We start from the raw sequence: 45,258 nt of genomic DNA, 5'->3' as shown, positions 1-45,258 counted from the left end.
ACTCAAGCGCACTCAAGCGCACTCAAGCGCACTCAAGCGCACTCAAGCGCACTCAAGCGCACTCAAGCGCACTCAAGCGCACTCAAGCGCACTCAAGCGCACTCAAGCGAAGCAACTAACCGTCCATTTCCTCGCCATCTAACTACTTCGACGTACACCGCTGTCACCGATACATCTCCGTAAAGCTTACAGCCAGCAGCACCCTCCGCGGATCAGATCCAACAACGCAATCAGAGCCCGCCGCCAACCTCCCTGATTTGGCACGCTTCCTGCGGTACACCCCGATGCCCGCTTCAAACGCAGCTTTCAACCGCGCGTGAAGCGCACCCCATCGACCGTTCCGCCAGCGAGGTTTTCGCGATGCCGCACATGATCTGGAAGGGTGCGATCAGCTTCGGGCTGGTCCACGTGCCCGTGCAACTGTATCCCGCCACGCAGTCGGACAAGGTCGGCTTCAATCTGCTCGACAAACGCTCGATGGACCCCATCGGCTACAAGCAGATCAACAAGAACACCGGCAAGGACGTGACACGCGACAACATCGTGCGCGGCTTCGAGTACGAGAAGGGCAAATACGTCGTGATGACCGATGCCGAAATCCGCGCGGCCAATCCCGAGTCGACTCAAACGGTCGATATCCTCGCTTTCGTCGATGCCCCCGAAATCTCGTTCCTCTCGCTCGACACGCCGTACTATCTCGCGCCCGATCGGAAAGGCGAAAAGGTCTATGCGCTCCTGCGCGACGCCTTGAAAGACACAGGCAAGGTCGGCATCGCAAGCGTCGTGCTGCACAACAAGCAGCATCTGGCCGCATTGATTCCCGTCGGTCCCGCGCTTGCGCTCAACACCTTGCGCTGGGGCGACGAAGTACGCGATTTCAGCGACTTCAAGTTCCCCGATGAAGACACGAAGAAAGCGGGCGTATCGCCGAAAGAACTCGACATGGCCAAGCGCCTGATCGACGACTTGAGCGACTCGTGGGACCCGACGAAGTATCACGACACCTTCAAGGACGACATCATGGCGCTCGTCGACCGCAAGGTGAAGGAAGGCAAGGTCGCGGAAGTCATGAAGATCGACGAGGGTAGCGGCGGCGAAGGCAAGGCATCCGCCGATATCCTCGACCTTTCTGAACTGCTCAAGCGCAGCCTGAAGAAGGGCGGCGCGGCGCCGGCCAAGCGCGGCGACGCGGCATCGAAAGACGACGATTCGGGTGAAGAACCCGCCGCGAAGCCCGCGCGCAAGACTACGCGGCGCAAGCGTGCCTGAAGCGTGAGGCGTGCCGGCCGCACCCATGAGCTGCGCGACGGCACGTTACGCGGTCTGATGAAGCAGACAGAACGTGGCGACCAACCCCGCAACATCGGCGACGTTTGACGCAATCACACACAGCCCCACGACTACCAAGCCTCCCATAAACGGAGCCACGAAAACGATGGCCGGCAAACTCGAAACCTATCAGCGCATGCGGCGTTTCAACGAGACGCCGGAGCCGTCCGGGACGCAGAAGGCTGCCGCGAAGAAACGCGCAGCCAAAAAAGCCGCCGCGGTCGAGACGCTCTCATTCGTGATCCAGGAACACGATGCGCGCCGCTTGCACTACGACTTTCGCCTGGAGCTCGACGGCAGCCTCAAGTCGTGGGCCGTGCCGAAAGGCCCGAGTCTCGATCCCACGGTCAAGCGCCTTGCGGTTCATGTCGAAGATCATCCGATCGATTACGGTTCGTTCGAAGGCGATATCCCCGAAGGAAATTACGGCGCGGGCAGCGTGATCGTCTGGGATCGCGGTCGCTGGGCGCCGCAAGCCGGCAGCTTCGACGAAGCCCTGGCCGAATATGAAAAAGGCAAGCTCAAGTTCGTGCTCGATGGCGAAAAGCTGCAAGGCGGCTTCACGCTCGTGCGCAGCCACATGCGCGGTAGCGGCGACAAGGAACAGTGGCTACTCATCAAGGAACGCGACGACGAAGCGCGTCCCGAAAGCGAATACGACATCCTTCTGAAGCGGCCCGGCAGCGTCTTGTCGGAATCGCTCGGCGCGCGGGGGAAGAATGGCGCGGTCGTCGAGCGCACCGAACGCAAGACCAAGCCTGCCGCCAAGAAAGCGGCCACCAGAAAAACCGTCAGCAAGACAGCGAATGGGCGCGAGCATCCGGATATCGTCGCGAACCGGAACGCGGAGTCGTTGCGCACGCTCTCGCATGACCCGGCGATAGAAGGCGCGGTCAAGGCCAAGCTGCCCGCGACGTTCAAGCCGCAACTGGCCACACTCGTCGATACCGCGCCGCCCGGCGAAGACTGGGCCTATGAGATCAAGTTCGATGGCTATCGCGTGCTCGTGCGGATCGAGACGATCAAGGGCAAACGCGATATCCGCATTTTCACGCGCAACGGCAACGACTGGACGGCGAAGTTCAGCAAGCAGGTGAAGGCGCTCGAAGCACTCGACATAGAAGACGGCTGGCTCGATGGCGAAGCCGTCGTGCTCGACGATCGCGGCCTGCCGGACTTTCAGGGGCTGCAAAACGCGTTCGATGTGGGACGTCCGCAAGATATCGTCGTGTACTTCTTCGATCTGCCTTATTTGAACGGGTACGACTTGCGCGAGGTGCCGGTCGTGCAGCGCCGCGCCATTCTGAAAGCGATCGTCGAACCGCTCGCCGATCCCGTGCTGCGCTACTCGGAAGACTTCGCTTTTCACGCCGACGATCTCCTCAAAAGCGCCTGCGACATGGCGCTGGAAGGGATTATCGGCAAGCGGATCGACTCGACTTATGTCTCCGGGCGCAGCGCGTCGTGGATCAAGCTCAAGTGCCGGCGCCGGCAGGAGTTCGTGATCGGCGGCTATTCGGAACCGGCGGGCACGCGCGGTGAGTTCGGCGCGTTGCTGCTCGGCGTGTACGACGCCAAGGGCAAGCTGCAATACGCGGGTCGCGTCGGCAGCGGCTTCGATCACGCCACGCTCACCGCCGTGAAGAAGGAACTCGACAAGCGCGAAACCAAAAGCATGCCGTTTGCGAGCGAGCCGCAGGAGCGCAGCCGCACGCCGGTGCATTGGGTGAAGCCCGAACTCGTGGCGGAATGCAATTTCGCGGAATGGACCAAGGAGCGCATCGTGCGACAAGCATCGTTCGTCAGTCTGCGCGACGACAAGCCGGCCAGGCAGATCGTCAAGGAAGAAGCGGTATCGGCGCAAAAGGTGGAAGACGAGGGCGCGCCGAAGAAGACGGCTGCCAGGAAAATCGCCGCGAAGAAAGCGCCCACGAAAACCGCGGCCAAAAGCAAATCGGCCGCCGAGGTCGAAGGCGTCAAGATCAGCCATCCGGATCGCGTCATCGACAAGTCCACGGGGCTTCGGAAAATCGATGTCGTCGGGTATTACGCGTCGGTCGCTCAATGGATGCTGCCGCATCTGCACGACCGGCCCGTGTCCCTCGTGCGCGCCCCGGAAGATATCGGCGGCGAATTGTTCTTTCAAAAGCACAGCGCAAGGCTCGCGATTCCGCACATCACGCAGCATGCGGATATCGATCCGGGACATCCGCCGCTGCTCACCATCGAATCGGCGCAAGCGCTCGTCGGCACGGCGCAGATGGGGACGATCGAACTGCATACGTGGAACGCGCTGGCGTCGAACATCGAGAAACCGGATCGCATGGTGTTCGACCTCGACCCCGGCGAAGGCGTCGGCTGGAAGCGCATGGTCGAAGCCGCGAAGCTCACGAAGGAACTGCTGGCCGAACTCGGACTGACCTCGTTTTGCAAGACGAGCGGCGGCAAGGGCTTTCATGTGGTCGTGCCGCTCGCCAAACAGTCGGGCTGGGACGAAATGAAGGGCTTCTCGCAAGCCGTCGCGCAGCATATGGCGAGTACCTTGCCCAAGTTCTTTTCCGCGAAGATGGGCATGCAGAATCGCAAGGACAAGATATTCATCGACTATCTGCGCAACAACCGCGGATCGAGCACGGTGGCGGCGTTCTCGTTGCGCTCGCGGCCGGGACTGGGCGCTTCGATGCCTATCGCCTGGGACGAAATCGACGAGGTCACGAGCGGCGATCAATGGAACATCGGCAACGTGGCCGAGCGCATGAATTCATTGCGCGCCGACCCGTGGGCCGACTACGCGAAGGGCCGCCAGCGTCTTACGGCGGCAATGAAGAAACAGCTTGGCATCGACGCTAAAAGCAAGACCAAGTGAACGCATCAAGGAGAGGGACCATGAAGCCAGTCAAGACAGCACCCGAAAGCGCGCCCGAACGCGGCCGCGAAATGTCGAGCAAGGACGAACAGACGCAAGTGGACGACGATTCATCGAACGCGGCGCTGCCGCACGAGGCGGATCAAAGTGTCGACTCGCAGGATGAGCACGAGCCGCGCGAAGTCGGCAAGCAGGCGCATGACGATGTAAAACGCGGTCTCGTCGATACCGACCGGCGCGGCGGCGGCGCGTATCAGGAAGCCACGCAGCGCGACGATCACGCGAACGAGAATAGCGGCGGCGGCAGCGGCGGCCCAGGCGCGAATTGAACCAGATGGTGAAACCACGAGTCTTGCACTGACATTGCGTGAGACGGTTGCGTAAAATGATTTTTGTTTCGAAAGCAGAACACGTCGATCATGCGTTTTCTACCGGATCATTCAGTGCCGCGCGCGTTTCATCCGGTAAGCGCTTCCGATGCAAGCCTCGTTTGCTTGCTTGAACATCCATAGCGTCCTCAGCCAACCCGACGGAACATGTCCCAAGATCTATTGTCCCGGCTCAAGAACGAAACCGCCGTATGCCATACGCGGCTCGAGAACGCGCTCGACCTCATGCAGGACAGCCTGCAACGCGCCGAATACATTGCGCTGCTCGAACGCTTCTACGGCTATATCGCGCCGTGGGAAGACGTCGCGGGCGCGCAGATGCCCGAGTCGCTGCAAGTATTTTTCGATGAGCGCCGCAAGACGCCGCTCATCGCCGCCGATCTCGCCGTGCTCACGGGCGAGCGCGTGCCCGTGGGTTCGGTCCCGCGTGCTCACGCGCTTTACGATCTGCCGCAGATCAAGAGCGTCGCGAGCGCGATCGGCTCCATGTACGTGATGGAAGGTTCGACCCTGGGCGGGCGTTTCATCGCGCCGCATGTTGCCAAGCTGCTTGATCTCGAACCCGGTTTCGGCAACGCCTATTTCGAAGGTTACGGTTCGCACACCGGCAGCATGTGGAACGCCTTCCGCACGACCGCCGCGGCGACGGTGCCCGAGGCCCAATACGACGAAGCCGTGCATGCCGCCATCGCGACCTTCGAGAGCATGCATGCGTGGCTGTGCCCGGAATCCGCGGAGGTCCAAGACCTGCAGGCCGTGAGCGGAGTGGCCACATGAGCGAGGCGGCAAGCGGACCAGCCGGTTCTGCGTCCTTTCACGGCGACTCGCAAGGTCCGCCGGATGCCGTCGCGCGCCGCCTGACGCTCGACTCCGGCGTTGCGAGCAAGGACTGCGACGCCGAGCCCATCCATGCACCCGGTGGCATCCAGCCGCATGGCTATCTGCTCGTGCTGGACGACGCTCTGCGCATTCTGCAGGCAAGCGAGAATCTGGCTGCGCTCACGGGCCGCGACATCGAGACGCTGCCTGGCGAATCGCTCGAAACAGTGCTGGGCGATGTGGGCGCCAAGCGCATTGCGAAAGCCGCCGCGACGGCGGAGATCGACGACGCGCCGCTTTACGTCGGCCCGGTGGATGCCGCCAAAGCGGACCACGCTTCCGTGCGCCTGGATGTCACGGTGCATCGCCATGAAGGCGCGCTCATCGTCGAGATGGAAACGGCCGCAATCGGCGACGCCGCTTTCGCGTCCATGTATCCGCTCGTGCGCACGTTCGCGCGCGGTTTGCAGGATGCCGGCACCGTGCAGGAACTCGCGGAACTCGCCGTGCAAGAAGTCCGCGCGATCACCGGCTTCGGTCGCGTCATGCTTTACAGCTTCGACGAGGAAGGCCGCAGTCATGTTCTCGCGGAAAATCGCGACGAAAGCTACGCGTCCTTTCTGCATCAGTTCTTTCCGGCTTCCGACATTCCGCGTCAGGCGCGCGCGCTGTATATGCGGCACCGGATCCGCCTCGTCGCCGATGTGAACTATCGCCCCGCGCGCCTCGTGCCGGCGCTCAATCCGCTGACCGGCCGCCCGACTGACCTCACTTACGCCACGCTGCGCAGCTTCTCGCCCGTGCATCTGGAATACATGCGCAACATGAACACGCATGCGTCGATGTCGGTATCGATCGTCGTGCGCGGGCGCTTGTGGGGCCTCATTTCCTGTCACGATCACGATCCGCGCATCGTGTCGTTCAATACACGGCTGGCGGTCGAACATCTGGGGCACATGCTGTCGCTGCAGATCGAGGCAAAGGAAGAGCGCGCCGAGGGCGAATATCTCGCCGAGCTGCGCCGCACCATGGGCCGTCTCGTCAGCGCGATGGGCGAGCACACCAATTTCGTGGCCGGCTTGCAGGCGGCGCCGAAGGACGTGCTGGGCTTCGCGCGTTCGGCGGGCGCGGCTATCGTCTTCGATGAAAACGTCACGCTCATGGGCGCGACGCCCGATGAAGACACGGTGCGCGCGCTCACGCACTGGCTCGCGGAAAACACCACGGGCGTGTGGGCAAGCGACTCGCTCGCGCGCGAATGGCCGCCTGCCAAGGCGCACGAGGACAAGGCGTGCGGCGTGCTCGCCGTGCCGGTATCGCAGATTTTCCGCAACTATTTGCTGTGGTTTCGCCCCGAGGTGATGCAGACCATCAAGTGGGCGGGCGAGCCGGTCAAGATTCGCGACGCGGAAGGCGCCAGCGCCCCACGCACGAGCTTCAGTCCCTGGCTCGAAACGGTGCGCGGGCATTCCGCCATGTGGCGTCAGGGCGAGATCGAAATCGCCAACGAATTGCGCGGCGCGCTTCTGAATATCGTGCTGCGCCGTGCCGAGGAACGCGCGGAACTCGCGACCGAACTCGCACGCGCGAACAAGGAACTCGAAGCGTTTTCGTATTCGGTATCGCACGACTTGCGCGCGCCGCTGCGCCATATCGCGGGTTACGGCGACCTGCTGCGCGAACTGGAAGGCGAGCGCATGTCGGAAAAGAGCCGGCGTTTTTTGAACAACATGCTGGATTCGGCGCGCTTCGCGGGCACGCTCGTCGACGATCTTCTGACCTTCTCGCAGATGGGCCGCGCGGCGCTCAGACCCGCTCCGGTCGACCTGAACCAGCTCGTCGGCGTGATCGTGCGGGAGTTCGAAATGGATGCCTCCGAGCGCCGGATCGAGTGGGTTATCGGCGATCTGCCGCGCATCACGGGCGACGCCGCTTTCCTGCAACTGGCGCTGCGCAACCTCATTTCGAACGCGGTGAAATATACGAGAACGCGAGAATCGGCGAAAATCGAGATATTCGCCCAAAAAAGCGGCGACGAGTACATCGTCGGCGTACGGGACAATGGCGTTGGCTTCGACATGAAATATGGAGCCAAGCTGTTCGGCGTGTTCCAGCGGCTGCACCGCGCGGAGGAGTTCGAGGGCACCGGTATCGGCCTCGCCAACGTGCGGCGGATCATCGAACGGCACGAGGGACGCACGTGGGCGGAAGGGCGGCTCGGAGAAGGCGCGGTATTCTATTTCTCCCTGCCGGTCGTGTTTCGACATGTCACGGGCCGCGAAGGCGTCCGCCTGGGTTCCGGCGCGCCGTCGGGAACCTGAATATCAGCGTCAATACCAGACCATGCTTAAACCGATTTTGCTTGTCGAAGACAATCCGAACGACCTCGAACTCACGCTCGTGGCGCTGGACAAAAGCCAGCTTGCGAACGAAGTGATCATCGCGCGCGACGGTCAGGAAGCTATCGACTATCTCACTTGCGAAGGCGACTGGAGGGAGCGCACGCCGGGCAATCCCGCCGTCATTCTGCTCGACTTGAAACTGCCGAAGATCGACGGGCTCGAAGTGCTCGACACGATCCGCTCGACCCCGGTTCTGAAAAGCGTGCCGGTCGTCATGCTCACGTCCTCGCGCGAAGAACAGGACCTCGTGCGCAGCTATGAACTCGGCGTCAATGCTTATGTAGTCAAGCCCGTGGAGTTCGCGGAATTCGTCGAGGCGATCAGCGATCTCGGCGTGTTCTGGGCCGTGCTCAACGAGCCGCCGCCGGGTTCCACACGCTTTCGCCGACCGCCGTCCGCGCAATGACCGACGTGAACTTCGTGAACTTCGTGACTGCCAATATCGACCGCATCGTGCGCCGCCGCGCGTTTTCTCGCGAGGCCGCCTAGACCATGCAGCCCCTGCATCTGCTTCTCGTGGAAGACAACGCACTCGATGCGGAGCTGACCATCGCTCAGCTCGAGCGCGCCGATTACGCGGTGGATGCGTCCATCGTCTACGACTCGGCGAACTTCATCGCGGAGCTCGCCGCCAAGCGCTTCGACGTGATCCTCGCGGACTTCGTCATGCCCACGTTCTCCGGCATCGAGGCGCTGAGCATCGCAAGCGAGCGCGCGCCGGATACCCCGTTCATCTTCGTGTCCGGGCTGCTCGGCGAAGAACACGCCGTCGACATGCTCAAACGCGGCGCGACCGACTATGTGCTGAAGCAGCGTCTGCAACGGCTGCCCGCGGTGGTGCGCCGCGCCATGCGCGAGAGCGACGAGCGTGCGCAACGCATTGCGGTGGAGCGCGCGCTGCGCGAGACGGAGACGCACTTTCGCATGCTGATCGACGCGTTGAAGGACTACGCCGTCATCACGCTCGACCCGGAAGGGCGTATTCGCACGTGGAACGCGGCGTCGGAGCGCATTCTCGGCTTTCCGGCGCAAGACGTGCTCGGCCAGAGCGCGAGTATCTTCTATAACCAGGAAGACCGCGAAACCGGCGTATTCGAGGACGAACTCGACATCGCGCGGCGCGAGGGCAGCGCCAGCGACGACCGCTGGCTGTGGCGCAAGGACGGCCACTCGTTCTTCGCCTCGGGCGTGACCACGGCCATCCGCACGGAAAACGACGAACTGATCGGCTTCTCGAAGATCGTGCGCGACGCCACCGACGCTCACATGGCCGCCGATGCCTTGCGGCTCGCCAAGGATCAGGCGGAATCCGCAAATCGCGCGAAGGACCATTTCCTGGCGGTGCTGTCGCATGAATTGCGCACGCCGCTCACGCCGATTCTCGCCGCCGTGCGTCTGCTCGAAATGAAGCATTCGCTGTCGCACGAGGCACATCCCACGCTCGAACTGATTCGCCGCAATGTGGAACTGGAGGCGCGTCTGATCGACGATCTGCTCGATCTGACGAGCATCGCGCGCGGCAAGCTGAGTCTGAATTTCGCGAGCGTCGCGCTCGATACCTTGCTCACGAGCGCACTCGACATGTCGGAAGCCGACATGCGCGCGAAGAATCTCACGCTCGACACGCGCTTCGACGCGCACCAGTTCGTCGTTTTCGGCGATGCCGCGCGGCTTCAGCAGATCGTCTGGAACCTGATGAAGAACGCGGTGAAGTTCACCCCGGCGGGCGGGCGGCTCGAAGTACGGACGTGGAATCCGGATCGCGCGACCATCGCTGTATCGGTGACGGATAGCGGCATCGGCATCAGCGCCGAAGCATTGCCGCGCATTTTTTCCGCGTTCGAACAGGCCGACGATTCCATCACGCGTTCCTTCGGCGGGCTGGGCTTGGGCCTGGCTATCGCCAGCACGCTCGCGCAGAAGCATGGCGGCACGCTCTCGGCCTACAGCGAAGGCCGCGATGCGGGCGCGCGTTTCACGCTCACGTTGCCGCTCGCGAAAATGGAGCCGCAGCACGAGGCCGAGCCGCTCGTCGAGGCAAAGCGGCACGAACACGGCCGTTCGCTGCGCGTATTGCTCGTCGAGGACAACGAGCAGACTTCATCGGCGATGGCGGAAGTGCTGGAGATGCTCGGTCACGTCGTTACTGTCGCCAGCACGGTGGCAGTTGCGCTCGAACGCGCGAAAGAGGCGTCGTTCGATCTTCTCGTGAGCGACATCGGCTTGCCGGATGGCACGGGTCTCGACATCGCGCGCGCGTGGCGCGAGCTACAGCCCGACAAGCCCGCCGTGGCCATCACGGGCTACGGCATGGACGAAGACATTCGACGTTGCCGGGAAGCAGGTTTTCGGGATCATCTGACGAAGCCCGTCAACTTTTCGCGGCTCGAAGGGCTCATTCAGACGCTGGCCGAAACGCCGGACGCCTGAGCTGCAAAAAAATCCGGCCGAAGTCCGGATCGATGTCGATTGACGCCTGGCTTGCACGTTGTAGGGTAGGAGAGCGGCGCCGATTCCCGGCGCGTCTCGTCACTTCTACGGAGCCAGCCATGTCCACACCCGCCGTCAACCCCATTCCGCCTGGCATGCGTTCGCTGACCCCGCACCTCACGTGCGCGGGCGCGGCGGAGGCGATCGACTTCTACGTGCGCGCCTTCAACGCCGTCGAACTGGGCCGTCTGCCCGGACCGGACGGCAAGCTCATGCATGCCATGGTCAAGATCGGCGATTCGGTGCTGATGCTCGTCGACGAGAACCCGACCTTCGGCATGCTCGGCCCGAAGGCGATCAAAGGGTCGCCGGTGACCATCCACCTTTATGTCGACGATGTCGATGCCACGTTCACGCAGGCCATCGATGCCGGCGCCGAAGTCACCATGCCGGTTGCCGAGATGTTCTGGGGCGACCGTTACGGCCGGCTCGTCGACCCGTTCGGGCATCAGTGGTCGTTGGCATCGCACGTACGCGACGTGAGCCCCGAGGACATGCAAAAGGCGATGACCGTGCCGCGTGAATAACGCGCCTTTCAAGGAGAGACTCATGAACAAGATATCGCCATGCCTATGGTTCGACGGCAACGCGCAGGAGGCCGTCGACTTCTATCTGAGCGTGTTCAAGGACGCGCGCATCGTTGAAACCATGCTGCATAACGAGGCCAGTCCCGGCACGCCGGGCAGCGTGCTCGCCATTCTGTTCCAGTTGGAAGGCGAAGACATCATGGCGCTCAACGGCGGCCCAGAATTCAAGTTCACGCCCGCCCTGTCGTTGTTCGTCAAATGCGACAGTCAGGCCGAGATCGACCGCTACTGGGACAAGCTTCTCGAAGGCGGCCAGGCGATGGCCTGCGGCTGGCTCACGGACCGTTTCGGCGTGACGTGGCAGATCGCGCCGAGAAAGCTGCTCAAGATGCTGCAGGACCCCGACCCGGACAAGGCCAATCGCACGATGACCTCGATGAGAACGATGGTGAAGCTCGACCTCGACGAACTGGAGCGGGCATACCGCGGAGCGTGACGCGAAAAGGAAGCGCTTCAGGCAGAGCGCTTCTTCGCCTTCCTCTCCACGAGTTTCGCGGCCATGAAGCGGTGATCCGGCGAGAACAGCCGCCGATACGTCAGCACGACTGCGCCGACCACGCCGAGCGCCGAAGCCGCCGCGATCAGAAACATGATGACGATCTGATAGCGCACCGCCTGCAATGGCGATTGTCCCGCCAGCACCTGACCGGTCATCATCCCCGGCAGACTGACGAGGCCCACGACGGTCATCTGGTTGAGCGTCGAAATCATGCCCGCGCGCACGGCCTGCCGCGCGGGCCCTTGCGCGGCTTCCCAGCGCGTCGCGCCTAATGCGAGCGACATCTCCACGGCCGCGCGTCCGGCGGTCAGTTCCTCCGTCATGCGTTCGATGCCGAGCGACACGCCCGTGAGCGTATTGCCGAGAATCATGCCGAGAATGGGTATGGCGTATTGCGGCTCGTACCACGGATGAATGCGGATCACGACGAACAGCCCGAATGCGCCGATCAGCCACGAACTGGCCCAGATCGACACGATGCTGTCGGCGCGTTGTCCGGCGTAGGTGCGCCGTCCGCGATTCGAAGCGGACAATCCCGCGATGATGGTCATCAACGCCATGAGCGGCAGCACGACATACCACCGGCTGAAGGCAAACACCCAGCCGAGCACATAGCCTATCAGCAGCAATTGAACGACGGTGCGTATGGCCGCGATCGCGAGCTTGCGTTCGAGCCCGAGATTGAGCGCGATCGACAACGCGCCGTTCACCACGATCAGCGCCGCCGCAAGCGCGATATCGAGGAGACTGAGGTTTTGATAACCGTTCATGGCGCGCTCGCTTCGGTGAGGACGCCCGCGTTCATCGACAAATGACGCGTGGCCACGCGCGCGGCCTGTTCGGGGTCGTGCGATACCCAGATGCTCCCGCGCTTGTTGCCCGGTTTGTCATCCGCTTTGTCCGCCGATTCGAACCACGCGTTGACCAGCGCTTCGATCGAACGCGCCGAAGCCGGATCGAGCGATGCCGTGGGCTCGTCGAGCAGCAGCACGTCGGGCGCGAGTTGCAGTACACGCACGAGCGCGGCGATCTGCGCCTCACCGCCGGACAACTCGCTCGCGGCCTTGTCGAGAAAGTCCGCGCCGCGTCCCGCCGCTTCCGCGAGTTGCGTGGCCATCGCGCGATCGAAACGGGCATCGCGATAAGCCTTGAGTGTGTACGGATAACGCAGGTTGTCCTCGACACTTCCGTCCAGCATCGCGGGCCGTTGAGCGATATAGGCCACGCGTCGTCGATAAGCCGGAATGCCCGCGCGCGCGATACGCTCGCCGCGCCAAGTCACGTAACCCTCGTCGCAGGCATCGAGCAGCGCGAGGGTACGCAAAAAGACGCTCTTGCCCGATCCCGACGGTCCCGTGATCGCGGCGCGCTCGCCTTCGCTCAGCACGAAATCCGTGGGATGCAAAAGGACGGTGCCGCGCGCGGTATCGCGCCGTGCGACGCCAACGGTTGCGACGAGTGAAGAAGAAGGCATCGGGCCTCGTGGGGCGTTTATCGAGCCGTCATCTTACGGAAAAGGCCGGGCGTTGCCCATGACATGCGGCGCTCATGACACACGTCGACCGTCACGCGGGCACACTCTGTGCTGCGCCACACACAATCAGAAAAAATGGATGGAGAGGTCATGGCGCAGGCCCGCACGAGCAGAAAAATCGGAAAGATCGTCGCATGGTTTTTTGCCGTTCTGGCGGTACTGATAGCGGTGATCGTGGTTATTTTCCTGACGTTCGACTGGAATCGCCTGAGGCCGTGGGTCGATGACAAAGTCTCGCAAGCTATTGGGCGGCAGTTTCATATTACCGGCGACCTGAAGGTAGGCTGGCGCCGTCCGCCTAACGAAACGGGCTGGAAACGCTGGGTGCCGTGGCCGCGCTTCTCGGCTGAAAAGATCACTATTGCGAACCCGGACTGGGCGCGCAACCAGTATTTCGCCACGCTCGACGAAATCGACTTTCAGGTGGCCGTGCTGCCGCTGCTCGCGCACGACATCGTCATTCCCGCGATCAATCTGGTGGATCCTTCCATCGATGTCGAGCGGCTCAAGGACAACCGCAACAACTGGACGTTCAAGTTCAAGCAGTCCACCGAACCTTCGATGTGGAATCTCAAGCTCGGCGATATCTCGCTTGCAAAAGGCACGGTCGGCGTGCACGACGAAGTGACCAAGGCCGAGATGCAGGTCGATATCGATACGCTCGGCCAGGCCGTGCCGATCGGCGAAGTGATGAAGCAGCAACAAGAGGCGTCGAGCAAATCGTCGGCGGAGATGGTCGGCAAGAGCGGCGCGGCCAAGCTGGAAAAGCAGACGGATGCAGCGGCGGCCTCGGAGGCGTCCGCCGCTTCGGCTGCATCCGCGGCTGCGGCGGCGAATGCGTCGGCGCCGAATCCGGCGAGTACGTCGGCCAATCAGAGCATCACGACGAAAGAAGGCGTGAAGCCGCCGATTCCGCCGTATGCCTTCGGCTGGACGGTCAAGGGCACCTACAACGGCGGCAAAGTTTCCGGCGACGGCAAGCTCGGCGGCGTGCTCGCGGTGCAGGACGCGGCGCGCCCGTTCCCCGTTCAGGCCGATGTGCGCCTGGGTGACACGCATATCGCGTTCGTCGGCACCGTGACCGATCCCGCTCATCTCGCGGCGCTCGATCTGCGGCTGTGGATTCAGGCGGTCAGCATGGCGCATCTGTATCCGTTCACGGGCGTGACCCTGCCGGAAACGCCTCCTTTTGCCACGGAAGGGCGTCTCACCGGTCAGTTCAAGGAAGACGGCAACGTATTCCACTACGAGAACTTCACGGGCCGCGTGGGTGGCAGCGACATCAACGGCTCGCTCGTCTATGCGGGCAGGAAGCCGCGACCGCTGCTTCAGGGCGAACTCGTGTCGCATCTGCTGCGTTTCGCGGACCTCGCGCCGATCATCGGTGCGGATTCGAACGCGAGCAAAGCCAAGCGCGGCGAGACGGAAAAGCAGCCGTCGGCGAAGGCGTTGCCGACCGAGGAGTTTAAAACCGATCGCTGGAAGGCCATCGATGCCGACGTGAAGTTCACCGGTCAGCGCATCATCAAGGACCCCGACCTGCCGATCACGGATCTCTATACGCACGTCGTGATGAAGGATGGCGTGCTGTCATTCGAACCGCTCAAGTTCGGCGTGGCGGGCGGCGCGTTCTCGTCGAACATTCATCTGGATGGCAGTGCGGCGCCTCTTAAGGGACGCGTGTCGGCGGAGGCGCGGCATCTGAAGCTCAAGCAGCTGTTCCCGACCGTGAAGACCATGCAATCCGCGCTCGGTGAAGTGAACGGCGACGCAGCTTTGTCCGCCACCGGCAATTCGCCCGCCGCGCTTGCTGCAACGTCTAACGGCGAGATAAAGGCGCTCGTGACGCAGGGCACCGTGAGCCGGCTGTACATGGAAGCGGCGGGCCTGAACGTGGCGAACGTCGTCTACGAGAAGCTCTTCGGCAAGCGCGATGTGAACATCAACTGCGCCGCGACCGATTTCGTCGTCACGGATGGCGTGCTCGACTCGCGCGTCTTCGCACTCGATACCGACGACGCGGTCATCAACGTCGACGGCAACATCAATCTGAAGAGCGAACAGATGGATCTGGGGATTCATCCGCATACGAAGGGCTTCCGCATCTTTTCGTTGCGTTCGCCGCTGTATGTGAAGGGCACGTTCAAGGACCCGAAGGTTGGCGTGAATGTCGGCGCGTTGGCGGTGCGCGGCGGTGCGATGGTCGGTCTTGGACTCATCAACCCGTTTGCCGCGTTGATTCCGCTGATCCAGCCGAGCAACAACAAGCCGTTGCCGTGCGCGCAGATGCTGGCCGACATGCGCAATGCGCCGACAGCGCCGCCTGCCGGACAGAAGCAGACGACCAAGGCGGCGCCGGCTTATATGTCGTCGGGTGCGGCTGCGGGCTCGGCTTCCAAGCCGCCGGCGAAGAAGGCCGTGCCGGCCGCGCCGGCCAGTGCGGCGCAGTATCGCGGGAGCTAAGAGCAACGTACTGCACAGGCTTGTCCACAGAATCTGTGGACAAGTCGGTCAATGTTCGAGCTATTCGTTTGCCACGTAGAGCATGACTTGATCCGCACCGCACGGCGATTTGCGAACAGAATCAAGAGATTAGCTGAGTCGCCAAGCGCTTTTCCACAGGCATTTCCCCGTTTGCGGGGGATAAGTTATGCAGAGGGCGCGGGCAGGTTGGCGCGACTTGAAGCGCAGGGTGTTTTTCGTTGCGCGTCAAATGCTTAGACGAGTTCACAGCGGGTTTTCAACAGGGTGGTCCCCAATTGCTGGGGACAACTTCGGCTCTTTGAGACGCCCTTCCTAGACCGAGATTCCCGGACCGCCATTGCTTCCGAGCAACTGCTCGACGGAATTCGCATCCTTATAGTCTTGCTCGGGCAGACCATCGAAGACAGCAATCACATCGTTGCTGACACCGGCTTCGCGCGCGGCATTCACTAGTGCGTCCTTGTTGGCTGGGAACGTGGCATAACGCAGGACTTCGGCGATTTCATCGTCGATGGGTTCGTCGTTCAGGCTCTGAGTTCCGGGTGTATCCGACATGGAATTCCTGTAGATGAAGAAGTGAGCGCTTCAGGTCTGTACCTGAATGGTCTGGCTTGCCATACCGTGACTCGGCGTACGCGATTTCGGCAGCGGCACATGACGCCAGTGCGCGTGGTCGAGACTATCTGCCGCGATTTCGGGCGCGGGCGGCGCGACCGGCCCGGCGTTCACACGCAAGGCAGCGCGCGTTGCGGCCACTACGGCCGAATCGTCAGTCGAACTCGTGTGCAGAGGCGCGGCGTAACACGACGCCGAAACCAATGCCATCGTCAACAACGTTGAGGTCTTCATCGGGCAACCCCTCCTCACGTAGGCAGCGAGAAGCATCAAGCAAAGCCTATGCCGATACGTCCCTCACGCACCGTTCGTGCGTGGATGCCAATGAAGCAGACCTCGCACGGGCGCAACGAGCGGTGCTCGCGCGCAAACACTTCGCGTGATTTCTAACTTATGAATAATCCGCTTTCACCCAGCGTTGCGGATCGGCATGCGCCGCGAAATTGCACAGCCGCGCACTTTCAGCGCTGCGTCGGATTCAGACGGAAGTATGCGTCGAGAAGAGAGGTTTTGTACACGACACCGAGCAGCAGCGGTTCGCTCTTTTTTTCGATGACAGGAAGCCGCTCGCCCTGAAACGCGAGGAAGTGCTGCAGTGCTTCGCCGAGCGACATGTCGGGTGTGAGCACGTCGAATTGCGGCTGGAGGTAATCGGCGGCGGTACGCGCGGATGTGTCTTGCTTGTCGAGAAGATCGGACGTGATGTCCTTGAGTGCGACCACACCGCGAAAGCGCCCCGCGTCATCCACGACATACAGATACTTCACGGGATATTCGAGGAACACGCGCGTCATGTCGTTCACGTTTGCATCGAGCGGGACGACGGTATCGGGCGGCTTGACGAGTTCGCGCATCTGCGTGGCCGCGAGGCGCAGACGCTCCTTCTCTTCGCGCGTGCGACGCAGGGTGACTTCGTACATCGACGTCTGCTCGGAGGTTCGGGCAATGAAATATGCCACCACGCACGAAAGCATGAGCGGCAACACCACCGAGTACGACAGCGTCATCTCGAAGATCATGAGGATCGCCATGAGCGGCGCGTGCGTGGCCGCGGCGAGAAACGCGCCCATGCCCACCATGGCGTAGGCGAATGGCTGTGAAGTCGAATGCGGCCAGATGGCGTGAACGCCGAGACCGAAGAGACAGCCGAGCACGGCGCCGACGAAAAGCGTGGGCGTGAAGATACCGCCTACCGCGCCCGAGCCGGCCGTCGCGGCGGTGGCGAGGAGCTTGAAGACGAGCACCAGCAAGAGCGCGGACCACGTCCACGGCTGATGCAGAAGCGAGTTCACCACTTCATAACCGTTGCCCCAGACTTCGGGCCACCAGATCGAAATGACGCCGACGATCAGTCCGCCGAGCGCGAGACGAATCGGCAAGGGCAGCGGCAACTTCGCAAAGCGCTTGCGCGACTCTGCGAGCAGCCGCAGGAAGTGTGGCGCGAGCGCGCCGCACAGCAAACCGAGCACGACGAAGAGCAGCACTTCGAGGCCCGCGATGGGCGGGAACACCGGCATCTGGTAAGGCGGCCGATACCCGGCGAACTCGCGCATCGTAATGTTGGCGACGACCGACGACACGACGATCGGCCCGAAGCTCTCCATGACCATGGAGCCCAGCACGATTTCGGTGACGAAGAACGCGCCCGCGATCGGCGCGTTGTATGCGGAGGTGATCCCGGCCGCCGCGCCGCACGCCACGAGCAGTCGCAGGCGCGGCGGATCGAAGTGGACCCAGCGTCCGATAAGCGATGAAGCGAGCGCGGCGAGCTGCACCATCGACCCTTCGCGGCCGATGGAGCCGCCGCTCGTGATCGTGAAAAGCGACGACAGGCTGCGCCAGATGCTTTGCCACACGGGCACGACGCCATCGCCGATGGTCACCGCTTCCATGTAATCCGTGTTCGCGTGCTTGTCTTGACGAACCCGTGCGACGATCAGACAGAAGCCCGCGATGAGCCCGCCCGCCGCTGGCAACACGATACGCAGCGGCCACGGCAGGCTTTCGGCCATCTTGACGAAGTTGCCGGGTTCGCCGCCGAACGCCCGTTGCAGCGAATCGATGCCTTCACGAAACGCCGATGTCGCGAACGCGCCCGCAACGCCGACGACGACTGCCCAGATGAGCATGGTGTGCGCATCCGACAAACGGAAGAGTTGTTGAGCGCGCGTGCGCAGCCGAAGCAGGAACGAAAGCACGGATTATCGTGGAAAGCTTAGAAGCAAATGGAATAAGGCCGACGCAAGGATAGCATTGCGCATCATCCGTCCACTTTCGAGCGCGCGAAAAAAAGCCCGGCTATCGAAGACAGCCAGGCTTTTCAAGTGATGCATCCAGCGCTTCGGTCTACGCGCTCACCACTTCGGCGCGAACGAAGGATTCGCGTTGCGCTTGCCTTCGTCGAGCTTGTCGATCTTCGCGATGTCGTCGGCGTCGAGCTCGAGCTTTTGCGCATCCCAGTTGATCTGTTGATGCTCCGGATTCGTCGATGCCGACAGCACCACGATATCGCGCGCCAGAAGCCATGCGAAGGTCACTTGCGCGGGCGTCGCGCCGTGCTTCTTCGCGATGGCCTTGATGGTCATGTCGTTATGCGCGCGGCCTTCGCCGAGCGGCATATAGGCGGTCACTTTCACGCCGAGCCGTTGGGTGGCTTCGACCAACGCGCGGTTCGCGAGGAACGGGCTCACTTCGATCTGGTTCGTCACGATCTCCTTGCCGCCCGGCGCCTCGAGCGCTTGTTCGAGCAGCGGCGCGGTGAAGTTCGACACGCCGTAATGACGGATGAGGCCGAGCTTCTGCGCTTCCTGAAACGCGCCAAGCGTTTCGGCGATAGGCACCGCGCTCTCGGGCGACGGCCAATGCACGAGCGCGAGATCGATCGTGCCGATATCGAGCTTTTCGTGACTGTCCTTGAGACTCGCGATCAGCTTGTCGTGCTGCAGCCGGTCCCACCAGACTTTCGTCGTCACCCAGACGTCTTCGCGCGGAATGCCTGACTCGCGCACGCCCGCGCCGACGGCGGCTTCGTTGTTGTAGAACTGCGCGGTGTCGATATGACGAAAGCCGATCTGCAATGCGCTTCTGACGGCTTCGGTGGTCTTCGCGGCATCGACACGGAATGTGCCGAGGCCGAAGGAGGGAATCGTTTCGATCATGCTGGCTCCTTGTTTCGTTGAGGCGATCAGTGAACTCAGTGACGCGTCTTACTTCGCGTCCTGATCGAGTTCGGGATAGTGCCTGAAAATGCCGGATTCGTTGAACGGGATGCGCCGTTCCGAATCGACATAAGCGGCGATATTGGGCCGTTGCAGCACGGCGTCATGCAGCGCCGCGACACGCGGATAGTGCTTGCCGAAGGTCTTCATCGCGCGCGGGAAGGCGTAGTGCAGGCCATCGACGAGTTGAAAGACGGAGAGATCGACGTAGGTCGTCGTGTCGCCGACCATTTGCGTGTCGCCGTGCGGATTCTGCTTCAGCACGCGCTCGAAATAACCCATGAATTTGGGCACGCGCTGGTCCAGGAAATTTTTCGAGCGCGTTTTCGCGGCTTCTTTCTGGTCTTCGTAATAGAGATCGGTCGCGAGCGGATGATGCGTGTCATGCACTTCCGCGACGATATCCGCGATGGTCAACTGCAAGCCATGGGCTACGTAGCGCAAGCCTTCGTCCTTCGGCGCGAGCTTTAGCTTCGGGCCGAGATACAGCAGGATATTCGCGACATGCGGCACGATCAGATTGCCGTCCTTCAGAAACGGCGGCGCGAACGGAATGTGCGGCTCGGTCTTGCTGCCGAGGAGCTTCATCATCGCGTCCATGCCTTTCTTCGAACGCGCGACATCGATGTATTCGGCGCCCGCGTCTTCGAGCGCGAGGCGCACATATTCGCCCCGGCCTTGCAATCCGTCCCAGTAATAGAGTTCGTAAGCCATGCGTGGGCTCCTTGTCAAACGTGCCGTGCTTTTGACGCCATGCGCGGCGGATGCTTGGGTTGGCAAGTTAATCGCGTGCTGCTTGCCGCGCGGTCGAGCACGCGAACGAGTGTTCAGGCGAGCAACACGCGTACCCGCCTGGGGCCGTGGCGGCGCGGGCCGCGATGTAAAATGAAGCCTTTGCTCGAGGGCTGACTCGCGATGCCCGTCAGAGAGCGAACGACTTCGAAGCGGAGAGAAGATGGACAAGCAAGGCTTCACCACTGGCATCGTACACGGCGATCGTGACGCGGGCGTCGAGCATGGCGGCGTGCGTCAACCCATCCATACGTCGGTTCAGTATGGCTTCGAACGCGTGGAAGATCTCATCGGCGTGTTTCAAGGCACGAAGAAGGGCGGGTTCAACTATGCTCGTCAGGGCACGCCGACCACTGCGGCGCTCGAGCGCAAGATCACGAAGCTCGAAGGCGGCGCGGGTTCCATCTGCTTCAGCACCGGCATGGGCGCAATCTGCGCGGTGTTTCTCACGCTTCTGCGCGCGGGCGATCATCTCGTGTCGAGCCAGTTCGTCTTCGGCAATACCAATAGCGTGTTCGGCACGCTGCGCGCGCTCGGCATCGAAGTGACGGTGGTCGATGCAGGCGATGTCGCTAACGTCGCCAACGCGCTCAAGGCCAACACGCGCATGGTGTTCGTCGAGACCATCGCGAATCCGGGCACGCAGATCCCGGATTTGAAAGGTATCGGCGAACTGTGTCGCGAACGCGGGCTCGCTTATGTCGTCGATAACACCATCACGTCCGCAGCGCTTTTCAGGCCGAAGGATGTCGGCGCGAGCCTCGTCGTCAACTCGCTGACGAAGACGATTGCAGGACACGGCGCGGCGCTCGGCGGTGCGGTCACGAACACGGGCGTCTTCGACTGGAGCACGTACCCGAATATCGCGGATGACTACCGGCGCTCGCCCGCAAAGGAGCAAGGGCTTCTGCAAATTCGCAAGAAGGGTTTGCGCGACATGGGCGCGGCGTTGTCGTCCGAGCAGGCGCATCAGATTGCGCTAGGCGCGGAGACGTTGGCGTTGCGAGTCGGCAAGAGCAGCGATAACGCGCTCGCACTGGCGCAGTTCCTGGAGAAACACGAAGCGGTGGGTCGCGTGCTTTATCCGGGTTTGCCGAGTCATCCGCAATATGAAGTCGCGAAGAGTCTGTTCAAAAACGGCTCGTGGCTCTTGTCATTCGAGTTGCGCCATCCCGAACGCATGATCGACTTCGTCAACGCGCTGCAGATCCCGATCAAGGCGACCGGTCTCGGCGATACACGCACGCTCATCATCCCCGTTGCACCGACCATCTTCCACGAAGCCGGTCCGGACGTACGCCGCGCAATGGGCATTTCGGACGGCATGCTGCGCTTGTCGCTGGGTATCGAGGATATCGACGATCTCATCGCCGATTTCGAACAAGCGTTGAAGCACGCGTAAGCCGCGAAAGCGGGCTTCGAATGCAAAAAAGCCGTCGGTTCAGTCGACGGCTCTTTTGTGTCCAGCATCGATACGATCAGCCGAAAAGACGCTCCACACCATACGTGATCGCAAGTCCACCGCCGATCAACCATGCATACAGAATCGCGCCGGTTGCAATCGCACGCGGACCCGCTTCGCGAATCTGCGCGATGCGCGTTTCCATGCCGAGTGCGGTCATCGCCATGGTGAGCGCGAAGGTATCGAGCGTGTTGAGCGTGCTGGTCGCGCTGGCGGGCAACACGTGCAGCGAATTCACCACCACGAGCGCGAGGAAGCCGAAGGCGAACCAGGGCACCGCGAGCTTGCCCGTGCCGCTTTGTGCGCTTTGATCATGACGCTTGCGATTGATCCAGAAGCCGACCACGAGCAGGACCGGCACGAGCAACATGACGCGCGTCATCTTCACGATTGTCGCGATATGCGCCGCTTCCGGGCTCACGTTGCTTGCCGCGCCAACGACCTGCGCGACTTCGTGAATCGTGCCGCCGAAGAAAAGGCCCGTGCCGAGCGTGTCGAGATGCAACCAGCCTGCGTGAATCGCGAGCGGATAGAGGAACATGGAGAGCGTGCCGAACAGGACCACGCTGCCAACGGCCATCGCGCTCTTGTGGGGCTTCGATTGCAAGGTCGATTCGAACGCGAGCACGGCCGCGGCGCCGCAGATGGCGCTGCCGGCGGCCGTGAGCAAGGCGGTATCGCGGTCGAGCTTCATGACCTTCATGCCGAACCATGTGCCGATGGCAAGCGTACTCACGACCACCAGCACAGATACCGCGAAACCCGACAGCCCGACGTGCGCGATTTCCTGCAGACTCACGCGCAGCCCGAAGAACGCCACCGCGATGCGCAGCAATTTGCGCGCGGAGAAGTTCACGCCCGCCGCCCAGCTTTCGGGCATGCCGTGGCGCAGCGCGTTGCCGTAGATCGTCCCCGCAGCAATGCCGACGATCAACGGGCTGATGCCCAATCCAGCGATGAACGGCAGCGCGGACAGATGCGTCACGGCTGCCGCGAACAGCGCGACGAACAGAATTCCGTTGAGCTGCCCACGCGTGGACGATGCTTCGGCGATTGACGGTGCGGCGGGTACGGCGGACATGGAGACGTCCTTTTGACATTGCGTTGCGATTTGCTAATCCTAAATCACTCATAAGCATATGAAAAATCGTGATTTAGGATGCAATGTATCGGTTTATCTGATAGATTGGCAGAATGACCCCGGATCAGCTGATAACTTTCGCTATCGTCGCCGAGCACGGCAACATCAGCCGCGCGGCTGTTGCGTTGCATTTGTCGCAGCCTGCCGTGTCGGGGCAGCTTCGGCTTTTGCAGGACGAATTCGGTGAATCGCTTTATCTGCGCGACGGCCGGGGCGTTCGCCTGACCGCAGCCGGCGAACAGCTGCTCGTCCACGCGGAGCGTGTGCGCGAGAGCTTCCGGCAAGCGCACGCGCTGCGGGACGCGTTGCGCGGGCTCGAGCGCGGCACTTTGCGCATCGGTGCGAGCACGACGCCCGCGAGCTACCTGCTGCCTTATCTGATCGCCGCATTCCACAAGCGCTATCCCGATGTGACGCTGACGACCATCGACGGGAACACGGCGGAAATCGTCGCTGCGCTCGGTTCGCTCGATATCGCGCTCATCGAAGGCCAGCCAAGTGGCGAGTTGCCGTCGGGCACTACGGTGACTGCCTGGCGCGACGACGAGATCGTGGCTATCGTTCCGCGCGGTCATCCGCTCGCCGAAAGGCAAGACGCCACGCTCGATGAAATCGGCGGCTATCCGCTCGTGCTGCGCGAAAGCGGCTCGGGCGTGCGGCAGATCGTCGAGCGCGCGTTCGCCCAGGGCAAGGTGGCCGTGCGCGTCGCGCTCGAAATCGCGGGCGTCGAAGGCGTCAAGGAAGCGGTGCGGGCGGGCATGGGTATCGGCTTCGTCTCGGCAATGTCGATCCGGCACGAGGACGGCATGCTGCAACGCGTACACGTCGGCCCGGCGCCGCTCACGCGCCGCTTTTCAATCCTGTTTCCTCATGCCGACGCGCCTTCGCGTGTCGCCGCGCGCTTTCTCGAACTCTGCCAGGACGCCTCGATTCTCGGCTAGGGAATTCCACTATGGCGCAACGCGCACCGCCAAGAGCACTATTCGTCTTCATTGGGGCGCCGCGGCGTCCTTTTCAAACAGCAGTAATGGAACCGGTTCCAACCACTAGTTTTTGTCAGTTTTCAATGGAAAAGAGGCGTGATTTCATCTGATGTTTCAAAAATCGGCATGCGCCCGGATGTCGTCGTAGTCGCCAGCGCCTTCGGCTCCGCCACGGTGCGCACCGATGGTCACGCAGTCTGCGCCGAAGCCGCCGCGCGCGCTGGCGCCCAGGGTTTCGAAGTGCGCCGCGAACTTTTCGCCGACGAATCCGATGCCAGTTTCGACGCGCTCTCGCGTCTCGGCGCGCGCATCCGCACACTCGGTTTGTGGGCCGTCCACTCGACGCCCGCAACCTTGTTTCGCGACGATGGCGCTCTCGATGACAGTGCGCTCGCCCAGGCCATCGGCGAGGCACATGCGCTGGGCGCGCGCATCGTGAAGCTGCAATTGGGCGGCACGGAACGCGGCGTGGCGACCGATGCGGCAACGCTCGATCGGTTGCTGAACGCGGTGGCGTCGTCACCGGCGCGGGTGGTCGCCGAAAATGGCCAGTTGAAGGCGGGCGGCACGATCGGCGCGTTCGAGGCGTTGTTCGCGGCTTTGCCCGCGCAGGCGCAAAACGGGCTTGCGATGACCTTCGACACTGGCAACTGGCGCTGGCCGGATCAAGACCCGCTCGATGCCGCCGTGCGTCTCGCGCCGCACGTGGCCTATATCCATTGCAAGGCAGTGACAGGCGAGGGCGCGCGACGTTTCGCCATAGCCCCGTCGCAAGACGATGCGCACTTCGCCGCGCTCCTCGCGCAATTGCCGCGTGACGTGCCGCGCGGAATCGAATATCCCTTTCTCGACGCCGATGACGCCGCCGTTCAGGTCGCGCGTATCGCGGCATTTTGAATACAAGGTACCGCATGCAATCACAACGAAACGCCCTCGACATCGTTACGTACGGCGAGGCGATGACCATGTTCGTCGCCGCCGAAACCGGCGATCTGGCAAAGGTCGGCCAGTTCACCAAACGCGTCGCGGGCGCGGATCTGAACGTGGCTATCGGGTTGTCGCGGCTCGGCTTCAAGGTGGGCTGGATGAGCCGTGTCGGGCGAGATTCCTTCGGTCAATACGTGCTCGATGTGCTCGCGGCCGAAGGCATCGATGCGCGCCGCGTGAGTATCGACGAGCGCTATCCGACCGGCTTCCAGTTGAAGGGCAAGTGCGACGACGGCAGCGATCCGGCAGTCGAATACTTCCGCAAGGGCTCGGCCGCAAGCCATCTTTCGCTTGACGATTACGCCGCTGATTACGTGCTCAACGCGCGGCATCTGCACCTGACAGGCGTGGCGCCAGCCATTTCCGCGAGTTCGCGTGAACTGGCTTTCCACATGGCCCGCGAAATGCGTGCAGCAGGCAAGACTATTTCCTTCGATCCGAATTTGCGCCCGACACTCTGGCCGTCGCGCGACGCGATGGCGCAATCGCTCAACGCGCTCGCGGCGCTTGCCGACTGGGTGCTGCCGGGTGTGAGCGAAGGGTTGACGCTGACGGGCTACGAGAAACCCGAGGACATCGCGAAGTTTTATCTCGATCAGGGCGCGAAAGGCGTGGTCGTGAAACTGGGCGCATACGGCGCGTATTTCCGCACCGTCGATGGCGATGCCGGCATCGTGCCCGCGGTGCCCGTCGCGAAGGTCGTGGATACCGTCGGCGCGGGCGATGGCTTCGCGGTCGGCGTTGTGAGCGCGCTGCTCGAAGGCCGCGACGTGCGGCATGCAATCGCGCGCGGCAACCGCATCGGCGCCCTGGCGATTCAGGTGATCGGCGACAGCGAGGGCCTGCCCACGCGCGCCGCGCTCGACGTGCTCGAAGCTCAGGATGTGGGCGCTGCCCTCGACGCGGCGTGATCATCAGAGACTCAATCGAACTGTGTTCGGAGACAACCATGCAAGCATCTTCAACCCCGACTCTCGCCGTGCGCCGCTGGTGGATGATCATGCCGATCGTCTTCATCACGTATAGCCTTGCGTATCTGGATCGCGCGAACTACGGCTTTGCGTCGGCGGCGGGCATCAATCAGGATCTGGGCATCAGCAAGGGACTGTCGTCGCTGATCGGCGCGTTGTTCTTTCTCGGCTACTTCTTCTTTCAGATTCCGGGCGCGATCTACGCCGAACGCCGCAGCGTGAAGAAGCTCGTCTTCTGGAGCCTGATTTTATGGGGCGGTTGCGCCGCGCTGACGGGCATGGTGAGCAACATACCGTCGCTGATGGCGATCCGCTTCGTGCTCGGTGTCGTCGAAGCGGCGGTGATGCCCGCGATGCTCGTCTTCATCGCGAACTGGTTCACCAAGTCGGAGCGTTCACGCGCGAATACGTTTCTGATTCTCGGCAATCCGGTGACAGTGCTGTGGATGTCGGTCGTCTCGGGCTATCTCGTGAATTCGTTCGGCTGGCGGCACATGTTTATCGCCGAAGGTTTGCCTGCGGTGGTGTGGGCGGTGATCTGGTGGTTCATCGTGAAGGACAAACCCGCGCAGGTGACGTGGCTCACGGACGCGGAAAAGCGCGATCTCGATGCCACCTTGCGCGCCGAGCAAGCGGCGATCAAGCCGGTGAAGAACTATGGCGAGGCATTCAAGTCTCCCGCTGTCATCAAGCTGTGCGCGCAATACTTCTGCTGGAGCATCGGCGTGTATGGCTTCGTGCTCTGGCTGCCGTCCATCCTCAAGAGCGGCTCCACGCTCGGCATGGTCGAGACGGGCTGGCTATCCGCAGTGCCTTATCTCGCCGCGACCATCGCCATGCTGCTCGCTTCCTGGGCCTCCGACAAACTGCAGGCGCGAAAGGCCTTCGTATGGCCGTTCCTGCTGATCGGCGCGGTGGCGTTCGCGGGTTCGTATCTGCTTGGATCGAACCACTTCTGGGCTTCGTACGTCTTGCTCGTGATTGCGGGCGCGGCGATGTACGCGCCTTATGGGCCGTTCTTCGCGATCGTGCCTGAACTGCTGCCGAAGAACGTCGCGGGCGGTGCCATGGCGCTCATCAACAGCATGGGCGCGCTCGGTTCGTTCGTGGGTTCCTATGTCGTCGGATACCTGAACGGGGCCACTGGATCGCCGGCTGCGTCGTACGTCTTCATGAGCGCGGCCTTGCTCGTGGCCGTGGCGTTGACGCTGGCCGTAAAGCCGCCAGCGGTGGTGAGTCCGCGCGTCGCCGTGGGGTCTTGATGTCCAGAGCTCCAGAGCGCTGCTGCTGTCTATGCTTTAATGGAAAGCATGAACGTAGCGGCCGTCATCCACTCTTACCATGAGCCTGCAAAGGTCTGAAAACTCCATGAGCCGAAAGAAAATCGTAGCCTACAAGTCCTTGCCATCCGATGTCGAAGCGTACCTTCTCGATCATGCGGATGTCGTACACGTCGATCCGGCCGATCACGATGCATTCGTGGCGGCGCTCAAGGATGCCGACGGCGCCATCGGTGCGAGCGCGAAGATCACGCCCGCGATGATCGAAAGCGCGACGCGTCTGAAGGCGCTTTCGACGGTCTCGGTAGGCTTCGATGCGTTCGATGTCGACGACCTGACCAAACGCGGCATCGTGCTCACGCATACGCCTGACGTGCTCACCGAATCGACCGCGGATACGGTCTTCGCGTTGATCCTCGCCAGCGCGCGCCGCGTGGTGGAACTCGCGGAATGGGTCAAGGAAGGGAACTGGAAAGCGAGCCTGGGCGAAGAAGGTTTTGGCGTGGATGTGCAGGGCAAGACGCTTGGTATCGTGGGGCTCGGTCGCATTGGTGGCGCGGTGGCAAGACGCGCGTCGCTGGGCTTTCGCATGAACGTGCTTTACACGAATCGCAGTTCCAACGAGCAAGCAGAGAAGGACTACGGCGCGAAGCGTGTCGAACTCGACGACCTCCTTGCGCAATCCGACTTCGTGCTTCTGCAAGTGCCGCTCACGGCTCAGACGCGTCATATCATCGGCGCGGCGCAGCTCAAGAAAATGAAGAAGAGCGCAATTCTCATCAACGCATCACGCGGACCGACCGTCGATGAAGCGGCGCTCATCGAAGCTCTCAAAGACGGCACGATTCGCGCGGCAGGCCTCGACGTGTTCGACAAGGAACCGCTGCCCGTCGATTCGCCCTTGCTCAAGCTGAAGAACGTCGTCGCGTTGCCGCACATCGGCTCGGCCACGCATGAAACGCGTCACGCGATGAACCTCAACGCCGCCGAGAACCTCATCGGCGCGCTCGATGGCACGCTCACGCAGAACATCGTGAATCGCGAAGTCCTCAAGCGCTGAACGCGGATCGGATCGCCGGGCAGCCACGATGCGCTAACATGCGCATGCCGAGGCCAACGACAACGATGTCGATACCGCTCGCCCGATGTCGGGCGTTCGTCAAGCCATCACGACCACCATGTCCGACGATCCCACTTCAAGCAACCGGCCGCGCGTTTTCGGGGCGCGCCGCGCGACTATCACCGATGTCGCGCGCGAAGCCGGCACCGGCAAGACCAGCATCTCGCGTTATCTGAACGGCGAGACGGGCGTGTTGTCGCCCGATTTGCGCGAGCGTATCGAGGCGGCCATCGCGCGGCTGGACTATCGACCGAATCAGATGGCGCGCGGCCTGAAGCGCGGGCGCAATCGACTGATCGGCATGCTGCTCGCCGACCTGACCAATCCGTACTCCGTCGAAGTGTTGCAAGGCGTGGAAGCCGCGTGCCATGCGCTCAACTACATGCCGCTCATCTGCCACGCGGCCAATGAAGTCGACATGGAGCGGCGTTATCTGCAACTGCTTACGACGTATCGCGTCGAAGGCGTGATCGTGAATGCGCTCGGCGTGAAGGAAGCGTTGTTGCAAGGCTTCACGCAAGGCGGTATTCCGGTCGTGCTGGTCGATCGTTCGGTGGAAGGCATCGTTACCGATATGGTCGGGCTCGACAATCCGGCGGCCGTTGCACTGGCAACCGGACATCTCATCGATGAAGGCTTCGACGAATTGCTCTTCATCGTGCAGCCGGTCACGCATGTCAGTTCGCGTCGTTTGCGCGAGGCCGCGTTTCGCGAAAGCGTGAGCGCGCGTGCTGCAAACGGCGCGACGCTCGTGATCGATCTCGCCGATGCGGCATCCACGCTCGAAGAAATCGATCGGCGCATCGAAGGTGCGCGCGCGGCGAACCGGCGCGTCGCGTTGTTCGCGGCGAACGGTCCGGTGGCTCTGCGCGTCGCGGTGCATCTCAAGGAACGATACGGCGCGGACTGGCAAGCGGGCGTCGCGCTGATGTCCATTGACGATTCCGAGTGGGCGCAACTCGCCGGCATGACGACGGTGCGGCAGCCGACTTACGATATCGGCCGACGCGCGGTGGAGTTTCTGCATGAGCGGCTCGGCGGCGCGGTCATGCCGCCACGCGAATGTCTGTTGCCGGGAGAACTCGTCGTGCGCGCATCGACGACGAGAGCAAGACACGAAGCATCACAAGGAACCTGAATGGTCAGTCTATCGACGTTGCTGTGCGTGGGATTCGCCACGCTCATCATCGCTGCATTGCCGGTCGTGTTGTACAAGCTCGCGAGGCCGCGTTTTCAGCTCGTGCCGCGCGAGGCGATACTCGGCATTGCCGTGTTTGCGCTTTTCGCCATGGTGATCGAGCGCGCGCTGCACGGCTTCATGCTGGGCAATCCGGCCACGTCCGCGTGGTTGATGAATCCCGCGGTCTTCGTGGTCTATGGCGCCATCACTGCGGGCCTGTGCGAGGAAGTGGGCCGCTTCCTGGCGATGAAGTGGCTCATCTCGCGCGAGCCCGGCGCGCTCGATCGTCCCGGTCCAGCGCTCGGTTACGGCATCGGACATGGTGGCGCGGAGGCGTGGATCGTCGGCGTGCTCGTACAGGCGCAATGGATCGTGTATGCGATCCTGGCCAACAACGGTACGCTCGATGCGCATTTCGAAAGCGCGCCGCTCGATGCAGTAGCGCGTATTCACTTGGTGCTCATGAGTCTCTCGCCTGTGTCGGCGGCTATCTTCGTGGTCGAGCGGGCGAGTGCGTTTGCCTTCCAACTCGGCTTCTCGGCACTGATGTGGCAGATGCTGCGCGAACGGTCGCGTCATGCGCTTGGCGTGCTGATTGCGGCCCACGCGCTCGTCGGCATGCCGGCCGCGCTCTTCCAAGCGCGCCTGATTCCGCTCGCCGCCGCCGATGCCGTGTATCTCGTGCTCGGCGTGATCGTCACCGTGGCGCTCGTGCGCTACTATCGCGCCGCAGTCACGCGCCAATCCTGATTCATCGAGTATCCATGGACGACTACCAATACGACTGCCCGAGCGCGGACATCGACATGCTTGCGCATGTCATCAGCGATCTCTTCCCCGAGCAGACGCAATTCGCCGAACGCCTCGACGACGAAGGCCGTACCTCGCTGACGATTCATTACATCGCGATGCGTTTCGGTTCGACGGCGCGGCGCATTGCCATCGACGTGCGTTTCGATGCTGCCGCGCTGGCACGATATCGAGCCATGCCGGTGAGGATGCATGCACGAAGCTATGCAGTGTTACGTGCCTATGTGGAGGCGACGCTGGGTTCGCTGGAAGAAGCATACGCGAATGGCGAGGCGGTCCCGCGGCAGCTTGAAATCGAGATGGGAGAGGATTTCGCGTGAAGGGGTAGGTTGCATTCTGTATGCCGACAGGTTGCGTTTTGTATTCGAGATTTGAGCGAGGTGGGGCGGAACGGGTGATCGATTTAGATGCGAGTTGGCTGTTCGCTTTCGCATCTTGCACTCGGATGTGCGTGCGCTATGCGGCTGTCCGCGTCGGATGCGGCTATCTGAATTCTGTATGCCACGCCTTGGCATTTCGCATTCGAAGTCGCGTGGATTTATTGAACCTGGTTGAGGCTGTCTTCGGCATACGTGCGATTTGAATTCCGTATGCCACGCTTCTGCACTTCGCATTCGAATTCCGCGTGATTTGCACGCTCGTTGAGGCCATCCCCGTCGAACGCAGCAACTTGCATGCTGCGTGCCACGTCCCTGCATAGCGCCTTCAAACTTCGCGATAAACCTTGGCGAAGCGCGCCGCCTTCACGACGCCATAGTCGCCCGGCGCATACTGCATGACCCAATCGCCCGCCTCGCCGGTGAGCACGTCGCCATTCTCTGACCGCGCGATGGAAAAAGGCTCATGCATCTCCCGCGCAAGAACCACGCTCGGTTTGTTGCGATAAGTCCCAGCCTCGCCATGCGCGATGCCGCCTTCCGGCACGTACTTGGGATCGAACCGGTCACGCGACACTACCCAGCGTTCACCCGTCGCGCCAGTCACGATAGCGTCGGCGGGCGCATAGCGATTCGGACCTTCCAAGCTCATCAGCTCGCCAGGCGCAGCGGCGAATTCCACGGTCACGGCTTCGTCCTTGACGACGCGGCGCGCGGCAGCATCTGTTGTGAGATCGAGGCGGGATAGATGGAGCATGATTAGTCGGCCAATGCGGTTGCGGTGCGGGATCGTAACGGCAATCGGATGATTTTGCATCCAGAATACGAAAAACCCGCTTCGTTCGCCATGATGACGCCCGATGCGGGTTTTGGCAAAGCTGCCGAATGCCAAGCATTCAAGCGCTTACGCGCTGCGGCTTAAGGCTTTGTCGTCGATGTCGGTTGTGTTGCGCCCGCGCGCGACGGATGACGAGCGCGTGCATTCTTTGCGCGATCATGATGCTCTTGACGGAAGCTCGTATCGGCAAGCTTCTTCTGCTCCGGCGAAAGGCTTGCGTAAAGCGGCTCGAAAGCCTCGACCAGACGTTTCGTGCCGTCTGCATTGGCCTGCGTGATCTGCTCGTATTGCTTCATGTCATCGAGCGCGGACATGGTGTCGCGTTGTGCAACGCGTTGGCGGTATAGATCGCCCACCGTGTGCGCGTTGTCGCGCATCACGTCGGCGAACTTCGACCACTGATCTTCCTGCTGCGATGTGATCTTGAGGCTTGCATGCAATTGGGCGATACGTTCTTCCACGCGAGCTTCGCGCTTCGTGGCGCCGGGCGCCGATGCCGCCGTCGTGGCGGAGGCAGATGCCGCGGAGGGCGCCGCGGTCTGTGCGAACGCGGCGCTAAGCATGCAAGATGCCGCCAGTGCTAAAAATGTTTTTTTCATTCCGAAACCTTAGTCGAATTAAGAGAAAGCGCGCTTGCTGGTTGATCTCAGTCAAGGCAGAAACGTCGTCGGCGGTTATTAGTAACACGCCTGCCTGACAATTCACCTCGATTGCCACAACTGCTTACATCCGATACTTCTCTGGAAAATTCCGTAAAGGAAGCTCAAGCAAGATCGGGCGGTGACGTCGGCGATAATCCTGCTTGCGGCCGATTGCATACCGCATGCGGTACACAAAACGCATAACGCAATACAAACGCCAAACATCACAGCGAGAAGGACGACATGAGACCCCCGCGCCTCGACCAGCTCGACGACATCGACCGTAACCTCGTCGCGCTATTGCAGACGAACGCGCGTGAAAGCGTTGCCGATCTCGCGCGTCAGCTGGGCGTGGCGCGCACCACAGTCATCGCGCGCATGGCGCGGCTCGAAAAGAACAACGTGATAGCGGGCTACGGCGTACGGCTAGGCCAGGACGTGCTCGACGCCAGTATTCAGGCTTACGTCGGCATCAAGCTCGCGCCAAAGTTCGGCCGCGACGTGCAGAAACGCTTCGCGCGCATGCCGGAGATGCAGCTGCTTTGCGCGGTAAGCGGCGAGTTCGATTACGTCGCTTGGTTGCGTGCGGACTCGCCCGATCGCCTGAACGACTTGCTCGATGAAATCGGCGCGCTGGAAGGTGTGGAGCGCACCACCACCTCGATCATTCTGGCGCGCAAAATCGACCGTTCGAGTTAGGACGATACAAAACGCAGCGATACATCGTCAAAACGTCGAAAATTATCGTCGATACGCATCATTTTGCGTCTAGGATCAGTATTCGTCGGTCCCTAAACTGTATTCAGTATGCCTTCCCAGGCGACACAAAATGCAAAATACACTAGGAGAACAACGATGAAAGTAGCGTTAGTCGGCGCCGGATTGATCGGCAAGAGCATCGCCCACTTGCTTCGTGACACGGGAGACTTCGAAGTCGTTGCATTCGATCGCGACGAACAGGCGCTCACCGCGCTCGAAGCGGAGGGAATCGCGACTCGCCGCGTCGATTCCGCCGATACGCCCGCGCTGCGTCAGGCGCTCCACGGCTTCGACGCACTCGTCAACGCGTTGCCGTATTACCTTGCCATCAGCGTTGCATCGGCGGCCAAGGCGGCGGGCGTCCATTATTTCGATCTGACCGAGGACGTGCGCGCAACGCATGCAATTCGCGCCATCGCGGAGGGTTCGGACGTGGCCTTCATGCCGCAGTGCGGGCTCGCGCCGGGTTTCATCGGCATCGTCGCGCATGATCTGGCCGAGCGGCTCGATAACGTGCGCGAAGTGAAAATGCGCGTCGGTGCGCTGCCCGAGTTTCCGACCAATGCGCTCAAATACAACCTGACATGGAGCATCGACGGACTCATCAACGAGTACTGTCAGCCATGCGAAGCGATCCGCGATGGCCGCACGCAATGGGTCCAGCCGCTCGAAGGCGTCGAACATTTTTCGCTGGATGGCATCGAGTACGAGGCCTTCAATACTTCGGGCGGGCTCGGCACGTTATGCGAGACGCTGGCGGGCAAGGTGGAATCGCTCGACTACAAGTCGGTTCGATACCCCGGCCATCGCGATCTGATGAAGTTCCTCCTCGACGATCTGCGCATGTCGACCGATCGCGACGGTCTCAAGGCAATGCTCAAGCGCGCAGTGCCATCGACTTCGCAGGACGTGGTGCTGATCTTCGTCACGGTAACGGGCATGCGCGGCGGCCCATCGGGACAACTCGTGCAGAACGTCTTCACGCGCAAGGTCTTTGCCAAGGAAGTCGGCGGCATGCCGATGAGCGCAATACAGATCACGACGGCGGGCGCCATCTGTGCCGAGCTCGATCTGTTCCGCGAAGGCGTGCTGCCGCAAAGCGGGTTCGTGCGTCAGGAGCAGGTGCCGCTCGCGGCGTTTTTGAATAACCGTTTTGGAAAGCTCTATCAAGGCGCGAATATGGTTTCGAGCGCGCCGCGGATGGCGACGCTCTGAACCAGCCACTTCAGATACGCCTCGTCGGTCTGCGGGGCAATAACGGACATGAGAGCGCACCTGAGAGCGGACATGAAGACAGCGCCACTTCGGCATTTTGCATGCACGCTGCCACACCTCAAGCCTGATCGATTACACGCTGATACCGCTTCATCAAGGGCGTCGCCGTGACGCCATGAATGATCACCGACGCCACGATCACCGCGATGACAAGCGGAACGAGCGGCTTGGCCACGTCCTTCGGCGCCTGCTCGATTGCATACAAAAGATAGTAAAACGAGCCGACACCGCGTATGCCGAACCAGCTCATCAGCCGCCGTTGCGCGCCATGTGCGCCCGATCCGATGAGCGATGCCTCCACCGACAGCGGCCGCGCCACGAAGAACAGGCAGCCGATCAGCAAGGCCGCTTGCCACGTGAACAGCTCGCGCCAGATAGTGGCGAGCACGGCGCCGACCATCAGCATGATCGCGACTTCGGCGATACGTTCCAGTTCGATCGTGAAGCCATGCACGCGCTCGGCCATGAAGGCGTGCGCGCGGGCCGGGTCGGATGCGGTGGCGCCGACATCGTCGGCGTCGATCGTGCCGACCGCTTCGCGCGCGGACTTGTCACCGCTTGCTTTCTGTTCCACGCGTCGCATGGCGAGTCCCGCCGCGAACACGGCGAGGAACGCATACGTGTGCAGCAATTCGGCGACGCCATACGACAAGGCAATGAGTCCTAGCGCATAAAAACCTTCCGGACCGAGCGCCTGTCCGTGGCGCGTGCGCAGATAAGCCACGAGCCGCACAGCCAGTTCCCCGAGGAACCAGCCGCTGCCGAGCGCGCCGGCAATGCCCCACAAAGCCTGCAATGCGAAGCTCCAATGCAGCACCGCTGCAGGCGACGCTTCGAACCGGCATACCGCGATGCCGAGCAGCGCGAAGGGCAACGCGATGCCATCGTTCAGTCCGCCTTCGCCTGTCAGCGAAAAGCGCAACAAGTCGATGTCGCCAGGCTTTTCGACCTGGACATCATGAGCGAGCACGGGGTCGGTCGGCGCGAGCATCGCGGCTAGCAGCAGCGAAGGCCCCCAGCTGAAGCCGAGCACATACACGCAAAAGACGGTGAGCAGGGCGACGGTCAAGACCATCGCGACCACGCCGAGCCGTAGCGGCAGTATCCAGATGCGGTCCGTGGGCGGCACGCGCAGACGCAAACCGATGGCAAAGAGCGACGCGAGCATCGCGACTTCGGTGATGCGTCGCAAAACCGTGGCGTCGGTTGCGAGATCGAAATGCAGCATGTTCGCCGCGCCCGGCCCCAGCACGAAGCCAATGGCGAGGTAGCACATCGCGGTGCTGATCGGCAAATGCCGGAATGTCGAACTGGCGAGCCCCATGAAAATGAGCACGCCGCCGACGATGAGAAACCACATCGTCTCGGTCATGGAAGCCCTGTTCGATTGTTTCGAGGATGGCGGGGAGCCGTCTGGATCCTTGTTTGCATTCTGCATGCAGGATCAATGCAAGCGGCTGAGAAGACAACAGCAAGCACGTCACATGCCCATGCCTGCAGCAAACCTGCTTGGGCCCAACGATCCGCGTAATATTGGCTGGCTAATTTGCGTTTTGCATGCTGTATCCATTTGGTTCGGCGACACCGGTTCAGCGTGCGCATTCAGGAGATCAAGGCATGTCACAGCACTTCGATGCGGTCGTCATCGGTACAGGTCAGGGCGGCTCGCCGCTCGCCGTGCGGCTGGCACAGAGCGGAAAACGAACCGCCGTGATCGAGCGGCATCTTTTTGGCGGCACGTGCGTGAATGTCGGCTGCACGCCGACCAAGACCTATGTGGCGAGCGCGCGCGCCGCGCATGTGGCGCGCACGGCGGCAAAGTACGGCGTGATCGTCGGCGGCGACGTGAAAGTGGACATGGCGCGCGTCAAGGCGCGCAAGGACGAGGTCATCGCCGGCTCGCGCAATGGCATCGAGGCGTGGCTGCGCGACACGCACGACATCACCGTATTCGAGGGACACGGGCGCTTCACCGGTCCGCATGCGCTGCAAATCGAAGCCGCCGATGGCTCGAAGCAGGACATCGACGCGGACATGATCTTCATCAACACGGGCACGCGAGCGTCGGTGCCGAAGGTCGACGGGCTCGACGGCGTGCCGTATCTCACGAATTCATCGATTCTCGAACTCACCGAAGTGCCCGAGCATCTCGTCATCGTGGGCGGCAGTTATATCGCGCTCGAATTCGGGCAGATGTTCCGACGCTTCGGCAGCCGCGTCACGCTTCTAGTACGCGGCGAGCGCATCCTTGCGCGCGAAGACGAGGACGTCGCGCTTGCGATGCAGGACGTGCTCCAGCGCGAAGGCATCGAGTTTCGCTTCGGCACGGAACCGCGTCGCGTGGAAACGCAAAACGGCGGCGTGCGAATCGTCACCGAGGGCGAAACGATCGATGCCTCGCATCTGCTGTTCGCCACCGGCCGCACGCCGAACACGGACGATCTCGGTCTGGAACACGCTGGCATCGAGCCGGACAAGCACGGCATCATCGAAGTGGATGGGCAATTGCGTACGCGCGTCGAGGGCGTATGGGCGCTGGGCGACGTGAACGGACGCGGCGCGTTCACGCATACGTCGTGGAACGATTACGAGATTATCGCGGCCAACTTGCTGGATGGCGAAACGCGCAGCGTCGATACCCGCATCATGGCTTACGCCGTGTTCGTCGATCCGCCGTTCGCGCGCGTCGGCATGAGCGAGGCGGAGGTCAGGAAGGACGGGCGTGAGGCGCTCATCGCCACGATGCCGATGTCGCGCGTAGGCCGCGCGAAGGAACGCGGTGAAACGGATGGCTTCATGAAGGCGCTCGTCGATGCCCGCACCGAGCGGATTCTAGGCGCGCAGATCTACGGCATCGAAGGCGACGAGGTCATTCATACGTTCATCGACATCATGAATGCCGACGCTTCCTACAAGACGCTGCAACGCGCCATGCACATTCATCCGACGGTGAGCGAACTGGTGCCGACGCTTCTCGGCATGCTCAAGCCATTGAAGTGATTATCAAACCTTGACGGATGGTTCGGCGGTGCCGGCCTCGGCTTTCTCCGCTCCGCGCGTCTCCGGCATCGCGAGCCAGACGAGCAAGACGGCGAGCGCGCCCGCAGCGGCGAGGCCGAAAAAGCTCATCGACGTGCCGAAGCGATCGGCGGCAAAGCCTGCGGCCGCGGTCGACAAGGTTGCTCCGACGCCCGCTGCCAGCCCGAAGAAGCCGATGGTCAGGTTGTAATGCCCGCGCCCGCCGGCGACATCGGCGGCGATGAGCGGCAGCATCACGCCGAAGACGGCCGCGCTGATGCCATCGAGCATCTGGACCGGCACGAGCAGATAAGGGCTGCTGACGCCGGCGAAGAGAATCGCGCGCAGGGGCAAGGCGCAGAAGCCGATGATCAGAACCGGCCGGCGTCCCCAATGCTGCGCCTTGCGCCCGACCCACGGCGAGAGCGCCGCCACGATGAACTGTGGCACGATGATGCACGCCGCGATCACCAGTTGAACGTTGTCGCCCATGTGCGCGGTGACTTCGCCGGCGGCAAGATTCAGCATCGCCGCGTTCGAGAGATGGAACAGCACCACGCAAGCCGCGAAGATCAGCAGGCGCCGGTCTTTCAGAAGCTCGCGCAAGGACTCGCGCTCTTCGCCTTCCGGCGTCAGGTTCGGCTTGCCCGCAGGCATGCGCGGCACGACGGGCGGCGCATCGTAATGAATCATGCGCAAGGCGAAGATTGCCGGCAACGCGAGCGCCGCCGTGAGAAAGAACACCGAGCGCAAGGACAGATATTCTCCGAACGCGCCCATCAACGCGGCGGTCAGCGCGGAGCCTATGGACGCCCAGCGCGCGTTGCGGCCGAGCCGGTCGCCGAGATCGGCACGCGAGACGAGTGCGAGCGAAATCGCGGCCATCGCCGGGACCAGCATGCAGCTCGCGAAGCCGTGCAGCACTTCGGCGGCGAACACCGGAATGAAGGTCGGACTCGCTGCGAGCAACAACGCACTCGCGATGATCGCGACGATGGCCGAAAGCGCGGCGAACTTCTTGTTGCGCATGGCATCGACGAGCGCGCCCGCGGGCAGCTGGCTCGCCATCGCGCTGATGGTGCCGACCGACAGCATGAGGCCGATCTCACCCTGCGTCCATTTGTTGGCAGCGAGATAAGAGGCGATGAAAGGGCCGAAGCCCGTCTGCACGTTGGCGACGAAGAAGTTCAGCCAGTCGAGCGCGCGCAGACTTCGTGCAATTACCATGTTGTGATTCGGTTATCGATCTCGTGAATCTTCATGTGCGTCTTTTGCGTCATGTGCGTCGTCTGCGTCATTTGTTCGGGCGCGCGCCGGACGATGCCGACGACTGCGCCGCCACGGACCCGGATGCGGTCGTGCCGGTGGACGAGTTCGAGGCCGGCGCGCCCGCCGATGCCGCAGCCGCCGGCGAAGAAACAGGCGCGGCGGGCGCGGCTACGACCGGCGAAACGATCTTGATCGGTTGCTCGGGCGAGTAGGTCGGCGAGGCCTTCAGTTGCGCTTCGGTGAAGTCCATCTGCAAGCTCGCTTGCTTGTTGCGCGTCACGACATGCAGATCGCCCCAGTTCGCGGCCACATGGCGCTTGTCTTCCGCGAGCGAATTGCTCAGGTCGAGCACAAGCGCTTCTGGCTCACCTTGCGAATCGACGAGCACGTCGACCACCCGTCCAATACGCGCGCCGGTCTTCTGGGTCACGGTCGAATCGACGAGTTGCAGGTAGCTCGGCGGCGCTTCCGCGACCGGTTGCGGCTTCGGCGCGGGGTCGGCGGGCTTGCCCTTGACGGCGGGCGCGGGCGGCACGAAGGTGATCGGCGCGGTCTTCGAGTTGGGCGCGAAGCGGAACGCGGTCCACGGGAAGTTGACTTTTCGGTCGCCTACGCCGAGGAAGCCGGCGAGGTTCACCATCATGAGCTTCGGCTTGGCGGCGGTATCGATATACAGGTCCACCGCGCGGCCCACGACCTTGCCATCGGCGCGCTGCACTTCGGCATCGAGCAGGCCGTGCAGCTGATCGTGCTGCAGGATACGCGTGGAGATGATCGGCGGGGGCGGCGGCGGCGGCTCGGGCGCCTCTTGCGGCTGCACGATCACCGGCTCCGGCGGCTTCGGTTTGACGATACGGCGTTTGGGCTTCGGCGCGGGCGCGGGCTTCGGCGTCGATGCGGGCTCGGGCACGGCGGCGACAGGCGCGGGTTCCTCGGGCTCGGTGCTCTCGGTTTCGTCCGGCGTCGGAATATACGAATGCTCGACGATGGGCGCGGGCGTCTGCACCGGCAAGAGTCCGCAGGCGGACAGGGCGAAGGCCGCGAAGATCACCGCGAGCGTTGCAAGCGGGAATCGCTCATGCCGCGCAGGGTGCCGCATCAGCGATGCGACAGCGCGCCAGGCGAGGCGCACAGCGAGCATCCCCGCTACGAGGCCCAGGGCGGCGAGGCCGGTCGTCGACGCATCGCTTCGATGCGAGAGTCCGCCTGTCATCACAAAAGCTCCATGGTTCCGTGTCACCTGTCGATCGGAGCGGGCACTGCGCGCCTCGCTCCGGTGCCATGCAAGAGGGCGGCTTCGTTACCGTGCATTCAGCGCGGGCCGTGCTAAGGGCGTGTCATGCGCGCCGTCACACATCGGACGGGCGTGTGTGCGTGCTCGCCGCCTGTGCAAGACGCGCGGCAGTGTCCGGCGCGCCCATTTTTTCGGCGGCGTCGCGTGCGGAGAAACCGCCCTTGTCGCGCGCATCCGGATTGGCTCCACGCGCGATCAGATATTCGACGATCTCCACGCGATTGAACATGGCCGCGATCATCAACGCCGTGCGTCCGTCAGGCGATGCGCCTTCGACATCGGCGCCATGTTCGAGCAGCGTCTCGATTACTGACTTGTAGCCCTTGAAGGCCGCGCCCGCGATTGGCGACTGGCCGTTATCGTTGCGCAGGTTCGGGTCGGCCTTGTGTTGCAGCAGCACGCGCACGGCATCGGCGTGGCCGTGATAGCTCGCGAGCATGACGAGGCTGTCGCCCTTGTCGTTGCGCAGGTTCGGCGGCAGGCCCTTGGCAAGCAGCGCGTCGAGCATGGCGGCGTCGCCTTTGCGCGCGACTTCGAAGACTTCGGTCGCGAAGGCGATCATTTCGTCGTCCGGGCCGTCGGCGGGGCCATTTGCCGGCGAAGCGTGCTGCGGGGCGTTGCCCGAAGGCGTATCCCTGGTTGGGTCGTGCGGCATGGTCAGCTCCATGGTTTCGCGTTATCTGGATCGCGCTGCGGGCAACCGGCTGCTCATCGGGTAAGCTTGAGCGCCGCGCGGAAATCTTCCGGGAGCATACACGGGGTTGCGTGCGCGCTTCATAACTCCGGCGCGCGGCGGCCTTGGCAACGCTCGTGCGACGGGGCGGGCAGCAGGAATCGCGCCAACTCTTTAAGCGTGTGCCACCGAAGCCCTGACGCTCAACGAATCCAAACTCAACCGCGCTCTTCAATGACGACCACTTCCCCCGATGACGATGCCCGCGTGCGCCGCCGCGCTCCCGCCGCCGAACGCAATCGCGATGCGATTCTATCGGTCTTGACGCGCGTGCTGCCGTCCGCTGGCGTCGTGCTGGAGATCGCGAGCGGCACCGGTCAGCATGCCGTGCATTGCGCGGCGGCGTTGCCCGGCATCGTGTGGCAGCCAAGCGATGCGGATGCCGCCGCGCGCGCATCCATCGACGCGTGGCGCGAGCATGCGTGCCTCGCGAACCTGAACGCGGCGCTTGCGCTCGATGTGCGTGAGGACGACTGGCGCATCGGCGAGGACGCGGGAATCGCGGCGGTCGTGTGCATCAACATGATCCACATCGCGCCGTGGGAGGCCGCCGAGGCACTGTTTCGCGGCGCGTCGCGGCATCTTCCGGCGGGGGGCGTACTTTACCTGTATGGGCCGTATCGGCGCAATGGCGCGCATACCGCTCCGAGCAACGAAGCGTTCGACACGGAGTTGCGCGCACGCGATCCGCGCTGGGGCGTGCGCAATCTGGAGGCGGTGGAGGCGTTGAGTAGATCGGTGGGCTTTGCGCGCGAGGAAGTCGTGCCGATGCCGGCGAACAACTTCAGTCTGGTGTTTCGGCGCGGTTAGATCAGGTCGATCGGTTTGCGAGGCCCGACCGCGCCGCGAACCATCCGCGCCAGGGCACTGTCGCCATCAACGAGGCGAGGACGATCAGGCCGCCGCCGATCCATCCCGTCGCCGATACATGCTCGCCCAGCCAGACGCTTGCGAAGAGCGCGCCGAACGCGGGTTCGCTGCCCATCAAAAGCGATACACGCGTCGGACTGCTGCGGCCGATCGCATAGTTTTGCGCGAAGAACGCGAAGAGCGTGCACGCGATCACGAGATACATCACCGAGCCCCAGAACGCGCCGTGTCCCGCGAACGACGGCAAGGGCTGCCATTGCGACGGCACGAAGAAGAACGCCAGCAACGCGCTGCCGCTCGCGACGACGCCCGCCTGCACCGCCGTCACGGTGAGCGCCGGAAGCGGCGAGGCGCGCATCACGCGCTTGGTCACGCACACCGAGAGCGCGCGCAGCACGGCGGCGACCAGAATCAGCGCATCGCCGGGATTGAAGCTGAACGCGCCATCGCCGGCGAGCAACCACGCACCGCCGAGCGACACCGCGACCGCGAGCCACTCGGTCGCGCCGGGTTTGCGACGCAGCATCGCCCATTCGACGAGCGGCGTCATCACCACGCACAGACTGATGAGAAACGCGGCGTTCGCGGCGCGCGTGAGCATCACGCCAAAGGTCTCCGCGAGGAAGATGGCGAGCAGCAAGAGGCCGCAAGTCAGCACACCCATGAGCGTTTTCAGGTCGACACGGCGCAAGTGGCGCAGGTTCACGCTCAACAGCACGAAGGTAATGCCGAACCGCAACGCAATGAGCGCCAGCACCGGATAAAACACGAGCGCGTTTTTGACGACGCCATAGCTGCTTCCCCAAACCATCGCCACCACGAAAAGCAGCAAATCGGAGACAGGAAGCAGGCGGCGAACAGGCGATGCGAGGGTCATGCGACGTCTCCGGTAAGTGCTGACTGGCAGTGCCCAGCAGCAAGCCGTCATTGTCGAATGATGCGTTCAGCGCGATAATTGGGTCTGGACGCACAGATTAATTGTCGCGGATGCACAAATGAACCCTTCGGATCTTTTCGACTTGCTGCCGGACATGGCGGTATTCGCACGCGTGGTCGATGCCGGCAACTTCTCGATCGCGGCGCGGCAATTGGGCAGCACGCCATCGACGGTGAGCCGGCAAATCAAGCGGCTCGAAGACGCGCTCGCCACGCGCCTGCTCGAACGTTCGACGCGCAAGGTGCGCGTGACGGAATCGGGATATCAGGTGTATCGGCATTGCCGCGACATGGCGACGGCCGCGTCCGGCGCGGTGGATGCCGCCGGGCAACTATCCGGAAAGCCACAGGGCAAGGTCTCGCTATCGGCGCCCACGGCATATGCGAAGTCGGTGATTCATCCGCTCGTGCCAGGCTTTCTCGCGGCTTATCCCGAAGTGGATTTGCAGCTCGTGTTCAGCGATCACGACATCGATCCGCTCGAGAGCGACGTCGATCTCGTCATTCGCGCCACCGGCGATCCGCCGCAAGGTCTCGCGGCACGGCGCATCGGCCGCGTGCGATGGCTGCTGTGCGCGGCGCCTCGTTATGTTCAGACGCGCGGCGAGCCCGCGCATCCGCGTGATCTTGGGCGTCACGATTGCATTCCGCTCGGCGAGACCGTGGACGATCATCGCTGGCGGTTTGCGCGCGGCGGTGAGACGGCGACGGTCGCGGTGCACGGCCGGTACATCGCCAATCACGCGGGCGCGCGGCTCGACGCGGCTGAGAACGGCATGGGCATTGCGACTCTGCCGGAGTTCGCGGCGCGCGAAGCGCTTGCGAGCGGCCGCGTGCAAGCCGTGCTGGTGGATTGGGAGGTGCAGGCGCGCGCGTATCGGGGACCGGTGTGGCTGCTTTATCCGCCCAATCGCTTTTTGCCGCCGAAGGCGCGCGCGCTGATCGATTATCTGCACGCCCATCTCGGCGAGTCAGACTGACCGAACCGGCTTGACATGGCCCACATTGACGAAACGCAGGCTGCACGCGCACCGAATCGGGCCGCGCCGTGTAGACTGCCAAAGGTCGTTCATCGCGCCGCGCATCATGCGTGGCGCTCAATCCGATCTCCTTTTCCGGAGGCGTCGTACATGCACGCAGCGTTGCCGCAGGGCGAACAGGAAGCCGGTTCGGTCGATACAACAACAAGAGCGCCGCGCGATCTGCGCCGCGTCGATATTCATCCGGATCACTGGTATCCGCTTGCATGGTCGCGCGAGGTCAAACGCGGCAAGACGCACGCCGTGAAGTTCGCGGGCGATCCCATCGTGCTCGTGCGCAGTGAGTCGGACAAAGTGTTCGCGCTGGAGGACCGCTGCGCGCATCGGCAAGTGCCGTTGTCGGCGGGTGTCGTGGATGGCGAATCCATCCGCTGTTGCTATCACGGCTGGACTTACGACTGCACCGGCCGTTGCACCGACATTCCGTATCTCGGCCGCGAACGCTTGCCCAACGGCGTGCGTTCCTATCCGTGCCGCGAGGAAGCGGGGCTCATCTTCGTCTTCACCGGCGACCCGGCCAAGGCCGACGAAGCCAAGTTTCCCAACCTCGTCTCGGCGAGCGACAAAGCCTACAAGACACGCCGTTTCGGCAAGCCCGTGAAGTGCCATTACAGCTTCATGCATGAAAACCTGATGGATATGAACCATCAGTTTCTGCATCGGCGGCAAATGGGCAGCATGCGCGCGCGCTCGGTCGGACGACGTCGCGGCGACGACTGGATCGAAGTCGATTACACCTTCGCGCGCGAGGCGGGCAAGCAGCCTATCGGGGAGGCGCTCGTGTTCGGCCAGAAACGCGGCACCAAGGCCGACGATTCGCACAAGGACGTGATGACGATTCGCACCGAGTATCCGTACCAGACGCTCAAGATCCACACGAAGGACGAGACGATGGTAATGGACCTGTGGATCGCCTATGTCCCGCTCGATGCCGAACAGCGCACCAACCGCACCTTCGGCTTGCTGTCGATCCGCCGCCCGAAACTTCCCGGCGTGCTCGATGCCGCGTGGCCGTTGCTCGTGTGGTTCACCGAGCGCATCTTCAAGGAAGACCGGTGGATCGTCGAGCGCGAGCAGGAAGCGCATGACAGGCAGGGCGCGGATCACAACCACGAAGTGTTTCCGGTCATTCTCGAATTGCGCGCTTTGCTGACCGAGCATGGCGTGGCGCACCGCGCCGGTTATGGCGATGCCAAGCGCATCCATTTCATGCAGCCGGTGATGGACTTGCCGACGTCGTGATGCCACCGATTGCGGCGGCATCGCCACGGCGCTATACAAGAAGAAGGCCATTCGTCTGGAGGACCATCACATGAACGGCGACCCGACTGATCCGCGCAATCTGAACGATCCGCGCGCAACCGACCCGGCGGTTGGCGAAGCGCATCCTGGCGTCGAGCATTTCGATGCGGCGCTTTCACACGTCGATGAATCCGTCGCGGCAGGCAGGATGGCGGCCGGCGCGGCAAAGGGCATTCTTTACAGCATCATCGAGACGCTCGGCACGCTCGTCGGCGACCCCGATTTGCCTGCGCATGCGCGTTCGGGCTATGAAGGCTTGCTGGAAACAGCGCGCGAACTGCGCTCGAAGATCGACGACTGAGCCATCCGCGCGCAGTCTCATGAACCGCATGGTGACCATCCATGCGGCTTTCCCAACAATCGATTAGTGATTTACATATTTCCTTCGGCACCGTAACGGCTTTCGTCGGGCCGTAAGCCGTGGTCAAACTCAGTCGCGCCACGTGGCCGGCACTGTGCAAATCCTTTCAGTCGTGTCTTCGGCCCAGGCCGAGTCCTCGGGCACGCTTTCTTTCTCCGAGCATCAAATTTTCACATCGAGCCTTATCCAGTAGGGCTTTGAGGCGATCCCGCCGGCTTCGTCACAACTTTTCCCCGCTCTCGTCACATCTCGATATCCGTCCCGCAGTTGTCAGCTACCGGTCAGTTTCATGACCGGATGCCCAATATTTGCGCGCCAGAAAATACTGGTTAACCACACAGTGCAAAAAAAAGACACGAATCTGCCTGATTCTTTCGCATTGCATCCGTAAGCCATACACTTGCCAGCGATGAAATGTTACGAATTTATAAGGCGGTTCAGCGTTAAGCGGCATCCGTTACCGGCTCACTAAAGATCAGAAGATTTGCCATTCGCACACAGGAGAAGAAATGAAGGGTTTCCGCTTGACCAAGGCTGCCATCGTCGCCGCCACCGCCTTTGCCGCAGCAGTCCCGGCGTTCGCTCAA

At 62.5% G+C, this 45,258-nt stretch carries 42 protein-coding genes (1 of these 42 only partly in view); 27 read left to right on the top strand and 15 right to left on the bottom strand.

What is annotated here, in order from left to right; all coding sequences use genetic code 11:
* Window positions 1-360 precede the first annotated feature (360 nt).
* The 9 genes from QCE79_RS07295 (at window position 361) to QCE79_RS07255 (ending at window position 11,318) form a co-directional block, all read left to right on the top strand.
* Entirely contained in the window at window positions 361-1,269 is a 909-nt protein-coding gene (locus tag QCE79_RS07295; RefSeq protein WP_309843059.1) for a Ku protein, read from the top strand.
* A 166-nt stretch (window positions 1,270-1,435) separates the two neighbouring features.
* On the top strand, window positions 1,436-4,195 hold the full coding sequence (gene ligD / locus QCE79_RS07290; protein ID WP_309843058.1) for a DNA ligase D: 2,760 nt from the start codon (window positions 1,436-1,438) through the stop codon (window positions 4,193-4,195).
* Window positions 4,196-4,215: 20 nt separating this feature from the next.
* On the top strand, window positions 4,216-4,524 hold the full coding sequence (locus QCE79_RS07285) for a hypothetical protein (RefSeq protein WP_404989174.1): 309 nt from the start codon (window positions 4,216-4,218) through the stop codon (window positions 4,522-4,524).
* 207 nt (window positions 4,525-4,731) lie between these two features.
* Window positions 4,732-5,361 (top strand): biliverdin-producing heme oxygenase, encoded by a 630-nt coding sequence (locus tag QCE79_RS07280; RefSeq protein WP_309843055.1) that lies wholly within the window; start codon window positions 4,732-4,734, stop codon window positions 5,359-5,361.
* On the top strand, window positions 5,358-7,724 hold the full coding sequence (locus tag QCE79_RS07275; protein WP_309843052.1) for an ATP-binding protein: 2,367 nt from the start codon (window positions 5,358-5,360) through the stop codon (window positions 7,722-7,724). Before QCE79_RS07280 ends, QCE79_RS07275 begins: the two co-directional genes overlap by 4 nt.
* A 22-nt stretch (window positions 7,725-7,746) precedes the next feature.
* Window positions 7,747-8,211 carry a response regulator gene (locus tag QCE79_RS07270; RefSeq protein ID WP_309843048.1) on the top strand — a complete coding sequence of 155 codons (465 nt, stop codon included), beginning with the start codon at window positions 7,747-7,749 and terminating at the stop codon, window positions 8,209-8,211.
* A gap of 86 nt (window positions 8,212-8,297) precedes the next feature.
* A complete protein-coding gene (locus tag QCE79_RS07265) occupies window positions 8,298-10,235 on the top strand; it encodes a response regulator (RefSeq protein ID WP_244827796.1) in 1,938 nt (645 codons plus the stop codon).
* Between the two features lie 119 nt (window positions 10,236-10,354).
* Window positions 10,355-10,822 carry a VOC family protein gene (locus tag QCE79_RS07260; protein WP_309843045.1) on the top strand — a complete coding sequence of 156 codons (468 nt, stop codon included), beginning with the start codon at window positions 10,355-10,357 and terminating at the stop codon, window positions 10,820-10,822.
* 22 nt (window positions 10,823-10,844) lie between these two features.
* Window positions 10,845-11,318: a VOC family protein gene (locus QCE79_RS07255; protein WP_250492455.1), complete on the top strand. Its 474-nt coding sequence runs from the start codon at window positions 10,845-10,847 to the stop codon at window positions 11,316-11,318.
* A 17-nt stretch (window positions 11,319-11,335) separates the two neighbouring features.
* Here QCE79_RS07255 and QCE79_RS07250 read toward each other — a convergent pair whose 3' ends face one another.
* Together QCE79_RS07250 and QCE79_RS07245 are read right to left on the bottom strand one after the other, a co-directional pair.
* Window positions 11,336-12,151: an ABC transporter permease gene (locus tag QCE79_RS07250; protein WP_309843041.1), complete on the bottom strand. Its 816-nt coding sequence runs from the start codon at window positions 12,149-12,151 to the stop codon at window positions 11,336-11,338.
* Window positions 12,148-12,855 (bottom strand): ATP-binding cassette domain-containing protein, encoded by a 708-nt coding sequence (locus tag QCE79_RS07245; RefSeq protein WP_309843039.1) that lies wholly within the window; start codon window positions 12,853-12,855, stop codon window positions 12,148-12,150. Before QCE79_RS07245 ends, QCE79_RS07250 begins: the two co-directional genes overlap by 4 nt.
* A 150-nt stretch (window positions 12,856-13,005) precedes the next feature.
* Here QCE79_RS07245 and QCE79_RS07240 point away from each other — a divergent pair, with 150 nt between their 5' ends.
* Window positions 13,006-15,378, top strand: coding sequence for an AsmA family protein (locus tag QCE79_RS07240; protein WP_309843036.1), 2,373 nt, complete (start codon window positions 13,006-13,008; stop codon window positions 15,376-15,378).
* A 333-nt stretch (window positions 15,379-15,711) separates the two neighbouring features.
* Here QCE79_RS07240 and QCE79_RS07235 read toward each other — a convergent pair whose 3' ends face one another.
* From QCE79_RS07235 to QCE79_RS07215, 5 genes are all read right to left on the bottom strand, one after another.
* The gene (locus tag QCE79_RS07235; RefSeq protein ID WP_250464545.1) at window positions 15,712-15,954 is read right to left on the bottom strand and encodes a DUF2795 domain-containing protein; all 243 of its coding nucleotides are present in this window, start codon (window positions 15,952-15,954) and stop codon (window positions 15,712-15,714) included.
* Window positions 15,955-15,984: 30 nt separating this feature from the next.
* Window positions 15,985-16,248: a hypothetical protein gene (locus QCE79_RS07230; RefSeq protein ID WP_244827803.1), complete on the bottom strand. Its 264-nt coding sequence runs from the start codon at window positions 16,246-16,248 to the stop codon at window positions 15,985-15,987.
* Between the two features lie 227 nt (window positions 16,249-16,475).
* Window positions 16,476-18,212, bottom strand: coding sequence for a ClcB-like voltage-gated chloride channel protein (locus tag QCE79_RS07225; protein ID WP_244827804.1), 1,737 nt, complete (start codon window positions 18,210-18,212; stop codon window positions 16,476-16,478).
* A 156-nt stretch (window positions 18,213-18,368) separates the two neighbouring features.
* Window positions 18,369-19,172: an aldo/keto reductase gene (locus tag QCE79_RS07220; RefSeq protein ID WP_250508950.1), complete on the bottom strand. Its 804-nt coding sequence runs from the start codon at window positions 19,170-19,172 to the stop codon at window positions 18,369-18,371.
* 48 nt (window positions 19,173-19,220) lie between these two features.
* The gene (locus QCE79_RS07215) at window positions 19,221-19,946 is read right to left on the bottom strand and encodes a glutathione S-transferase (RefSeq protein WP_309843032.1); all 726 of its coding nucleotides are present in this window, start codon (window positions 19,944-19,946) and stop codon (window positions 19,221-19,223) included.
* Window positions 19,947-20,187: 241 nt separating this feature from the next.
* Here QCE79_RS07215 and QCE79_RS07210 point away from each other — a divergent pair, with 241 nt between their 5' ends.
* Window positions 20,188-21,426 (top strand): cystathionine gamma-synthase family protein, encoded by a 1,239-nt coding sequence (locus tag QCE79_RS07210; protein ID WP_309843030.1) that lies wholly within the window; start codon window positions 20,188-20,190, stop codon window positions 21,424-21,426.
* Between the two features lie 76 nt (window positions 21,427-21,502).
* On the opposite strand, the gene QCE79_RS07205 is transcribed toward QCE79_RS07210, so the two are convergent.
* Window positions 21,503-22,567, bottom strand: a complete 1,065-nt coding sequence (locus QCE79_RS07205; RefSeq protein WP_250464556.1) for a YeiH family protein — start codon at window positions 22,565-22,567, stop codon at window positions 21,503-21,505.
* 113 nt (window positions 22,568-22,680) lie between these two features.
* Here QCE79_RS07205 and QCE79_RS07200 point away from each other — a divergent pair, with 113 nt between their 5' ends.
* The 8 genes from QCE79_RS07200 to QCE79_RS07165 all read left to right on the top strand — a co-directional run bounded on the left by QCE79_RS07200 (window position 22,681) and on the right by QCE79_RS07165 (window position 30,278).
* Entirely contained in the window at window positions 22,681-23,568 is an 888-nt protein-coding gene (locus QCE79_RS07200; protein ID WP_309843027.1) for a LysR family transcriptional regulator, read from the top strand.
* A gap of 168 nt (window positions 23,569-23,736) precedes the next feature.
* Entirely contained in the window at window positions 23,737-24,507 is a 771-nt protein-coding gene (locus QCE79_RS07195; protein ID WP_309845235.1) for a TIM barrel protein, read from the top strand.
* A gap of 14 nt (window positions 24,508-24,521) precedes the next feature.
* The gene (locus QCE79_RS07190; RefSeq protein ID WP_244827810.1) at window positions 24,522-25,508 is read left to right on the top strand and encodes a sugar kinase; all 987 of its coding nucleotides are present in this window, start codon (window positions 24,522-24,524) and stop codon (window positions 25,506-25,508) included.
* Window positions 25,509-25,546: 38 nt separating this feature from the next.
* The gene (locus tag QCE79_RS07185) at window positions 25,547-26,830 is read left to right on the top strand and encodes an MFS transporter (RefSeq protein WP_250464560.1); all 1,284 of its coding nucleotides are present in this window, start codon (window positions 25,547-25,549) and stop codon (window positions 26,828-26,830) included.
* Between the two features lie 106 nt (window positions 26,831-26,936).
* A complete protein-coding gene (locus QCE79_RS07180) occupies window positions 26,937-27,908 on the top strand; it encodes a D-glycerate dehydrogenase (RefSeq protein WP_309843024.1) in 972 nt (323 codons plus the stop codon).
* Window positions 27,909-28,026: 118 nt separating this feature from the next.
* On the top strand, window positions 28,027-29,106 hold the full coding sequence (locus QCE79_RS07175; RefSeq protein WP_250464700.1) for a LacI family DNA-binding transcriptional regulator: 1,080 nt from the start codon (window positions 28,027-28,029) through the stop codon (window positions 29,104-29,106).
* On the top strand, window positions 29,107-29,898 hold the full coding sequence (locus QCE79_RS07170) for a YhfC family intramembrane metalloprotease (protein ID WP_244827813.1): 792 nt from the start codon (window positions 29,107-29,109) through the stop codon (window positions 29,896-29,898).
* A gap of 14 nt (window positions 29,899-29,912) precedes the next feature.
* Complete coding sequence (locus QCE79_RS07165) at window positions 29,913-30,278, top strand: DUF3022 domain-containing protein (protein ID WP_250464566.1); 366 nt, start codon at window positions 29,913-29,915, stop codon at window positions 30,276-30,278.
* A 385-nt stretch (window positions 30,279-30,663) separates the two neighbouring features.
* Here QCE79_RS07165 and QCE79_RS07160 read toward each other — a convergent pair whose 3' ends face one another.
* Together QCE79_RS07160 and QCE79_RS07155 are read right to left on the bottom strand one after the other, a co-directional pair.
* The gene (locus QCE79_RS07160; RefSeq protein ID WP_309843020.1) at window positions 30,664-31,092 is read right to left on the bottom strand and encodes a PGDYG domain-containing protein; all 429 of its coding nucleotides are present in this window, start codon (window positions 31,090-31,092) and stop codon (window positions 30,664-30,666) included.
* A 161-nt stretch (window positions 31,093-31,253) separates the two neighbouring features.
* On the bottom strand, window positions 31,254-31,772 hold the full coding sequence (locus QCE79_RS07155; protein ID WP_309843017.1) for a Spy/CpxP family protein refolding chaperone: 519 nt from the start codon (window positions 31,770-31,772) through the stop codon (window positions 31,254-31,256).
* 285 nt (window positions 31,773-32,057) lie between these two features.
* Between QCE79_RS07155 and QCE79_RS07150 the strand changes: the two genes are divergently transcribed.
* The gene (locus tag QCE79_RS07150; protein ID WP_250464575.1) at window positions 32,058-32,513 is read left to right on the top strand and encodes an Lrp/AsnC family transcriptional regulator; all 456 of its coding nucleotides are present in this window, start codon (window positions 32,058-32,060) and stop codon (window positions 32,511-32,513) included.
* Between the two features lie 156 nt (window positions 32,514-32,669).
* Entirely contained in the window at window positions 32,670-33,788 is a 1,119-nt protein-coding gene (locus QCE79_RS07145) for a saccharopine dehydrogenase C-terminal domain-containing protein (RefSeq protein WP_250525771.1), read from the top strand.
* 118 nt (window positions 33,789-33,906) lie between these two features.
* Here QCE79_RS07145 and QCE79_RS07140 read toward each other — a convergent pair whose 3' ends face one another.
* Entirely contained in the window at window positions 33,907-35,220 is a 1,314-nt protein-coding gene (locus QCE79_RS07140) for a sodium:proton antiporter (RefSeq protein ID WP_244827819.1), read from the bottom strand.
* Window positions 35,221-35,465: 245 nt separating this feature from the next.
* Between QCE79_RS07140 and QCE79_RS07135 the strand changes: the two genes are divergently transcribed.
* Window positions 35,466-36,848 (top strand): FAD-containing oxidoreductase, encoded by a 1,383-nt coding sequence (locus QCE79_RS07135; protein ID WP_309843015.1) that lies wholly within the window; start codon window positions 35,466-35,468, stop codon window positions 36,846-36,848.
* Window positions 36,849-36,851: 3 nt separating this feature from the next.
* On the opposite strand, the gene QCE79_RS07130 is transcribed toward QCE79_RS07135, so the two are convergent.
* From QCE79_RS07130 to QCE79_RS07120, 3 genes are all read right to left on the bottom strand, one after another.
* Window positions 36,852-38,093, bottom strand: a complete 1,242-nt coding sequence (locus QCE79_RS07130) for an MFS transporter (protein WP_244827821.1) — start codon at window positions 38,091-38,093, stop codon at window positions 36,852-36,854.
* Between the two features lie 67 nt (window positions 38,094-38,160).
* Window positions 38,161-39,348 carry a PRC-barrel domain-containing protein gene (locus QCE79_RS07125; RefSeq protein WP_250508960.1) on the bottom strand — a complete coding sequence of 396 codons (1,188 nt, stop codon included), beginning with the start codon at window positions 39,346-39,348 and terminating at the stop codon, window positions 38,161-38,163.
* A 136-nt stretch (window positions 39,349-39,484) separates the two neighbouring features.
* Window positions 39,485-39,991, bottom strand: a complete 507-nt coding sequence (locus QCE79_RS07120) for an ankyrin repeat domain-containing protein (protein ID WP_309845232.1) — start codon at window positions 39,989-39,991, stop codon at window positions 39,485-39,487.
* Between the two features lie 345 nt (window positions 39,992-40,336).
* Between QCE79_RS07120 and QCE79_RS07115 the strand changes: the two genes are divergently transcribed.
* A complete protein-coding gene (locus QCE79_RS07115) occupies window positions 40,337-40,972 on the top strand; it encodes a DUF938 domain-containing protein (RefSeq protein WP_309843012.1) in 636 nt (211 codons plus the stop codon).
* A gap of 1 nt (window position 40,973) precedes the next feature.
* Here QCE79_RS07115 and QCE79_RS07110 read toward each other — a convergent pair whose 3' ends face one another.
* The gene (locus tag QCE79_RS07110) at window positions 40,974-41,909 is read right to left on the bottom strand and encodes a DMT family transporter (RefSeq protein ID WP_250508962.1); all 936 of its coding nucleotides are present in this window, start codon (window positions 41,907-41,909) and stop codon (window positions 40,974-40,976) included.
* Between the two features lie 118 nt (window positions 41,910-42,027).
* On the opposite strand from QCE79_RS07110, the gene QCE79_RS07105 reads away from it, so the two are divergent.
* From QCE79_RS07105 to QCE79_RS07090, 4 genes are all read left to right on the top strand, one after another.
* Window positions 42,028-42,948 carry a LysR family transcriptional regulator gene (locus tag QCE79_RS07105; protein WP_309843009.1) on the top strand — a complete coding sequence of 307 codons (921 nt, stop codon included), beginning with the start codon at window positions 42,028-42,030 and terminating at the stop codon, window positions 42,946-42,948.
* A 150-nt stretch (window positions 42,949-43,098) separates the two neighbouring features.
* Window positions 43,099-44,250: an aromatic ring-hydroxylating dioxygenase subunit alpha gene (locus QCE79_RS07100; protein WP_250492436.1), complete on the top strand. Its 1,152-nt coding sequence runs from the start codon at window positions 43,099-43,101 to the stop codon at window positions 44,248-44,250.
* Window positions 44,251-44,320: 70 nt separating this feature from the next.
* Window positions 44,321-44,611 carry a hypothetical protein gene (locus QCE79_RS07095; RefSeq protein WP_244827827.1) on the top strand — a complete coding sequence of 97 codons (291 nt, stop codon included), beginning with the start codon at window positions 44,321-44,323 and terminating at the stop codon, window positions 44,609-44,611.
* 569 nt (window positions 44,612-45,180) lie between these two features.
* A protein-coding gene (locus tag QCE79_RS07090) for a porin (protein ID WP_244827828.1) crosses the window boundary here: on the top strand, window positions 45,181-45,258 show its start. It continues 1,158 nt past the right edge of the window; only the first 78 of its 1,236 coding nucleotides appear in the window; the start codon lies at window positions 45,181-45,183; its stop codon lies off the right edge, out of view.

The sequence above is a fragment of the Caballeronia sp. LZ003 genome, from assembly GCF_031451465.1.
In the GTDB taxonomy this organism is placed as follows: domain Bacteria; phylum Pseudomonadota; class Gammaproteobacteria; order Burkholderiales; family Burkholderiaceae; genus Caballeronia.
The sequence above is the reverse complement of the archived record's forward strand: the minus strand, read 5'-3'. Positions and strand labels throughout refer to the sequence as shown.

Excerpts from the sequence above, each read along its gene's own strand:
- QCE79_RS07110 (WP_250508962.1), bottom strand. The coding sequence starts at position 41,909 with ATGACCCTCGCATCGCCTGTTCGCCGCCTGCTTCCTGTCTCCGATTTG.
- QCE79_RS07175 (WP_250464700.1), top strand. The coding sequence starts at position 28,027 with ATGTCCGACGATCCCACTTCAAGCAACCGGCCGCGCGTTTTCGGGGCG.
- QCE79_RS07140 (WP_244827819.1), bottom strand. The coding sequence starts at position 35,220 with ATGACCGAGACGATGTGGTTTCTCATCGTCGGCGGCGTGCTCATTTTC.
- QCE79_RS07135 (WP_309843015.1), top strand. The coding sequence starts at position 35,466 with ATGTCACAGCACTTCGATGCGGTCGTCATCGGTACAGGTCAGGGCGGC.
- QCE79_RS07125 (WP_250508960.1), bottom strand. The coding sequence starts at position 39,348 with ATGACAGGCGGACTCTCGCATCGAAGCGATGCGTCGACGACCGGCCTC.
- QCE79_RS07130 (WP_244827821.1), bottom strand. The coding sequence starts at position 38,093 with ATGGTAATTGCACGAAGTCTGCGCGCGCTCGACTGGCTGAACTTCTTC.
- QCE79_RS07270 (WP_309843048.1), top strand. The coding sequence starts at position 7,747 with ATGCTTAAACCGATTTTGCTTGTCGAAGACAATCCGAACGACCTCGAA.
- QCE79_RS07285 (WP_404989174.1), top strand. The coding sequence starts at position 4,216 with ATGAAGCCAGTCAAGACAGCACCCGAAAGCGCGCCCGAACGCGGCCGC.
- QCE79_RS07195 (WP_309845235.1), top strand. The coding sequence starts at position 23,737 with ATGCGCCCGGATGTCGTCGTAGTCGCCAGCGCCTTCGGCTCCGCCACG.
- QCE79_RS07145 (WP_250525771.1), top strand. The coding sequence starts at position 32,670 with ATGAAAGTAGCGTTAGTCGGCGCCGGATTGATCGGCAAGAGCATCGCC.
- QCE79_RS07250 (WP_309843041.1), bottom strand. The coding sequence starts at position 12,151 with ATGAACGGTTATCAAAACCTCAGTCTCCTCGATATCGCGCTTGCGGCG.
- QCE79_RS07105 (WP_309843009.1), top strand. The coding sequence starts at position 42,028 with ATGAACCCTTCGGATCTTTTCGACTTGCTGCCGGACATGGCGGTATTC.
- QCE79_RS07230 (WP_244827803.1), bottom strand. The coding sequence starts at position 16,248 with ATGAAGACCTCAACGTTGTTGACGATGGCATTGGTTTCGGCGTCGTGT.
- QCE79_RS07200 (WP_309843027.1), top strand. The coding sequence starts at position 22,681 with ATGACCCCGGATCAGCTGATAACTTTCGCTATCGTCGCCGAGCACGGC.
- QCE79_RS07185 (WP_250464560.1), top strand. The coding sequence starts at position 25,547 with ATGCAAGCATCTTCAACCCCGACTCTCGCCGTGCGCCGCTGGTGGATG.
- QCE79_RS07275 (WP_309843052.1), top strand. The coding sequence starts at position 5,358 with ATGAGCGAGGCGGCAAGCGGACCAGCCGGTTCTGCGTCCTTTCACGGC.
- QCE79_RS07095 (WP_244827827.1), top strand. The coding sequence starts at position 44,321 with ATGAACGGCGACCCGACTGATCCGCGCAATCTGAACGATCCGCGCGCA.
- QCE79_RS07235 (WP_250464545.1), bottom strand. The coding sequence starts at position 15,954 with ATGTCGGATACACCCGGAACTCAGAGCCTGAACGACGAACCCATCGAC.
- QCE79_RS07280 (WP_309843055.1), top strand. The coding sequence starts at position 4,732 with ATGTCCCAAGATCTATTGTCCCGGCTCAAGAACGAAACCGCCGTATGC.
- QCE79_RS07115 (WP_309843012.1), top strand. The coding sequence starts at position 40,337 with ATGACGACCACTTCCCCCGATGACGATGCCCGCGTGCGCCGCCGCGCT.
- QCE79_RS07100 (WP_250492436.1), top strand. The coding sequence starts at position 43,099 with ATGCACGCAGCGTTGCCGCAGGGCGAACAGGAAGCCGGTTCGGTCGAT.
- QCE79_RS07210 (WP_309843030.1), top strand. The coding sequence starts at position 20,188 with ATGGACAAGCAAGGCTTCACCACTGGCATCGTACACGGCGATCGTGAC.
- QCE79_RS07170 (WP_244827813.1), top strand. The coding sequence starts at position 29,107 with ATGGTCAGTCTATCGACGTTGCTGTGCGTGGGATTCGCCACGCTCATC.
- QCE79_RS07205 (WP_250464556.1), bottom strand. The coding sequence starts at position 22,567 with ATGTCCGCCGTACCCGCCGCACCGTCAATCGCCGAAGCATCGTCCACG.
- ligD (WP_309843058.1), top strand. The coding sequence starts at position 1,436 with ATGGCCGGCAAACTCGAAACCTATCAGCGCATGCGGCGTTTCAACGAG.
- QCE79_RS07120 (WP_309845232.1), bottom strand. The coding sequence starts at position 39,991 with ATGATCGCCTTCGCGACCGAAGTCTTCGAAGTCGCGCGCAAAGGCGAC.
- QCE79_RS07180 (WP_309843024.1), top strand. The coding sequence starts at position 26,937 with ATGAGCCGAAAGAAAATCGTAGCCTACAAGTCCTTGCCATCCGATGTC.
- QCE79_RS07245 (WP_309843039.1), bottom strand. The coding sequence starts at position 12,855 with ATGCCTTCTTCTTCACTCGTCGCAACCGTTGGCGTCGCACGGCGCGAT.
- QCE79_RS07255 (WP_250492455.1), top strand. The coding sequence starts at position 10,845 with ATGAACAAGATATCGCCATGCCTATGGTTCGACGGCAACGCGCAGGAG.
- QCE79_RS07220 (WP_250508950.1), bottom strand. The coding sequence starts at position 19,172 with ATGATCGAAACGATTCCCTCCTTCGGCCTCGGCACATTCCGTGTCGAT.
- QCE79_RS07190 (WP_244827810.1), top strand. The coding sequence starts at position 24,522 with ATGCAATCACAACGAAACGCCCTCGACATCGTTACGTACGGCGAGGCG.
- QCE79_RS07240 (WP_309843036.1), top strand. The coding sequence starts at position 13,006 with ATGGCGCAGGCCCGCACGAGCAGAAAAATCGGAAAGATCGTCGCATGG.
- QCE79_RS07165 (WP_250464566.1), top strand. The coding sequence starts at position 29,913 with ATGGACGACTACCAATACGACTGCCCGAGCGCGGACATCGACATGCTT.
- QCE79_RS07160 (WP_309843020.1), bottom strand. The coding sequence starts at position 31,092 with ATGCTCCATCTATCCCGCCTCGATCTCACAACAGATGCTGCCGCGCGC.
- QCE79_RS07215 (WP_309843032.1), bottom strand. The coding sequence starts at position 19,946 with ATGGCTTACGAACTCTATTACTGGGACGGATTGCAAGGCCGGGGCGAA.
- QCE79_RS07265 (WP_244827796.1), top strand. The coding sequence starts at position 8,298 with ATGCAGCCCCTGCATCTGCTTCTCGTGGAAGACAACGCACTCGATGCG.
- QCE79_RS07150 (WP_250464575.1), top strand. The coding sequence starts at position 32,058 with ATGAGACCCCCGCGCCTCGACCAGCTCGACGACATCGACCGTAACCTC.
- QCE79_RS07260 (WP_309843045.1), top strand. The coding sequence starts at position 10,355 with ATGTCCACACCCGCCGTCAACCCCATTCCGCCTGGCATGCGTTCGCTG.
- QCE79_RS07295 (WP_309843059.1), top strand. The coding sequence starts at position 361 with ATGCCGCACATGATCTGGAAGGGTGCGATCAGCTTCGGGCTGGTCCAC.
- QCE79_RS07155 (WP_309843017.1), bottom strand. The coding sequence starts at position 31,772 with ATGAAAAAAACATTTTTAGCACTGGCGGCATCTTGCATGCTTAGCGCC.